General features: G+C 37.8%; 40 protein-coding genes (2 of these 40 running past the window's edge). 32 read left to right on the top strand and 8 right to left on the bottom strand.

Features of this window, described 5'->3' with window-relative positions; all coding sequences use genetic code 11:
• The 3 genes from JIV24_RS00880 to JIV24_RS00870 all read left to right on the top strand — a co-directional run.
• Nucleotides 1–329: the 3' end of a CxxxxCH/CxxCH domain c-type cytochrome gene (locus JIV24_RS00880; RefSeq protein ID WP_200463099.1), read on the top strand. 4,477 nt of this gene lie to the left of the window's left edge; 329 of the gene's 4,806 nt are visible here — the last part of the coding sequence; its start codon lies beyond the left edge, outside the window; its stop codon occupies nt 327–329.
• Nucleotides 330–392: 63 nt separating this feature from the next.
• Nucleotides 393–3,227 (top strand): cytochrome c biogenesis protein, encoded by a 2,835-nt coding sequence (gene ccsA / locus JIV24_RS00875; protein WP_200463098.1) that lies wholly within the window; start codon nt 393–395, stop codon nt 3,225–3,227.
• 33 nt (nt 3,228–3,260) lie between these two features.
• Nucleotides 3,261–4,757, top strand: a complete 1,497-nt coding sequence (locus JIV24_RS00870; protein ID WP_200463097.1) for a cytochrome c3 family protein — start codon at nt 3,261–3,263, stop codon at nt 4,755–4,757.
• 883 nt (nt 4,758–5,640) lie between these two features.
• Here JIV24_RS00870 and JIV24_RS00865 read toward each other — a convergent pair.
• A complete protein-coding gene (locus JIV24_RS00865; protein ID WP_200463096.1) occupies nt 5,641–6,894 on the bottom strand; it encodes an aminotransferase class I/II-fold pyridoxal phosphate-dependent enzyme in 1,254 nt (417 codons plus the stop codon).
• 353 nt (nt 6,895–7,247) lie between these two features.
• Here JIV24_RS00865 and JIV24_RS00860 point away from each other — a divergent pair, with 353 nt between their 5' ends.
• The 8 genes from JIV24_RS00860 (at nt 7,248) to JIV24_RS00825 (ending at nt 15,677) form a co-directional block, all read left to right on the top strand.
• Complete coding sequence (locus JIV24_RS00860; protein ID WP_200463095.1) at nt 7,248–8,078, top strand: outer membrane protein assembly factor BamD; 831 nt, start codon at nt 7,248–7,250, stop codon at nt 8,076–8,078.
• A 10-nt stretch (nt 8,079–8,088) separates the two neighbouring features.
• Nucleotides 8,089–8,427, top strand: a complete 339-nt coding sequence (locus tag JIV24_RS00855; protein WP_234445654.1) for a DNA-directed RNA polymerase subunit omega — start codon at nt 8,089–8,091, stop codon at nt 8,425–8,427.
• Between the two features lie 107 nt (nt 8,428–8,534).
• Nucleotides 8,535–9,746: a bifunctional phosphopantothenoylcysteine decarboxylase/phosphopantothenate--cysteine ligase CoaBC gene (gene coaBC, locus JIV24_RS00850; RefSeq protein WP_200463094.1), complete on the top strand. Its 1,212-nt coding sequence runs from the start codon at nt 8,535–8,537 to the stop codon at nt 9,744–9,746.
• Between the two features lie 12 nt (nt 9,747–9,758).
• The gene (gene porD, locus JIV24_RS00845; RefSeq protein ID WP_200463093.1) at nt 9,759–10,655 is read left to right on the top strand and encodes a type IX secretion system protein PorD; all 897 of its coding nucleotides are present in this window, start codon (nt 9,759–9,761) and stop codon (nt 10,653–10,655) included.
• 1 nt (nt 10,656) lies between these two features.
• Nucleotides 10,657–12,312: a DNA repair protein RecN gene (recN, locus tag JIV24_RS00840; protein WP_200463092.1), complete on the top strand. Its 1,656-nt coding sequence runs from the start codon at nt 10,657–10,659 to the stop codon at nt 12,310–12,312.
• A gap of 130 nt (nt 12,313–12,442) precedes the next feature.
• Nucleotides 12,443–13,288, top strand: a complete 846-nt coding sequence (locus JIV24_RS00835; protein WP_200463091.1) for an enoyl-ACP reductase FabI — start codon at nt 12,443–12,445, stop codon at nt 13,286–13,288.
• 176 nt (nt 13,289–13,464) lie between these two features.
• Entirely contained in the window at nt 13,465–14,370 is a 906-nt protein-coding gene (gene cysD, locus JIV24_RS00830; RefSeq protein WP_234445653.1) for a sulfate adenylyltransferase subunit CysD, read from the top strand.
• A 29-nt stretch (nt 14,371–14,399) separates the two neighbouring features.
• Nucleotides 14,400–15,677: a sulfate adenylyltransferase subunit 1 gene (locus JIV24_RS00825; protein WP_234445652.1), complete on the top strand. Its 1,278-nt coding sequence runs from the start codon at nt 14,400–14,402 to the stop codon at nt 15,675–15,677.
• An 80-nt stretch (nt 15,678–15,757) separates the two neighbouring features.
• Here JIV24_RS00825 and JIV24_RS00820 read toward each other — a convergent pair whose 3' ends face one another.
• A complete protein-coding gene (locus tag JIV24_RS00820) occupies nt 15,758–17,374 on the bottom strand; it encodes an OmpP1/FadL family transporter (RefSeq protein ID WP_200463090.1) in 1,617 nt (538 codons plus the stop codon).
• A gap of 36 nt (nt 17,375–17,410) precedes the next feature.
• Nucleotides 17,411–18,928 (bottom strand): hypothetical protein, encoded by a 1,518-nt coding sequence (locus tag JIV24_RS00815; RefSeq protein ID WP_200463089.1) that lies wholly within the window; start codon nt 18,926–18,928, stop codon nt 17,411–17,413.
• A 240-nt stretch (nt 18,929–19,168) separates the two neighbouring features.
• Here JIV24_RS00815 and proS point away from each other — a divergent pair, with 240 nt between their 5' ends.
• From proS to tilS, 6 genes are all read left to right on the top strand, one after another.
• On the top strand, nt 19,169–20,641 hold the full coding sequence (gene proS, locus JIV24_RS00810; RefSeq protein WP_200463088.1) for a proline--tRNA ligase: 1,473 nt from the start codon (nt 19,169–19,171) through the stop codon (nt 20,639–20,641).
• Nucleotides 20,642–20,762: 121 nt separating this feature from the next.
• Nucleotides 20,763–21,452 (top strand): hypothetical protein, encoded by a 690-nt coding sequence (locus JIV24_RS00805; protein ID WP_200463087.1) that lies wholly within the window; start codon nt 20,763–20,765, stop codon nt 21,450–21,452.
• A gap of 102 nt (nt 21,453–21,554) precedes the next feature.
• Entirely contained in the window at nt 21,555–22,781 is a 1,227-nt protein-coding gene (gene pepT, locus JIV24_RS00800) for a peptidase T (protein ID WP_200463086.1), read from the top strand.
• 89 nt (nt 22,782–22,870) lie between these two features.
• Nucleotides 22,871–23,503, top strand: coding sequence for a peroxiredoxin (locus tag JIV24_RS00795; protein ID WP_200463085.1), 633 nt, complete (start codon nt 22,871–22,873; stop codon nt 23,501–23,503).
• A 166-nt stretch (nt 23,504–23,669) separates the two neighbouring features.
• Nucleotides 23,670–24,971: an anthranilate synthase component I family protein gene (locus JIV24_RS00790; RefSeq protein WP_200463084.1), complete on the top strand. Its 1,302-nt coding sequence runs from the start codon at nt 23,670–23,672 to the stop codon at nt 24,969–24,971.
• A 10-nt stretch (nt 24,972–24,981) separates the two neighbouring features.
• Complete coding sequence (gene tilS, locus JIV24_RS00785; protein WP_200463083.1) at nt 24,982–26,310, top strand: tRNA lysidine(34) synthetase TilS; 1,329 nt, start codon at nt 24,982–24,984, stop codon at nt 26,308–26,310.
• Between the two features lie 39 nt (nt 26,311–26,349).
• Here tilS and JIV24_RS00780 read toward each other — a convergent pair whose 3' ends face one another.
• Together JIV24_RS00780 and JIV24_RS00775 are read right to left on the bottom strand one after the other, a co-directional pair.
• A complete protein-coding gene (locus tag JIV24_RS00780; protein WP_200463082.1) occupies nt 26,350–28,122 on the bottom strand; it encodes a hypothetical protein in 1,773 nt (590 codons plus the stop codon).
• 121 nt (nt 28,123–28,243) lie between these two features.
• Nucleotides 28,244–28,978 (bottom strand): lysophospholipid acyltransferase family protein, encoded by a 735-nt coding sequence (locus JIV24_RS00775; RefSeq protein ID WP_200463081.1) that lies wholly within the window; start codon nt 28,976–28,978, stop codon nt 28,244–28,246.
• Between the two features lie 256 nt (nt 28,979–29,234).
• Between JIV24_RS00775 and JIV24_RS00770 the strand changes: the two genes are divergently transcribed.
• Nucleotides 29,235–29,510, top strand: coding sequence for a DUF4884 domain-containing protein (locus JIV24_RS00770; RefSeq protein WP_200463080.1), 276 nt, complete (start codon nt 29,235–29,237; stop codon nt 29,508–29,510).
• Between the two features lie 75 nt (nt 29,511–29,585).
• On the opposite strand, the gene JIV24_RS00765 is transcribed toward JIV24_RS00770, so the two are convergent.
• Nucleotides 29,586–31,199, bottom strand: a complete 1,614-nt coding sequence (locus JIV24_RS00765; protein WP_200463079.1) for an ABC-F family ATP-binding cassette domain-containing protein — start codon at nt 31,197–31,199, stop codon at nt 29,586–29,588.
• A 903-nt stretch (nt 31,200–32,102) separates the two neighbouring features.
• On the opposite strand from JIV24_RS00765, the gene JIV24_RS00760 reads away from it, so the two are divergent.
• Nucleotides 32,103–32,573 carry a hypothetical protein gene (locus JIV24_RS00760; protein WP_200463078.1) on the top strand — a complete coding sequence of 157 codons (471 nt, stop codon included), beginning with the start codon at nt 32,103–32,105 and terminating at the stop codon, nt 32,571–32,573.
• Nucleotides 32,574–33,275: 702 nt separating this feature from the next.
• Here the strand turns inward: JIV24_RS00760 and JIV24_RS00755 are convergent.
• Both JIV24_RS00755 and JIV24_RS00750 read right to left on the bottom strand, forming a co-directional pair.
• Entirely contained in the window at nt 33,276–35,660 is a 2,385-nt protein-coding gene (locus tag JIV24_RS00755) for a TlpA family protein disulfide reductase (protein WP_200463077.1), read from the bottom strand.
• 188 nt (nt 35,661–35,848) lie between these two features.
• Entirely contained in the window at nt 35,849–38,422 is a 2,574-nt protein-coding gene (locus tag JIV24_RS00750; protein ID WP_200463076.1) for a GLUG motif-containing protein, read from the bottom strand.
• A 250-nt stretch (nt 38,423–38,672) separates the two neighbouring features.
• On the opposite strand from JIV24_RS00750, the gene JIV24_RS00745 reads away from it, so the two are divergent.
• The 13 genes from JIV24_RS00745 to JIV24_RS00685 all read left to right on the top strand — a co-directional run.
• The gene (locus tag JIV24_RS00745; RefSeq protein WP_200463075.1) at nt 38,673–39,221 is read left to right on the top strand and encodes an RNA polymerase sigma-70 factor; all 549 of its coding nucleotides are present in this window, start codon (nt 38,673–38,675) and stop codon (nt 39,219–39,221) included.
• Between the two features lie 387 nt (nt 39,222–39,608).
• On the top strand, nt 39,609–40,793 hold the full coding sequence (locus JIV24_RS00740; RefSeq protein WP_200463074.1) for a FecR family protein: 1,185 nt from the start codon (nt 39,609–39,611) through the stop codon (nt 40,791–40,793).
• Nucleotides 40,794–40,964: 171 nt separating this feature from the next.
• Nucleotides 40,965–44,321, top strand: a complete 3,357-nt coding sequence (locus tag JIV24_RS00735; protein WP_200463073.1) for a SusC/RagA family TonB-linked outer membrane protein — start codon at nt 40,965–40,967, stop codon at nt 44,319–44,321.
• A gap of 18 nt (nt 44,322–44,339) precedes the next feature.
• Complete coding sequence (locus JIV24_RS00730; protein ID WP_200463072.1) at nt 44,340–45,779, top strand: RagB/SusD family nutrient uptake outer membrane protein; 1,440 nt, start codon at nt 44,340–44,342, stop codon at nt 45,777–45,779.
• Nucleotides 45,780–45,912: 133 nt separating this feature from the next.
• Entirely contained in the window at nt 45,913–46,722 is an 810-nt protein-coding gene (locus JIV24_RS00725) for a DUF4843 domain-containing protein (protein ID WP_200463071.1), read from the top strand.
• 104 nt (nt 46,723–46,826) lie between these two features.
• Entirely contained in the window at nt 46,827–48,368 is a 1,542-nt protein-coding gene (locus tag JIV24_RS00720) for a PKD-like family lipoprotein (protein WP_200463070.1), read from the top strand.
• Nucleotides 48,369–48,397: 29 nt separating this feature from the next.
• The gene (locus JIV24_RS00715) at nt 48,398–49,765 is read left to right on the top strand and encodes a TlpA family protein disulfide reductase (RefSeq protein ID WP_200463069.1); all 1,368 of its coding nucleotides are present in this window, start codon (nt 48,398–48,400) and stop codon (nt 49,763–49,765) included.
• A gap of 39 nt (nt 49,766–49,804) precedes the next feature.
• The gene (locus JIV24_RS00710) at nt 49,805–50,968 is read left to right on the top strand and encodes an aspartyl protease family protein (RefSeq protein WP_200463068.1); all 1,164 of its coding nucleotides are present in this window, start codon (nt 49,805–49,807) and stop codon (nt 50,966–50,968) included.
• Between the two features lie 37 nt (nt 50,969–51,005).
• Nucleotides 51,006–52,193, top strand: a complete 1,188-nt coding sequence (locus JIV24_RS00705) for a TlpA disulfide reductase family protein (RefSeq protein WP_200463067.1) — start codon at nt 51,006–51,008, stop codon at nt 52,191–52,193.
• 137 nt (nt 52,194–52,330) lie between these two features.
• A complete protein-coding gene (locus JIV24_RS00700; protein WP_200463066.1) occupies nt 52,331–53,593 on the top strand; it encodes a peroxiredoxin family protein in 1,263 nt (420 codons plus the stop codon).
• Nucleotides 53,594–53,792: 199 nt separating this feature from the next.
• Complete coding sequence (locus tag JIV24_RS00695) at nt 53,793–55,703, top strand: peptidylprolyl isomerase (RefSeq protein WP_200463065.1); 1,911 nt, start codon at nt 53,793–53,795, stop codon at nt 55,701–55,703.
• Nucleotides 55,704–55,743: 40 nt separating this feature from the next.
• Nucleotides 55,744–56,604, top strand: a complete 861-nt coding sequence (locus JIV24_RS00690; RefSeq protein ID WP_200463064.1) for a hypothetical protein — start codon at nt 55,744–55,746, stop codon at nt 56,602–56,604.
• Between the two features lie 266 nt (nt 56,605–56,870).
• Nucleotides 56,871–57,671, top strand: the 5' portion of a protein-coding gene (locus JIV24_RS00685; protein WP_200463063.1) for a peptidylprolyl isomerase. 558 nt of this gene lie beyond the right edge of the window; the window shows 801 of its 1,359 coding nt (coding positions 1–801); the start codon lies at nt 56,871–56,873; the stop codon falls past the right edge of the window.

The raw sequence follows: 57,671 nt of genomic DNA, 5'->3' as shown, positions 1-57,671 counted from the left end.
GCCATAATAATGATGCTGGAGCTTCCAGCGGTGAAGCTAAAAAGCAAGGAACATATAGTACATCAAGACATGTTGATGGTAGTGTTTGGTTTTATCCTTCATGGTATGGATATTATGGTCATGGAGAGTATGTTGGTTCAGGTAAAGCACCGGCTTATAATACATTTGACACTGAAGCTGAGTGTGATGCTTTAGGAGCAAATTATGTATGGCACTCTGACCCTGATATTGCTAGCGGAAGGAATATTGGTACAATGATTCCGGGATTGGGCTATCAATGGTCCGGACCAACTAATGCACACTGTGGAAATGGTAAGAACTGTTGGTAATTAATAATATTATAATAATACGATGGGGCTAATACCCCATCGTTTCTAACAATTACAAAATTTATGAAGCAATTAATAAAAACAGTCTCTTCAACAAAGTTCTCTGTGTTATTATTGCTTCTGTTTGTGATTGTTATAGCTGCAGCTACCGTTGTTGAAGAGCTTTATGACACACCAACAGCACAACTGTTAATATACAATGCCTGGTGGTTCGAGATGTTTATGCTGCTGTTTGGAATATTATATCTTGTTAATGTATTTCAGAATAAACTTTTTAAGCTACAAAAATTACCGGTACTTATCTTTCATATTTCATTTATCTTATTGATTATAGGAGGTGGCATTACACGGTATAAGGGTTACGAAGCTAATATGCACATCAATGAAGCTGAATCGACCAATACTATTTATACGGCCGAACCTTATTTTCAAATTAACTTCCCTGGTGATGAGATGGCATATACAAGTGATCAACCTATATATTTCTCACAGGTAGGTCAAAATGATTTCCACCTGAAGTTCAATACGCCGCAGGGAACTGTTGAAATCACCTATAAAAGGTACGTTTTTGAGGCCTACGATTTGTTTAGAGATAAGGGGGATGCCGAAATAGTAATGGATTATTACAGAAGAAATTCAAGGACGGATAGTCCGGATGCTTTGTATGTAGAGCTTACACATAATGATAAGCAGCAGGAGGTAATACTTTTCTATGATCGTACAAGGTACATACAACCTTTTAAGGCATATAATATAGGTGATCTTACCATAGAAATGACTTATGGACCAAAGCCAATGGAATTACCATTTAGTTTATTGTTAAAAGATTTTGTTCTAAGTAAATATCCCGGTACAGAAATACCGTCAGCCGCAGAAAGCAGGGTGTTATTAATAGATGAACGGCATGATCACAGGCAGGAACATATACTGGCTAAAAATAAAGTGCTGGATTACGATGGTTATCGTTTTTTTCAAACCTCATACGATGATGACGAAAAAGGAACGATCCTTTCATTAAACTATGATTATTGGGGAACCCGAATCACCTACATGGGGTATTTATTAATGACGATAGGAGCCATTCTGATCTTATTATCAAAAAACTCTCATTTCTCTCAGTTAAGCAAAAAAATACAAGCTGTAAGGCGGCAAAGAAAATCCCTGATAACGGTATTGACCTTACTCTTCACGATATCAAACTTTTCTTTGGCTCAAAATAATATTCAAAAGCCAATTAGTAATGAACATGCAGAACGGTTTGGGCATTTGTTGGTGCAGACGTATGAAGGCAGGTTTACCTCAGTTTATTCATTGGCAAGCGATGTAGCTCATAAACTAACAGGGAAGGATCATTTTAATTTTGAGGGGAAAGGAGAAATGGATGCCATGCATCTTTTTCTTGATCTGCACCTGGATCCTAATTACTGGAGAAATCAGAAGTTGTTTGTGGTGAAAGAGAAGTCCATTCGCAATATGATTGGTCTTTCGGGTAAGCAGGCTTCATTTATTGATTTTTTTGATAAGTCCTTTCATTATAAATTAGAACAGGTAGCTCAATCAGCCTTTAAAACAGATCCATCTGAACAAAGTACGCTTGATCGTGAAATTATTAAGATAACGGAGAAAGTTAATATTTTCCAAATGCTTATTAATGGCGATTTTTTAAAATTATTTCCTGTAGAGAAAGATGTTAATAATAAGTGGGTCCATTGGCGGGATTCTTTGGCACTTAAACCACTTACAGGCAAACTTGCCATTTTAAATGAAGACTTAAGACTTCAGGAGTTGAATTATAGCAATATGATGCGGGCTTATTTTGTTTCCACACTATATGCCAGAGAGTCTGATGATTATTCAGTTCCTGATCAGCTAATAGGGTATATAAAGAGTATTCAAAGGCAATTAACTCCACATGAATTATTGCCCTCAGAAAAGAAGATTGCTTTTGAAGTACTATATAATAAATTGCGAATCTTCGATCGGCTAAAGTTTGTTTATGGTGTACTAGGCATTATTTTATTGGTTTTAGCTCTGATTGATAATTTTAGGACCACTCCTGGTCGAGCAAACAGGTATTTATTAAAAGTATTTACGGCTCTTTTTATTGCTGCTTTTGCATGGCAAACAGTCGGCATGGGACTCAGGTGGTACCTGGGAGGTCATGCCCCATGGAGCAATGGTTACGAAGTGTTGTTATTGGTAGCCTGGGGAAGCATTATTTCCGGGTTGTCGGTTATTCGCTATTCGAAAATCGTATTAGCATCCACGGCTATCCTGGCTTCTGTTCTTTTGATGGTAGCAGGACTTAGTTATTATGACCCGCAATTAACCAACTTGAATCCTGTTCTTAAGTCTTATTGGCTTATTATTCACGTAGCCATTATAACAATTGGTTATGGTTTCCTGGCTTTAGGATTTATAATTGGCCTAATTAATATATGCTTATATCTATTACGACCTAAAGGTAAGAGTGAGTTATTTTCTTTGGTAATTAAAGAGCTTACTTTAATCAATGAAAAACTATTGACTATTGGTATGTTCTTAACTGCCATTGGTACTTTTATTGGTTGTGTCTGGGCCAATGAGTCGTGGGGGAATTATTGGAGCTGGAATGCCAAGCAAAGCTGGTCGCTTATAATTGTCCTGGTATATGCTACGATATTGCATTTTCGCTATATCCCTGCTTTAAGGTCACGCTTTGCTTTTAATGTTGCAACAATCATTTCTTTTGGCACTGTAATAATGACCTTTGTGGGGGTGAATTATTACTTCACAAAAGGTTTGCATTCTTATGCGAATGATGATCCGCCAATCTTTCCTGTTTGGTTGTGGGGTACTTTAGGTGCTATGTTAATGCTAATCCTGACTGCATATTTAAAAGAGAGAAAAAATAATTAATATTTTCAACTAATTATATTTAAAATAAAATCTATGAAATTACCCAAGTCGTATTACAACATGCTATCTTTTGCAGGAACATTAATTGCAGCTGTCAGCTTGTTTATAATTTTATTTTTAATGGCTATTACTGCCATTTATCAGGATAGCAGTACCTACCTGGGGCTGTTTACCTTTATTATCTTACCAGCAGTGATGATTATAGGTCTCCTGATGATTCCGCTTGGCATGCGAAGAGCAAATAAAAGAGCCAAGGAGAAACATGAAGAATTACAAGGTAAATGGATGGTGTTTGACTTCAATAAAAAAGAACACCGTAACGCAGCAGCTATTTTTATTACCGGAACTGTAATTCTTATTTTACTTTCATCAATTGGAAGTTACGAGGCCTATCATTTTACCGAGTCTGAGAAATTCTGTGGTACCATGTGCCACGATGTAATGGGGCCTGAATATACAACCTATCAAAACTCAGGTCATGCTAAGGTGGCATGTGTAGAGTGCCACATTGGTTCAGGTATTGACTGGTATGTAAAATCAAAAATGTCAGGTATGCGTCAGGTTTATTCTGTCTTATTTGATAAATACTCAAGGCCAATTGCTACACCAATTCACAACTTAAGGCCATCAAAAGAGACCTGTGAAGAGTGCCACTGGCCAGAAAAATTTTACTCTCATCAGCTGAAATATCAAAAGCATTTCTTGTCTGATGAAAAAAATACAGAGTGGAATATTCAGATGAGTATGAAGGTAGGAAGTGACCATGCCTCAAAAAATCTGGAAGAAGGAACACATTGGCACATGAATCCGAATGTGAAAATTGAGTATGTTGCTTCTCCGGATCGACAGACCATTCCATGGGTAAAGTACACTAATCTGGAAACAGGTGATACCATCGTTTATGAGAATATGATGGATCAACTTACACCTGATAGTTTAAGTCATTTAGATCGCAGAACAATGGACTGTATGGATTGTCATAACAGACCTGCGCACAAATATCTATCACCTTATCATATTATGGATCATTTGATGGCTGCAGGCGATGTTTCTGCTGAATTGCCTGAAATAAAAATGATGGGAATGTCGGCTCTCGTTGAAGAATACTCAACCTCAGACTCAGCCGTGATGGCGATTGAGCAATCGCTAAGAGAATATTATACCGGATCATATGCTGAGGTGCTTGATACCATGCCGGGAGCTTTGGATAAGGCTATTGCTGCTATTACAAGGGAATATCAGAATAATATCTTTCCGGAGATGAAGGTACGCTGGGATGCTTATCCTGAGAATATTGGACACAAGGAATTTAATGGTTGTTTTAGGTGCCACGGAGGAACACATGAAAGTGCAGAAGGTCATATTATTAGTAATGACTGTAATACTTGCCACACTATTATGGCGCAAGGAACTAGAGATTCAATGCAAGTTGCATTAGCCAATAAAGGTCTTGAATTCTGGCATCCTGTTGATATTGATGGCGCATGGAAAGAAATGCTTTGCTCCGATTGTCATAATGGGATGTATTAAGTCATGTTCTTTTAGCGGTTAATACCGTAACTACAAAGAGGTGAAAAACAATAAAGGCTGATAATCTGGAAACAAAGATTATCAGCCTTTATGGCTTCGGTATGGGCTTACATTTATAGCTAAGCTTACAATGTTTAGTAGTAATATCTGAATTTCAGTTATACGTACCTACACCTTATTCAATATTTTCTAAGGTGTTGATCAAAATAAAAATGACATTGTCAATGTAACTGCTTATTAGTTGCTACTTGCCAAATGTGAAATAATAACATATTAAAGATACATTTAAGCCAATTTTAACTCATATTAAATTCATTGTCAATCGAATTTAATATGACTTTAGTATGAGTTAACTTTGAGTTTAATATGAGTTTAGTGCATGGTTGGAAGAGAGTTGACGCAGAGTAGCTATGGAGAAAAACCTGAGTTATATATAAAGTAGTTGAATGATTTTTGGATGAGACCATTAATAAAGGCATTCGAAGGATGTTAACTATTTAAAATATATGCCAAAACTCTGCAAATAGATACTAAATTTGGTTATGGCTGACAAAATAGTATGCTGTATGCTAATTTTTTATGTCTTGCTAAAATCAACTTTTTCCTGCCTAACCGCGATAATGTTGTGTCTAATTATGTATTTCTGGTATTTTAAACTCTTGTAGTTGGAAGAGCTGGGAATATGGATTTTATCAGATGATAGGTATTGGTTGAGAGTGTCAGCAGAGGTATTGGGAGCAGATTCGGTTGTTGTAATCAATATCTCTGTGCTTGCTCTGGTGGCATTTGATTGCAAAGAATTTCAATTAGTGTTGAGTTATATAAAAACAAAATAGGGTAAGCTTTTTAAAACTTACCCTATTTTTATATTCTATTAGCTGTACTAAATAAAACTAGCGATTTTGTCGCTCTTGTATTTTCCAGCTTTTAATTTTTCCTGAACTTCACGGAATGCTTTAATAGTATAATCTACATCCTCTAATGTGTGTACCGCCGTTGGAATAATGCGTAGCATAATCTGATCTTTAGGTATCACAGGATAAATTACGATTGAACAGAAAATGTTATAGTTCTCACGCAAATCCATTGTTAATTCAGTTGCTTCACCTACATTACCTTCTAAGAATACTGGCGTAACTGGTGATTCAGTTTTACCTAGGTTGAAACCAGCTTCTTTTAAGCCTTTCTGAAGTGCGTTTACAACCTTCCAAAGATTCGCTTTGTGCTCAGGTTGGTCGCGTAACATTTCAAGACGTTTAAGTGCTCCAAATACCATTGGCATTGGTAATGACTTGGCAAAAATCTGAGAGCGTAAGTTGTAGCGCAAGTAGTTAACCACTTCTTCGTTACTTGCTACAAATCCGCCAATACCAGCCATTGACTTAGCAAATGTGTTGAATACAACATCAATTTTGTCAGCTACATCAAAGTGTTCAGCAACTCCGGCACCAGTTTTACCCATTGTGCCAAATCCGTGAGCATCGTCAACCAATATGCGAAAATCATATTTTTCTTTTAAAGCAACAATGTCTTTTAAGTTACCAAGGTCGCCAGCCATGCCAAATACACCTTCGGTAATCAATAAAATACCACCACCAGTTTCTTTTACTCGCTTAGTGGCAAACTGAAGCATTTTTTCGCACTTATCCATTTCGTTGTGTGCGAATACGAAGCTTTTACCACCTTTGGCTTTATGAATGAATATTCCATCCATGATACAAGCGTGCGATTCTGAATCATAAACGATAACGTCGTTTCTTGTCGCTAAGGCATCAATGATAGAAACCATGCCCTGATAACCAAAGTTAAGAAGGTAAGCATCTTCTTTTCCTACAAATTCAGCAAGTTTAGCTTCTAATTCTTCGTGCTTGCTAGTCTGTCCAGACATCATTCGGGCACCCATTGGGTATGCCATTCCATAATCAGCAGCTGCATCAGCATCAGCCTTGCGAACTTCTGGGTGATTAGCTAATCCGAGATAGTTATTTAAACTCCATGTAAGTACTTCTTTACCACGGAATTTCATTTTTGGGCTGATTTCTCCTTCTAATTTTGGGAAGGTGAAATAACCATGAGCCTCTTTTCCATATTGTCCTAATGGACCCATATGTTCTTTAATTCTATCGAAAATATCCACTATACTGAGCTTTTAATTTTTTCGCAGCAAATGTAATGTTTTTACTCATCTTTTTGAAGGAAACCTTATTAAAAAAGAATATGCTTTGCTTCATTGGGCTTTAACTATAATAGGTTCAGATGAATAGCTTAGGCGAGGGGGATCGTTACATATTATGTGTGAGTAGATTATCAAGGTAATTGTTCGTTGAAAAAAAGTGATTGATAATAGAGGCAATCTATTGTGCTTGTTGATAATATCAAATATAGGCTTGTGAGGTTTAATACTAAAGATTATCTTTGCACGGTTGTAAAAACAGTTTGGATGAACTGTTATTCATTTGTGATACATTGAATCTCATTAGTTTCAGATATATGAAGTTAAATTATTTACTGATTGTTGTGATATTAGGGCTCGTAGGAACCGGATGTAGTAAATACCAAAAGCTACTGAAGAGTCAGGATTATGAGTTGTGGTATACGGAGGCAATGCAGTATTATGAGAAAGAAGATTATACGCGTTCAGCAACCTTGCTAGGGCAGTTGGTGAATATTTACAGAGGTACTGATAAAGCCGAAGAAGTAAACTATACATATGCCAATTGTTTGTATGGATTACACGACTTCTTAACGGCAGGTCATTATTACCGTGAGTATGTGAAGAACTTCCCGGCTGGTGATTATGCTGAAGAGTGTCAGTATATGAGTGCTTACTGTTATTACAAGCGTTCGCCAAAGCCTCGATTGGATCAAACCACAACAGAAGAAGCTATTCAGGAGTTTCAGCTGTTCATTAATATGTATCCCAATAGTGCCAGGGTTGAAGAATCTACACGCTTAATGGATGAGTTACGCGATAAGCTGGTTTATAAATCATACCTTAGTGCTAAGTTATATTATAATCTTGGTGATTATTTGGGTAATAACTATCAATCAGCGGTGATCGCTGCTCAAAACAGTCTGCGCGATTTTCCCGATACTAAGTATAGAGAAGAACTTTCATTTCTTATTCTTGAATCAAAATACATTCAGGCTGTGAATAGTGTTGAGGAAAAGAAAGAAGAACGAGTAAGGGATACGATGGATGAGTATTACTCCTTCGTTAATGAATTTCCTGAAGGCAAGTACAGAAGAAAAGCTGATCGTATTTATGATGATACGGATAAGATGCTTAAGAATTATAATACAGAAGTTGCAGTAAATTAAAAATTATCATATGTCAATCGACTACAAAAAAACAAATGCACCAGTATCAACAATTACTTGGGATAAGAACGAATTATCTGAGCCTACTGGTAACATCTACGAATCACTCGTAGTTTTGGGAAAACGCGCAAATCAGATTAGCTCTGAGATGAAAGAAGAGTTGAACAAAAAGTTACAGGAGTTTGCATCGTATACTGATAATTTAGAAGAGGTTTTTGAAAATCGTGAGCAGATTGAGATTTCACGTTTTTATGAGCGTTTGCCAAAATCGGTATGTATTGCTACTCAGGAATTTGTTGAAGGTAATGTTTACCACCGCAATCCGGATAAAGAAGAGGCTGGAGAGTAATTTCAACTTGCGTTATCGCTTGAAGAAATTTCAGTTTTTGATTTTAAGATATATAAAAGGTAAAGGAGGATAGTATATTCTCTTTTATCTTTTTTTATTTTTGGTGTATGCTAGAAGGAAAAAAGTTTATTCTCGGTATTTCTGGTGGTATTGCTGCCTATAAATGTGCTCAGTTAACGCGCTTGTTAGTTAAGGAAGGTGCTGAAGTTCAGGTGATAATGACCAAGTTAGCTAAGCAGTTTATTACGCCGCTAACCATGGCTACTTTGTCAAAGCGACCAATATTGGTTGAATTCTTTAATCCAGAAAATGGGGATTGGAATAGTCATGTTGATAGCGGACTATGGGCTGATGCGATGATTGTAGCACCGGCAACAGCCAATACAATGGGTAAAATGGCTAATGGCATTGCCGATAATCTTTTAATTACAACTTATTTGTCTGCCAGATGTCCGGTGTTTGTAGCACCAACCATGGATTTGGATATGTATCAACATCCATCAACGCAAGGTAATATGGATACCTTACGTTCTTATGGAAATCATTTGATAGAACCAAATGATGGGGAGCTTGCTAGTGGTTTAATTGGTAAGGGGCGTATGGCAGAACCCGAAGAGATTGTTCTGCATTTAAAAGCATTCTTTGCAGCCAAAGAAAAGAAGGATTTACAAGGGAAGAACGTTCTTGTTACAGCTGGAGCAACGCATGAGATGATTGATCCGGTGCGTTTTATTGGAAATTATTCATCTGGAAAAATGGGCTATTCGTTAGCCGAGGAGCTAGCCAGGCGTGGAGCGAATGTGACTTTGGTTAGTGGTCCTACGCAATTAGAAGTAAAGCATCAAAATATTTCAAGGGTTGATGTTCGTAGTGCAGAAGAGATGTATGTTGCGAGTGAAGCTTGTTTTGCAAAAATGGATGCAGCCATTATGTGTGCAGCAGTAGCCGATTATACGCCTGTTAGTAAGGCTGATGAGAAGCTAAAGCGAAATAACGAGGCTTTTTCAATAGAGCTAAAAGCAACAACCGATATTGCTGCGGCACTTGGTAAAGTAAAAACAAATAGTCAGGTATTAGTGGGGTTTGCACTTGAAACGCAGAATGAAAATGACAATGCAAAAAAGAAGCTCGTTAAAAAGAATCTTGATTTCATCGTATTGAATAGTTTGAAAGATAAGGGAGCAGGCTTTAATTCGGATACCAACAAAATCACAATTATCGATAAAGATAATAAGACCAGAGAATTTGCGTTAAAATCTAAGGTACATGTTGCCATAGATATTATTGACGAATTAACACGTTATTTGGCCAATCGATAACATTAAACCATTATGAGATATCTAATCATTGTCCTTTTATTCGCACTAAGCACAGCGGTTTTTTCACAAGAATTCCAATGTGCGGTTCAGGTTGTTTCACCTCAGGTTCAAAGTACCAATAAAAAGGTGTTTGAAACCTTGCAGACGGCTATTATGGAATTCATGAATAATCAGAAATGGACAAATGATAAGTTTGCGCCTGAAGAGCGGATTGATTGTAACATCATGATTAATATTTCTGAAGTGATATCGATTGATGAATTTAAAGGTTCATTTCAGATTCAGGCTCGCCGCCCGGTTTATAATTCTAACTACTATACAGTTTTATTTAATCATCAGGATCAGGACTTTCATTTTAAGTATGTTGAGTTTGAGCCCTTGATTTATAATCCCAATAATTTTGATTCTAATTTGGTTGCTGTGTTGGCTTATTATGCCAATATTGTTTTAGGTTTAGATTACGATTCGTATAAGAATAGTGGAGGAACGCCTTATTTTCAGGAGGCAGAACGAATTGTGAATAGGGCTCAAAGTGCGCGTGAAGCAGGCTGGAAATCCTTTGAGGGGCAACGGAATCGCTATTGGCTAACCGAAAATATACTCAATGAATATCATCGCCCATTACGTCAGTGTATGTATCAGTATCATCGTAAAGGTTTAGATCGGATGAGTGATAAAGTTGAAGAGGGACGTGCAGAGATTGTTAAAGCTCTAGAGTTAACGCGCAAAGTGCATCGCCAACGACCAAGTTCATTTTTCACGCAGGTATTCTTTACGTCTAAATCTGATGAATTGGTGAGGATATTTGAAGAATCATTCTCGATGGAAAAAGGGCGTGTTGTTGAGTTGTTGATGGAAGTTGATCCGGCCAATAATAAAAAATACGAAAAGATATTATCATCCAACTAATATGCTTAAGTCATTATCAATTACTAATTACGCTTTAATTGACAAAGTCGAAGTCAGTTTCGATAGCGGGTTAACTGTTATAACCGGTGAAACAGGAGCTGGTAAATCTGTTTTACTTGGTGCCTTGTCATTGATTCTTGGGCAGAGAAGCGATGTGAATGCTTTACTCAACAAGGAGCATAAGTGCATTGTTGAAGGCGAGTTTTTTATTGGAAATTACGGATTGGTCGGTTTCTTTGAGGAGAATGATGTTGATTATGAAGAAGTGACAATTATACGACGTGAGCTATTGCCTTCTGGAAAATCACGTGCTTTTGTCAATGATACGCCTGTTAACCTTGGCTTTCTAAAAAGCATTAGTGCTCAGTTGATTGATGTGCATTCTCAGCATCAAAACCTTTTGCTTGATGATAGTGGATTTCACATGATGGTGATTGATACTCTGGCTGATAATAAAGCCTTGATAGCTGACTATGGTAAGCAGTTTAAGGCCTACAAGTCTTTGCAAAAAGAAATCGAGCTTATGATCGCCGATAATGACAAGCAGAAATCTGATTTGGATTACATGCAGTTTCAGTTTGAACAGCTTGATAAGGCTAATTTGGTTGCAAGTGAGCAGGGGGAGTTGGAACAAACGCTCGAGCAGCTTTCGCATGCTGAGGAGATTAAAGGAAACCTCGTTGAAGTTGTTAATCATTTAAGTCAGGAACCATCACCGGTTATCGATGCATTAGCCGATTCTGTTAATAAATTAGAGAAGATAAGTGGCTTTTTACCAGATGGGGACGAGTTGACTCAGCGTCTCGAATCTGCCCGAATTGATTTAAAGGATTTAGCCGATGATTTAGAATCGCGTTCCGAAGATCTAGATTATAATCCTGATACTATCCGGCAAGTTCAGGAGCGATTGGATTTGATTTATGACCTGCAACAAAAACACCGCGTCAAATCTATTGGTGAGTTAATCGAGTTAAAGAATGAGCTTCAGCAACAAATTGATAAAGTAAATTTCTTTGATGATGATTTAAAAGCGAAACAAAACGAGCTGGAGAAGATGGTTGGTGAGCTTGAAAAAGCATGTAAGTCTATCACTAAATCGCGTAAAGGGGTATTTTCGTTGGTCAAGTCGAGTATCGAAAAGCAATTGCAAATGCTTGGTATCCCTCATGCTAATTTTGTTATTGAACATACCCATACTGATGATTTTAATATGAGCGGTAAGGATGATATTGAGTTTTTATTTGCTGGTAACAAGGGAGGAACACCTGCGCCGATAAATAAGGTAGCATCGGGCGGTGAAATTTCAAGGGTAATGTTATCTATTAAATCATTATTGTCATCATCAAAAGGATTACCAACAATTATTTTTGATGAAATTGATACAGGTGTTTCGGGCGAAGTGGCCGATCAAATGGGCAGTATTATGGCGGAGATGGGAAGTTCCATGCAAGTCATAAGTATTACTCATTTACCTCAAATTACCGTTAAAGGCGATCATCATTTTAAAGTTTTTAAGACAGATGAAGCGGATAAAACTATTTCAAATATCAGGAAATTAAACCATGAAGACCGTGTTGTAGAGGTTGCAAAGATGTTAAGTGGTTCAACTTTATCAAATGCTGCTCTTGAGAATGCACGTGCTCTATTGAATAACTAATCAGGTATTTATAACTTACAAAACCTTTTAACTTTTTGCTTGTTGTAATAAGTTAGGTATAGAATATTAACATTGAAACTTGTGTTGTGCAACATATGCTGTATATTTGTGCGCTCAAAAATAAATTGATATGGGATTTGATCTTTTAAAAGGAAAAAGAGGGATTATATTTGGTGCCCTTAATGACATGTCTATCGCATGGAAAGTAGCCGAAAGGGCTTACGAAGAAGGAGCACGTTTTACATTGTCTAATACTCCAGTGGCCTGCCGTATGGGAGAGGTTGTTGAATTAGGTAGAAAGTGTGAGGCAGAAATTATTCCTGCAGATGCTACAAATGTAGCCGACCTTGAGAATGTTTTTGAAAAGTCAATGGAAGTGTTAGGCGGAAAAGTTGATTTCGTATTGCACTCAATTGGTATGTCATTAAATGTTCGAAAAAAGAGGGTTTATCATGATTTGGATTATAACTATCTGAATAAGACTTTGGATATTTCGGCTATTTCTTTCCATAAAATGTTACAAGTTGGTTTCAAAATGGATGCCATTAATGAATGGGGGTCTGTACTTGGCCTAAGTTATATCGCTGCTCAGCGTACATTTTACGGTTATAATGATATGGCAGATGCTAAATCATTGTTGGAGTCAATTGCCAGAAGCTTTGGATATATCTATGGTCGTGAGCGTAAAGTTCGTGTAAATACTGTTTCTCAGTCACCGACGGTGACGACTGCTGGTAGTGGAGTGAAAGGAATTGATGGTTTACTTGATTTTTCTGAACGTATGTCACCACTTGGAAATGCGGATGCTGCTGATTGTGCAGACTATTGTATCACTATGTTCTCGGATTTGACCAAGAAGGTAACCATGCAGAATTTATTTCATGATGGTGGTTTCTCTAATGTAGGAATGAGTCTCAGGGCAATGAATCAGTATAATAAGAGCTTTGATACTGACGATTTAGATGAAAAATACTAAAAAACAGAAAAGGGTGCTGAAAGCACCCTTTTTTTATAGGGTTAATTTACTTAAAAGCACATCGCTCAAAATTTTCATAGTCTTTTATTAATCATTAAATTTGGCGACGTTTTTATAGAAGATGGCAGTAATAATATGCGTCTGCTAAGTTATATTGTAGGACAAATCAACTTATCATGGATCAATACCGAATAAATCACCTTAAGGAACTGGAAGCTGAGTCTATCTATGTTATTCGAGAGGTAGCAGCTCAATTTGAAAATCCTGTGATGTTATTCTCCGGGGGGAAAGACTCAATTGTAATGTTTCACTTGGCTCGTAAGGCCTTTTGGCCTGCTAAAGTGCCATTTCCTTTGATGCACATCGATACTGGCCATAATTTTCCTGAAGCAATAGAGTACCGTGACCGCGTAATGGAAGAAACCGGAACAAAGTGTATTGTAGCTTTGGTTCAGGACTCCATTGATCAGGGGCGTGTAGTAGAAGAAAAAGGTGTTACCGCGAGCCGAAATAAATTGCAAACAACCACATTGCTTGATGCTATTGAAGGCAATAAGTTCGATGCTGCTATGGGTGGCGGTCGTCGTGATGAGGAAAAGGCACGTGCTAAGGAACGTTTTTTCTCACATAGAGATGAGTTTGGACAGTGGGATCCTAAAAATCAGCGTCCTGAACTTTGGAACATCTTCAATGGTCGTAAAAATATGGGAGAGCATTTTCGTGTATTCCCAATCAGTAACTGGACTGAGATGGATGTGTGGCAATACATCTACATGGAGCAGATTGAACTACCAAGCTTGTATTTTACGCACAAGCGTGAGGTGTTTAATCGCGATGGTGTTTGGATGGCTAAACTGCCATTTATGCAATTGAAAGAGAACGAAAAGTTAGAGACTTTAGATGTGCGTTGTCGTACAATTGGTGATGTGACATGTACGGGCTTAACACTTTCAAAAGCCAATACCTTAGAAGATATTATACACGAAGTAGCAGCAACACGTACAACCGAGCGTGGCGGAAGAGCAGATGATAAAAGATCTGAGTCAGCCATGGAAGATCGTAAACGCGAAGGCTATTTTTAAACTTTTGTCAAATCAGAAAAATCAATAATATGTCCGGAAAAGAATCAGGATATTTAGATATGGAGCTTTTACGCTTCACCACAGCAGGAAGTGTAGATGATGGTAAAAGTACATTGATTGGTCGTTTGTTGTATGATAGCAAGGCCATCTTTGAAGATCAGATGGAGGCTATTGAGCGTGTGAGTGAGCGATCGGGGCACGAAGAGGTTAATTTAGCACTTCTTACCGATGGTTTACGATCAGAGCGCGAGCAGGGGATTACCATTGATGTTGCTTATCGTTACTTTGCTACACCAAAACGTAAATTCATTATTGCCGATACCCCAGGGCACATTCAGTATACCCGTAATATGGTTACTGGTGCCAGTACTGCTAATGTAGCCTTGATTTTGGTTGATGCACGTCATGGTGTATTAGAGCAAACATTGCGTCATGCTTATATCGCGTCGTTGTTGCAAATACCTCACGTTATTTTTTGTATTAATAAAATGGACTTGGTAGACTATAGCCAGGAGCGTTTTGAGCAAATTAAAGCTGATATCGATGCTGTATCGTCTAAGTTATCAGTTAGAGATATCCGTTTTGTACCAATTAGTGCCTTAAAAGGAGATAACGTGGTTGATCGTTCAGAGCCAATGGCATGGTACGATGGCCCTACCTTAATGTACTTATTAGAGAATATTCATATTAGTAGCGATATTAATCATGATGATTTCCGTTTTCCAGTACAAAATGTAATTCGACCTCAATCAAGCGAGTGGCCTGATTACAGAGGTTATGGTGGACGCATCGCAAGTGGTGCTATACAGGTAGGTGATGAAGTGAGCGTATTACCAAGTGGTTTTACTTCTAAAGTTAAAACCATTGATATGATGGAAGAATCATTGCAAGTTGGTTTTGCACCTCAGTCGGTATCTATTACATTGGAAGATGAAATCGATATTAGTCGTGGTGATATGTTGGTGAAGAAAAACAACGGAACAGAGCCTAAGAATAGTCAGGATATTGAAGCGATGGTTTGTTGGTTTAACGAGCGTAAATTAATCCCGAGAGGAAAATACGTGATTCGTCATACGTCATCAGAGGCGCGCTGTATGGTTACTGAGGTTCAATATAAAATGAATATCAATACCCTAGAGAAAGATGAAGAAAACAATGATGTAAACATGAACGATATAGCTCGCATTAAGATTCGTTCAACTAAACCATTGTTTTTTGATTCATACAATCGTAACCGAATTACAGGTAGTATTATTTTGGTTGATGAAGCAACAAATGAAACGGTTGCTGCAGGTATGATTATTTAATAATATTAGGATATAAAAGTAAAAGCCGCTTTTCGAAAGAGAAGCGGCTTTTGTTATGGTTAAGAATAGGTTGGAGAAGGTTAAAACTTCCAACCAAAGGTAAAACTTGCCTGATGGTTTCTGTACTCAAGAGCTATTGGTTCATTAAATGATAAGCCCTCAAGCATTGCACCTTCACTCGTGTTTAAGTAATAATTGTCTTCATTGAATTTATAGGCGTAGGCTACGTCAAAAAAGAAGTTCTTACTGCGAATACCTATGCCTGTTGTGCCCATCCATTTTGTCAACTCTAAATCAACAAATTCGTCTTTAATAGGCGAGTCAAAGTAAGCAGCCCCTGCTCGGAGTGCAAAATATGGTACTGGTCTTATTTCAATTCCTGCTTTGAAATCATGCGTTATTTTCATTTGATTGTTGATGTCCTCATTTATTTGATTGAAAAGCGTGGCATAACCATCTTTTGATGTGAATTTTGACGATGTATGGTCTTTCATTTCATAATCAAATGATAAGAGGGCAAATTTGCCAAGAACGATGGCGGCGCTACCTTGAGCACGATAAGGAGTGCGGTAGCTATAAGTGAATTCACTTACGTTAGATGACGAATTGTAGTTTTTAAAGTCAACCAGGTATGAGTCAATGCCAGAATAATACTCTTCGTCTACTTCCATAAATGTTGGAGTGTGGAAAGAGGCTCCAAGGCGAATAGGGTGCAAATTAAGAATCATACCAAACTTGGCATTTATACCTAATCCTTTTTGATTTAGTTTGTTATACGCATCGAAATAATCCATGTCCTTAGGGCCGGAGGGATCGAAGCTGTTCACATTTACTTCTCTAAAGCTTTCGGTTTGCTCATAACGGAATGATTGAATGTTAACTGATGTACCAAGAAGTAGCACATGGCTGATGTTAGCGCCAAATGTAAAGCCGTATTCACCTGAATAACCGTCGCGTTCAATGATGTTGTATTGGTCGATGCCATTTACATTTCTATTGTATACAGTGCTGGTGCCATCATCATAATCAATCACGTCTTCGTACTGACTAAAGTAATGTGTGCCGTCTTCAAATAAAGGATCAAGCATGTAGGTGTCATATGCCCACCTGGCTCTTCCTCGTAAGTTTTCTGGGGTGGCATTGATTGGGATGAAGTTGCCGTTATTGTCGTAATATCCATGGGCTTCGTTTCGAATAACGCTTAGAAGTGTGCGAGCATCACTGATTTGCCCATCTATGTTGTAATCGCCATCAGTAACACCTCTGCCTATGAGCATAGATGTGTTTTCATTGAAGTCGGCTGTTCTGTTGTAAGTGAAGCCAAAGTGTGTGCTAATTAGTCCCTTATCTTTCTCTCTTAATGGTCGATTGGTGGTAACACCACCTGCCTGGTTAAAGGGAAAAGAGTATTTGTCATCTTTACTTACAAAGTTATTATATGTTGCCTTTGATTGATTGAGCGAGATGGAAGGTGTAAACGCAAATTCAGAGCTGCGATACACGGCAATGCCTGCAGGATTAATACTTAAGGAACTTAAATCGCCACCTAATGCTCCAAAAGCATTGGCCATGGCAAGTGAGCGTGATGTGCCTGTTAGTTCTCTTTTATTGAAACGAACTACATCGTCCAAATTTTGAGAACTAAGACTGCTTGCCATGCAGCAGCCTATCATTATTGTATATAGTGCCCTTTTCATAATGATTAATTTTTTTAGGTTAATAAGGAATGGTTATTATCTTCGGCCGCCTCCGCTTCGGCTTCCTCCGCTGCTTCGTGATGAACCGGAGCTGCCTGAGCTACTTGAACTGCCAGAACTTCTTGAGCTGCTCACGCTACTTCCGCTTGATCTGCTTCCGGAATTACTACTTGAAGAGCGACTAGGTGTGTACGAGCTTCTAGTAGAACTACCCGATGAACGACTTGGGGTGTATGAGCTCCTGTTGCTGCTTCCTGAAGAGCGAGTAGCTGAACTATTGCTGCTTCGGTTTGAACTACCCGAATAACTACGACTGGAACTTCTGCTAGTTGTGCTTCTTGTTGATGTGCCAGAGGTCCTGGATGATGATGGTCGTGTATAGCTTGAGTTTCTATTGTAGTTGCTTCGGCTTGAGTTATTTTTTGTGTTTGAGTAACTTGGTGTATAGCCTCTTCTGCTAGTTCCAACTTTTTGCGATGAATTGCTTGTTGAACCAGACTGACCGTTCACATTGCTTTTTGTACTGGTATTTTGTCTGTTGCTATAAGTGTATGTTCTCCCGGTATTAGTATTAGTTACAGTTTTGTTAGCGTTGTTAGTGTATGATACGCGAGTGTTTCCAACAGTGTATGATTCTCTTGTATTCGAGGTGTTAATGTAATTACTATTGCTGCTGCTTGTTCGTCCACCATCGGTTCTCCCTGAGCTAACGGTTCTGCTTCCACCTGGTCTAACCGAAGTAGCTTGCCCACCGCGAGGTTTGTATTCTCTGGTAGTTGCAATTCCTCCTGTTCCGCCACCGGGGTAGTAAGGTGGGTAGTAGCCTCCACCATAACCAGGGTAGTAGTGGTGATGATGTCCGTAATACGGGCCACACCAAGGGTCGTACCATGGTGAATACCAAGGATTGCAATATCCATATCCATAATTTGGATAGCCCCATCCCCAACTCATTGAGACATTCCAATTCCAGGTGTTGTTGTATCCATAGCCATACATGTAATCATTATACCAAGGGTTGCTCCATGTTGGAAAGGCGTATGCGTAATTTCCATCAACATATACATTCCAGTCCCAATTATTAAAATATACAATGTCGTTATATAGTGGAGACCAGTATGGGATGCCGTTAAAAGGGCCATGGAATTTAATAAGTCGTTCAGCGTAATCCTGGTCAAAACCTGAGCCATTAAAACCATCAACCCAATAGCCAGTTTCTTCATTGTAATAAACCAAAGTATCCATTTGCTCAATGGAGTCATTTGCTATTAGAGCCATGTAATCGGTTTGTATTTGAGAGAAATTGCGGTTGTCTTCAACGGCTAAATCCGATTTGTTGTATTCGTTTTTTAGCTGGTTTACCTCTTGCTTATCTTCCTTTCGAATTTCTTTGTCTTGGGCAATAGGGGAATATGAATCGTCAATGCTTACCGGATTACTTTTGGGTTTGTAGTATAAGTCATCATCATAATAACTACTATCAACCCATTGAGAAGAGCTACATCCACTTATAAGTAGAAGAATAAATAAGCCGAATATTGTATAAGTTTTCATCACTAATCCTCCGGTATTACATGGTTTAAATTCAATACAGAAATAAGCAAAAAACGTGCCGTAATATTAAAAAGTGTAAAAAAAGTTCAAATAAATGTTAATATTGAGCAATTGCCTGTTTCTGTTGGTGGCGAAGGGTGCAATATTAAAAAATCGACACTTACGACCTAATGAATTGGCTTAAATTTTCTTATTTTTGTGCCTCTTGTAAAGAAACGGATACAAATTAAGAAATAGAAAATGGCAAAAGTTTTAACGCCTAGGAGTGAAAGTTATTCACAATGGTACAATGATCTTGTACTCAAAGCAGATTTAGCTGAAAATTCAGCAGTACGTGGATGTATGGTAATTAAACCTTATGGGTATGCCATATGGGAAAAAATGCAGAGTGTTTTGGATCGTATGTTCAAAGATACTGGTCATGAAAATGCATATTTCCCGATTTTTATTCCCAAGTCATTCTTTAGTAAAGAAGCCGATCATGTTGAAGGTTTTGCTAAAGAATGTGCCGTGGTAACTCATTATCGTTTGATGAATGACCCTGATGGTGATGGAGTTGTTGTTGATCCGGAAGCTAAGTTAGAAGAAGAATTGATTGTTCGACCAACTTCTGAAACAATCATTTGGCATACCTATAAAAACTGGATTCAATCGTATCGTGATCTGCCAATTAAATGTAACCAATGGGCCAATGTAGTGCGTTGGGAAATGCGTACGCGTTTATTCTTGCGAACGGCTGAATTCTTATGGCAGGAAGGTCACACTGCTCATTCTACAAAACAAGAGGCGATTGAAGAAACTGAAACAATGATTAATGTTTATGGTGACTTTGCCGAGAAATTTATGGCTGTGCCTGTTGTAAAAGGTATAAAGTCAGCCAATGAGCGTTTTGCCGGAGCATTGGAAACATACACCATTGAGGCATTAATGCAGGATGGAAAGGCTTTACAGTCTGGAACTTCACACTTTTTGGGACAGAACTTCGCCAAAGCTTTTGATGTGAAGTTTGCTAACAAAGAAGGTAAAGAAGATTACGTTTGGGCAACATCATGGGGTGTTTCAACCCGTTTGATGGGGGCACTAATTATGGCTCACTCCGATGATCATGGTTTAGTATTACCTCCAAAATTGGCGCCTATTCAGGTCGTGATTGTACCAATTTTTCGTAAGCCTGAAGAATTAGCTAAGATTAAGGAAGCGGCCAGTGGATTAATATCTAAATTACGCGATAAAGGCATCGATGTTAAGTTTGATGATAACGACAATAAAAAGCCAGGTTGGAAGTTTGCTGAATACGAACTAAAAGGCGTGCCTGTTCGATTAGGATTGGGTCCTCGTGATTTAGAAAATGGAACGGTTGAAGTTGCTCGTCGCGATACATTGAGTAAAGAGGTTGTTGCCTTTGATGGTGTTGATGAGCATATCGTTAAGTTATTGGAAGATATTCAGGAGAATATATTTAATAAAGCCTTGGATTTTAGGGCTGAAAGTACAGTTTCGGTTGATACTTATGAGGAGTTTAAAGCTCAATTAGATAAAGGTGGCTTTATTATGGCTCACTGGGATGGAACGCCTGAGACTGAGCAGAAGATTAAGGATGAAACGAAGGCTACAATTCGTTGTATTCCTTTGGACCAGCCTGATGAAGATGGTGTTTGTATCTATTCAGGTCAGCCATCGAAAAAGCGCGTTATGTTTGCGAGAGCATATTAAGCAAATACATGATATTTATTACAGAAAAGGGAGACCATGATAAAGGTTTCCCTTTTTTTGTGCGAAAAAAACTAAATTAGCTACGAAGTATTGTTTATAAATTAAATTTAAAGCATTTCTTATGACTAGTGATGATGTTAAAAAGGCCATTGTTGGCATATTACAATCCAAGGCTTTAGTAAAACAAGATGTTTTTGAATCAACCAAAAAGAATTTTGATTTATTAAAAGAAGTGCTTGTTAGTGTTCAAAACGAATATAATCAAGAGTTGGGTGGCCAAGATAAACGTATTCAATTAGCATTTGAAGATAAAGGAGAGTTTGTAGCACAATTAAAAGTGGCTGGAGATATGTTGGTTTTTCATATGCACACCAATACTTTTGAATTCGATCGTGATCATGAAGTGTGGAAAAGTGACTATGTGAAACAAGATGAGAACAACTCGTATTGTGGTGTTGTTAATATTTACAACTTTTTGCACGATTCGTTTCGATATAATCGCGAGAATGATGCCGGCTATTTGATTGCCCGCATATTTATAAACAAAGAAGGTCATTATTTTGTAGAGGGAAAAAGGCAAAAGGGAACGGGAATTAATCATTTTGGAACATCAGTAATTAATGCGACTAACTGGCAAAAAATAATCGAGATTGGCATTGTATACTCATTAGAGTTTGATTTACTGGTACCGCCATATGATGACGTAAAAATTATCTCTATGATGCAAATGAATGGTGAAATAATGAGTTCTAAAATGCAAACAGGCAAGCGCTTAGGTTTTGTTTATAATGCCGATGATGTGAAACAATAAAAATTGTAGCCAGGACGTCAAATTTATAGATATCAGACAATTGAAATATTAAAATTAACACCGGCTAGCAGCTATTCGCTAATAGCTATCAGTTTTAAATATATGGAACAAGTATTAGAACGATTTTTGAAATATGTGGTTGTTGATACACAATCAGATACCGATACTGGTTTAACGCCTTCAACACCAGGTCAGATGGAATTTGCCAAATTATTGGCTGAAGAGTTGAAAACGATAGGGTTAGAGGATGTGACTCTGGATGAGAATGGTTATGTAATGGCAACTGTTCCTGCAACTACTGACGAAAATATTCCTGTTATCGGTTTTGTGGCACATATGGATACAAGTCCTGATTTTTCGGGAAAGAATGTAAAACCACGTATTATAAATAACTATAGGGGTGGCGACATTGTACTAAATGAAGCTGAAGGGATCACATTAAAAACCTCTGATTTTCCGGAAGTAGAAAAATACCTGGGGCAGGATTTGGTGATGACTGATGGAACAACCCTTTTGGGAGCTGATGACAAAGCTGGTGTGGCCGAGATTGTAACGGCTGCCGAATATTTGATCAAACATCCGGAGATAAAACATGGTAAAATTCGTGTTGGTTTTACACCTGATGAAGAAATTGGGGCAGGAGCGGATCATTTTAACGTAGAGCAGTTTGGTGCTGAGTTTGCCTATACTCTTGATGGTTCTGAAATAGGTGAGCTGGAGTATGAGAATTTCAATGCTGCCGGAGCAAAGGTAGTTGTGAATGGCAGGATGGTACATCCGGGCTATGCGAAGAATAAGATGCGTAATTCCATTCGTATTGCGAACCAGATTATGACCATGTTGCCTCGCCATGAAACGCCTGAACACACTGAAGGTTACGAAGGGTTTTATCATTTAATGTCTTTCAATGGCGATGTAGAGAAGACCGAAATGGTTTATATTATTCGTGATTTTAAAAGTGAGCGATTTAATGACCGTAAGCGCGAAATGCAACACCTGATTAATAAAATTAATGCGGAATACGGTGAAGGCACAGCTACAGTTGAAATTAAAGACCAATATTATAATATGCGTGAGAAAGTTGAGCCAGTGATACACGTGGTTGACTATGCTAAAGAGGCAATGGAAGAGGTTGGTGTAAAGCCAATTGTAAAGCCAATTCGAGGAGGTACTGATGGCTCGCGCTTATCATACATGGGACTTCCTTGTCCAAATATTTTTGCAGGTGGGCATAACTTTCATGGTCGTTTTGAGTTTGTGCCTGTGCAAAGTATGCAGAAGGCAGTAGAGGTTATTCTTAAAATTTCTGAATTAGTAGCAAAAAAGTAAAGAATCGTTGAACATCATTCAAGCATTTTTGTTTGAAGTGTGATTTGTCTTTTAAAGGAAATAAGTTTAACGATTAAAATAATAAAATTATGGCTGTATTAGTAGGAAAACAAGCCCCTGCATTTAGCGCTAGCGCTGTTGTTAATGGAGGAGAAATTGTTGAGAATTTCTCATTGGAGCAGTATAAAGGTAAGAAGTATGTGATTTTGTATTTTTACCCTGCCGATTTTACTTTCGTTTGCCCAACGGAGATTATCGCTTTCCAGGATAAAATGAAAGAGTTTGAGGCGCGTGACGTTGAAGTGGTTGGTGTTTCTGTTGATTCAGAGTTCTCTCACTGGAAATGGTTACAAACTGAACCTAAAGATGGTGGTATCAAAGGCGTAAAGTATCCTTTGGTTGCTGATAACAGCAAAACTATCTCTGAAAACTATGATGTGTTAGCCGGTGAGTATGACTACAACGACGATGGTCAGATTGTATTTAACGGTACACCAATGGCTTACCGTGGACTATTCTTAATCGACAAAGAAGGTCAGGTACGTCATCAGGTTGTGAATGATATGCCTCTTGGACGTAGTGTTGAGGAAGCCATTCGTATTGTTGATGCATTACAATTTTTCGAAGAAAATGGTGAAGTTTGTCCGGCCGACTGGCATAAAGGTGACAAGGGCTTAACTGCTACGCAAGATGGTATTGCAGATTATTTAGGAAGCAAGTAATAAAAGCAGTATACTTAATTGAAGGCATCTCCATTTGGAGGTGCTTTTTTTGTTATTCCACTTTCAAGTATGCGTTAATCTAAGTTTTAAAGCTTCCTTTCTTATTTGATAAGTTTCATGTTATTGCTAGAATCATTAACACTCGTTTTTTTCTTACTTTTGCGTCATGCGCAAGTACCTTGAGATTCATCCTGAAGATGAAGATTTATTTAAACAGCAACTATGTCAGGCTTCACGAAACGAAGGCGCTGCTGTTGTATTGGATGCCAATGGATTTGAAGCACAGGCATGTATTCAAAGTACCAGGAATTATGATTTTGTTGCAGGCTTGCAAAGTGTGGCGGAGTGTATCAACGATATACACCAATTAAAGCTTTTTCAAGATGAATGTAATGATTGGATATTAGGTTTTTTAAGCTATGATTTAAAGAATCAATTGGAGCAGTTATCGTCAAGTAATCCTGACAGAATAGAGATGCCCGATCTGTATTTCTTTCGTCCCCGTTATTTGTTTCTGTCAGATGGCATAAAATGGCAGTTAGGCTATTTAGATGATTATGATACCGAGGAATCAGCACTGGCTTATATCGATGATTTAAACGATGTTTGCTATCCTGAGGATGTTCTTGAGAATATTAAACTCAATCATCAAGTATCTCATAAAGAGTATTTAGAGGCTATTGAGAAGGTGTTGTGGCACATTCAGCGTGGCGATATTTACGAGTTAAATTATTGCATGGAATTTTTTATTCAGGATATTGATTTGGCTCCACAATGTGTATTTCAACGACTTAAAGAAGTTTCGCCAACGCCATTTGCATCCTTTGTAAAGTATCATGATAAATTTTTAATGGGCGCTTCACCCGAGCGATATTTAAAAAAGGAGGGAAGTCGTCTTGTTTCACAGCCGATAAAAGGTACTTCGCCACGTGATCCAAACTGGTTTATCGATAATGCTAACAAGCAATATTTAAGAAAGTCGGAAAAAGAACAGGCTGAGAATATAATGATTACCGATTTAGTTCGTAATGACTTGTCGAGAGTAGCTAAGCGTGGTTCCGTTAATGTAGACGAACTGTGTGGTATCTATTCCTTTAAGCAGGTTCACCAAATGATTTCCTCTGTTTCGGCTGAGCTCGATGGCGATAAATCGTGGATTGATGCCATCACTACATCGTTTCCGATGGGCTCGATGACCGGTGCTCCTAAGATTAGTGCCATGCAATTAATTGAACAGTATGAAAGTAGTAAACGCGGTGTGTATAGTGGAGCAGTAGGTTATGTAACACCCGATGGTGATTTTGACTTCAATGTGGTCATCCGAAGTATTCTTTATAACCAAAAGAAACAATGTGCCTCTTTTATGGTTGGTGGTGCTATTACTAATCAATCAGATCCGCAAAATGAATATGATGAATGTTTACTAAAAGCTTCAGCCATAATGAAGGTTTTTAATATTAAACACTAAGCCTATTTAAATGGATAAGCTCAGCTTCAAAAATATACAGCACGTTCTTGAAAGTAAGTGTCATATTGCTAGTGAGGATAAGCTGCTGGTAGCAGTTAGTGGTGGTGCTGATTCAATGGCATTACTAAACCTACTTATTGAGGGTGGTTATAAGTTGATAGCTGCGCATTGTAACTTTCAGTTGAGAGGTTCTGATTCTGATTCTGATGAGCAATTGGTTAAGGGCTTTTGCAACAGCAAGAATGTAAAACTTGTTACCACCGTATTTCAAACAAATGCCTATGCTCGTGAGAAGAAGATTTCAATAGAAATGGCTGCTCGTGAACTGCGTTACAATTGGTTTTCATCTTTACTCGATGAGCATAATCTGGATGCTATTGTGACAGGTCATCATGGTAACGATTCCATCGAAACATTTTTCCTAAACCTTGTTCGTGGAACCGGATTAAGAGGGTTAAGTGGAATTAGCTATCGAAATGGAAATATAATCAGGCCTTTGCTTGATTATCCGCGAGCATCTGTCGAAACCTATTGTGAGGTTAATAAGATTGCCTATTGCCACGATGAATCTAATGACGATACAAAGTTTATTCGTAACAAAATCCGTCACGATATCGTACCGGTATTGGAATCTATCAACCCTGTCTTTTTTGATACTATGCAGTCTAACCTGGCTCATCTGAAAGATGCAGAGCTAATGCTCAAAAGTGAAGTTGAGCGGTTTCAGGAAACTGATGTTGTTGATGAAGATGATAAAGTGATTATTCCCATTTCTAAGTTGGAGAATTATCCACACTATTCATCTTTGTTATTTGAAGTGCTTCGGCCATATGGTTTTAATTCAGCCGTTGTCGCAGAAGTGATTGACCATTTGCATGGTTTGTCTGGCAAGCAATTTTTTAGTGATTCGTATCGATTAATTAAGGATCGTCATAATTTGCTGGTATTGCCCATTGAAGAAGTTGGAGTGCAGCATTTTTGGGTTGAAGAAGGAGATAACCATGAGGAGGTATCGATGATTATTCAGGTGTATGATAAACCTAAAGGTTTCCGTTTTTCGCGTAATGCCGGGCTAATACATTTAGATGCAGACTTGGTTGACTTGCCCTTGTTGGTGCGTAAGTGGAAGAAGGCGGACTCATTTATGCCTCTTGGTATGACAGGTTTTAAAAAGCTTAGCGACTTTTTTATTGATGAAAAGTATAGCCTCAAAGATAAAGAAGATGCCTGGTTGATGGAGAGTGGCGAGGATATTGTTTGGGTACTGGGCAGGCGAATCGATGATCGCTTTAAAGTAACCAATAGGACTAAACGAATTTTAGAGATAGAATTGAAATAAAAAAGACCTTAAGGTTTTTAAGCCTTAAGGTCTTGTCTACTATAATTCTTTATTAATAATTGGATATTTGCCAATTAGTTGTTCAATCTCTGAAACGACTTCCTTTTTCTTTTCCTGAAACAAATCGGTATAATACTTAACTCCATCCGAAATGTTTTTCTGAAAAGCTGTTAACTGCTTCTTTTCTTTGTTGTTTTCTGGATTTGATAAGAAACTTTCAACACGTTTTTTAAAGATATCAAGGTACATGCCCAGTTCTTTTGTAAACATGTGTGGACGAGGGCGCTTATCTAATAAGTTAATACGACCATAAATGTGATCCACCATTTCTTTTAGGCTTGCTTCTTTTGAGAAATAAGCCAAATTTGGTCCCGGACAAACAGTTACCTTATCGGTCGGCCCAACTTCAATGTTTTTTGACTCAAGCAAAGAAACACCTAAGCCTACACACAAACATTCTTTTTCAGTAATTGTATCGTATGCTGTTTGATATGCTTCAGAAGGCAAGTTCTGCTCATTGAGCTCTGCCAATTTCTTTTTCTTGTATTGAGTTGATGCTGTACAAATTGGCTTCTCGGTATATTCAGTATTGTATTTCAAAAACTGCTTAGTACATGGCATTCCGTGCTTGCCATTTTCAGCATTAGTCAAGCGTTGTTCGCTCATCGAAGCCCATTTAATACTGTTGAATGGTACGCCAAGAGGCGACAATCCACTGAAGTATAGATCTTTCTCTTTAGCTTCCTTAAGCAGGTTTAAAGTTTTGGTATCGATGCTAACAGCTTCCGGAACCAGCATAAATGGTGTTCCCCAACCTACGCCATCCATCTCGTAGTGGTCCATTAAAAAGTTATGCTCTTCATTGGAGCCAACGCCACCCTGAGCAGTTACTTTTATCGAAGGCGTTGAGGCAGGTGCTGTCAGTTCTTTTTTAGCAAGTGCTGATTCGTATACGCTTTTACAAGTATCAAGTAGTTTATCGCGATTCGTTCTGAATTCATCCAGAATAGGCCCAAATAAAACACCATTGGTTGGGAATGCATGCCCGCCACAGTTTACACCGCTTTCAATGCGATATTCAGAAACCCAAAGTCCTTTTGCAGCAAGCATTTTACCTTGTACCAACGCCGAGCGAAAGTCACTAACTTTTAAGATGATTTTCTTTTTAAGCTGCCCATTGATATCAGGAAAGAAATCTTTGAATTTTTCTAAATAGCTATAAAGTCTTGGACTCATTCCTGCCGACAATACCAAAGATGAACTTAACTGGCTGTTAGCAAAGCCTCTTACAGCAGCATGAGCGTCGTTATATTCAATTGGTAATTCTTCGCCATTCTTAGAGTTAACTTTATCCAATTTAGTCATGATGTTAACATCAATATCTCCAATTGGTAAGTGTTCCTGAATCCAATTGCCTAGCTCTTCTTTAATCTGACGGCTCTTTTCAGCAATATTAAATTTCTCTTTTATGGATGCAAAATCAGGAAGCATATCAAAATACTTCTCTAACTCTTCACTCTTCTCGTAAGCTGTTTTCTTCAGGTCTGCAACTTTATTGCTAACAATGTCATCCACCATGTTTAAGTATGATGTGATGCGTTTAGCTCTAAAATCTTCTGCTTTTTCAGAAATAGCTTTAAATGGCAAATCAAATTTGTTACAATAAAACTCGCGCATCTGCTCCATTAAACTGTCATCTACTAATGATATTACAGATGAAATACCATAAGGCGCCACATTGATAGGTGTATCGAGTGTATAACCTAAGCCTAACACCGGAATGTGGAAAGTGTGTTTGTTTAATAAATCCATTGATTGTTATGGTTAATTAAGATAGCGAAGATACGTTATTAATGGGTACAAAAAAAACGACCCGAGGGTCGTTTCTTATTAAATTTCAATAAATTAGAATAATTTTATCGTTTGGTCGATACTATTGTTCGAGTTCCGCTTTAATTAATTGCTGAATATCAGACATCAGCTGTTCAATATCTTTCCCTTTCGGTTCTATCGGGGCCAATGCTGTATAGGTAATTTTTTCTCCAAATTTTAAAGGAAACATTCCTTTGTACATCATTTTGCTATGTCCATTAATGACAAATGGTATGATGATCGCATCAGGAGCCGCTCGCAAAAGAGTGCTCACACCAGGGATTTTAAACTTTTTTACACGCCCATTTTTACTTCGTGTACCTTCAGGAAATATACAAGCTGCAAAGTTATTGTCTTGTATTAACCGACCAAGTTTAAAAATTTCTTTGATTGATTGAGAACCATTGGAACGGTCAATTAAAGCTGATTTTCCATGTATAAGGTTATATGAGATACTTGGTAGATTTTTTCCCAGTTCAATTTTTGAAATAAATTTGGGATAGTACTTTTTAAAACCATGAACAATAGCAGGTATATCATAAAGACTTTGGTGGTTTGAAACAATGATGACTGGTCGCCCTTCTGGCAATGCGTCAAATCCAAAGAACCTAACTCTACATCCCATTAAAAATAATCCCTTTATCAGGAAAAAATTCAGAGAATCAACCACTTTACGACGAGCATGATCACCGAATAATTTGTGACCTAATACCTGAAAAGGATGGAATATGACCAACACTAATCCGTAATAAAGATGAAAAAATGGAGTTAAGAGGTATCCGAGAAATACTTTCATTGATTACTTTATTTATATTGATAGGGCAAAAAAACGAAAAAACAGCGAAAAATTAGGTGTGAAACTTCATAATTATTACTTAATCACATAGGTCATTGAACACAGAAAGCAGATGCAGTAATTCTTGGCTTTATTTTTGATGGAATTGAGCGTGCCGGAGTACGTATTATAGGTTGTGTTATTTTGATTTGGCAGTATATAGTAAGCTCCGAACCGATGTTTGATAAAATGCAGTTTAACCCTTAATTATATTTTTATGAAGAAGATGATTTACCCACTGATTAGTTGTATGGCTGTTGGTTTATATTCATGTACTATTCAACAACCCATAAGCTACTCACCATCGGAGAATAATGCCGGTTATAATGTGTCTTACCTGTTTGAACATGATGGTTGTAAGGTGTATCGATTTTACGATAAGGGTACCTATGTTTATTTTACAAATGTTAATAGCGATGTGACCATCGTACCCAATGATTCAACAGTCATAACGAATTCAGTAAGAGAAGTCGATGAGTTAAAACAGAAATAGTTTATCAAAAAAAAGGTAAAACAGCTACATGTCTTACCCTTTCCCTTATTGTAAATATATCGGTTTGTTGTGTGCTTAAGCGTATTTTGCTTCCCTAATAGCTTTAATGTTTTCGTCAGCAAGGTATTCTTCAAAGTCCATTAACTTGTCAACTATTCCATTGGGCGTTAACTCAATTACACGATGGCATGTTGTGCGAATAAATTCATGGTCATGCGATGCCATTAGTATCTGCCCCGGAAATGATTTCATATTGTTGTTAAAGGCCTGAATTGATTCCAGATCGAGGTGGTTTGTTGGGTGATCAAGAATCAATACGTTTGGTTCTTCCATCATCATGCGGGCAATCATGCAGCGCATTTTTTCACCACCAGATAATACCGATGCTTTCTTTTCGATATCATCGTTTGAGAATAGCATCTTACCTAGGAAGCTACGCATATAGTCTTCAGATGTATCTTTGGCAAATTGACCTAACCAGTCATAGAGCTTCATTTCTTTTTGGAAATACTCAGTATTATCCATTGGAAGGTAGGCGCTTGTAATGGTTTGTCCCCATTCAAAATTGCCTGTTTCAGCTTTTTTCTCACCATTGATAATTTGGAAAAAGGCTGTGACGGCACGGTTATCGCGTGAGATAAATACGACCTTCTCATCTTTCTCAATGTTAAAACTCACGTCTTTAAACATGACTTCGCCTTCAATCGAGAAGCTTAAATCTTCAACGCGTAAAATCTGGTCACCAGCAGGTCGTGATGGTTGGAATATAATTCCTGGATATCGACGTGTAGATGGTTGTATTTCAGCAAAATTTAGCTTGTCCAACATCTTTTTACGGCTGGTGGTTTGCTTGCTCTTTGCTACATTGGCACTGAATCGAGAAATGAACTCTTGTAATTCTTTTTTCTTCTCTTCAGCTTTTTTATTCTGAGCAGCTTGTTGACGAGCAGCTAACTGACTCGATTCGTACCAGAAAGTATAGTTACCAGAGAACATGCGAATTTTGCCATAGTCAATGTCTACAATATCGGTACAAACATTATCAAGGAAGTGACGGTCGTGAGATACTACAATCACTGTATTCTGGAAGTTGGCTAAATAGTTTTCTAACCAAAGAACCGTTTCAAGGTCAAGGTCGTTGGTAGGCTCATCGAGTAATAAGTTATCCGGATTGCCAAATAAAGCCTGTGCCAGCAATACTCTCACTTTTTCCTTACCCGTCAGGTTTTTCATCTCCTGACCGTGTAATTTTTCTTTAATGCCTAATCCGCTCAATAGTTCAGCAGCATCACTCTCAGCGTTCCAGCCAGCCATGGCAGCAAATTCGTCTTCAAGCTTCGCAGCCTTCATGCCGTCTTCTTCGTTAAAATCAGCTTTCATGTATAAAGCATCTTTTTCCTGCATGAGCTCCCACATCTCTTTATGCCCCATCATCACCGTATTCAAAACGGTAAATTCATCGTAAGCATAGTGGTCTTGTCGAAGAACAGATAAGCGTTCGCCTGGCTCCATTTTCATGCCTCCGGAAGTAGAATCTAAATCACCGGCAAGGATGCGTAGAAATGTAGACTTACCTGCGCCATTGGCACCAATTAATCCATAGCAATTACCAGGAGTAAATTTTAGGTTCACTTCTGAGAATAAAGGCTTTTTGCCAAACTGTATGGCTAAGTTTGATACTGTTATCATGATATAACTTGATTTTTCAGGGCGCAAAAGTAGGAAGAATTAATGTAATAGCCGTTTTGTGAGTGTTAAAAAAGGTTGGAATGATCTGTTACCTATAGCAGGGATTTTTCATTTTTTTGGTAATACCGACCTAAGCAGCGCAGTTTGGGCCCCATTGGCATAAATAAAGGAAAGAAAAATTTGATACCAAGCTGTTAATCTTTAAATTTTTCCCGTTATGTTGCCTAAATGGGTAAACGAGTGCTTGAGTCGGCGGCTTTTTTCTTCCCTTTTTGAGCTGGAGGCAAAAAGGGAAAGCCTCAACGGCTTGAGTTGAAAACAAGAATTCTTAAAAGCAATTTTCCTGTTGACTATAAGAGGAACCTCTTGAAACTCCGCACCTATCGTATATTGGAGTTTATTCTTGAGGAATAATAGTGTATTCTGTCACAGGAATTTTAAATAAGAAACCCGAAAAGTCGATACTTTCCGGGTTAATCTATTGTGTTGTAAGTAAGTTCAGTTTTAATCGTCCTACTTATTATTTATAAACCTTATAGTTCATCATGGTGACGCAAACTTATTGATTGGATTTGGGAATTTTGCTGATGAAAGTCATGTTGAATAAAGGCCTGTACTGTGTGAGTAAGCTAAGTGGTTGTTACAGGAGTAGTTATGATTTTCATACTTAACACAATAAGGTTATGAAGTAGCTAGGAATTAACAGTAATCCACTTTAGTCAAAGAAATTGAGGGGTTTGTAAATGTATTGTGTGCATTCGTCAAGTCGAGCGATATCGTCATTAATATATTTTGTTAATTCATGTTGCTAATTAAAAACGCGGAGCACAATAGGCCTTGGGTCTGCCAACTTTCGGGCCAATGTGTTCCGCAAATGTTGAATTTTCACAAAAATAGAAATTTATGAAGAATAATCACACCACAAGCATACCAAGTGATGTGCTTGAGCAGGCAGTAGCTAAATTAAATGAAGTGAATGCCTTGATGAAGAATTATATGATTACGCTTACTAAAGAGGAGCGTATATCATTGCCAAAGATGGGGGAAAAGACACTCGCATTTGTGGTTAATTCGCACGAATACAGCCAACAAAGGCCGGAGTTGCGTCCTTCATATGCCACTCAGGAAGATTTTGATATTGATGTAGCTGATGCGACTGGCTTGTTGCCCATTGAAAGTCTTTTAAGAAAAATGGCGAGTCAGATTAATGACACTGCTATGTTGGCGGGCAGTGAAGCTTATACACAGGCTTTGTTATTTTATAATAACGCAAAGATGGCTTCCAAAAATAATGTGCCGGGCGCCAAAGAAATCTATGACGATTTGCGTACACGTTTTCCAGGCCGACGTAAAAAGCAGGAAACAATAGATTAAATAACAGATAATCCGGAAGCAGACCTCTGGATTATTTTTTTATAGGGTCATAAATTCCTTCCTTAGCACTGACACTTCTTCTGTAGGCTCCAGAACCAAATTTCACAAGCTCCATACTTCGTTCTTCCAGCTCTGCCCATCCGAATTATTACTCTGCATTTATTTATTTTTTCTTCATCTTGAATTCTTTTTGCTCCAAAGCAGATGCCTGATGGCCGTGGACTAATTGCTTTTGAGCTTTACCATTCTCTGAAAATACTTCAGCTTCCAGGCTGCAAACTATAAAATTGCTGCCTTGAGGTATTAAACCGGAGGCTTTAAGGAATTAATTCGCTGCAATCGGGGAATAAAATCATTGCACTCGGGCATTGATACCAGAGCAAATGTTATTTAATCCGGTGCTTTTTAGCATTGGATTCGGAGCTTGAAGGTGGAACTTAGGAGTCATTGAGCTATTTAATTAGAGCTTAATGGTTTTTGGAGGGGACGTCTATCGTGCAAGGCGTATATCCTACATGAAATTTCTTTTTAAATGAAAGATGCAGGGGAGTTATAGAGCTGAGACGGTAGTTAACGTGATTCTGTCGTGATAGCGTAAAGGTAAGGTGTTAGTACAATTGAAACAATAAATCAAAACTGCCCAGAAATTATCATAATTTCTGAGCAGCTTCTCACCATTTATTAACCCAACCTATAAACCTTCTATTCTATATTGACAAGCTTAGTGCTGTCACCATGTTTTTTAAATAACTTTTTTAATTCCTTATTGGATAAATGCCCAACATTATCATCCACTAATTGACCATCGTTATTGACCAACATATAGCGTGGGATGCCTTTTATGGCAAATTGTGATTTAAGGTGATTCCATTCCGTCTTATTTAAGCGATAATGGTCGCCTTTAATGGTTTGGATACTTGAAAGCCAGTTTTTCTTAGGTGATGACTCGTTGGTAATGTAAACAAATGCAATGTTCTGACCATTTAACTCTTCTTTAAGAGGGGCGATTTTTTTTATGCCATTCATACAGGGGGCGCACCAGGTGGCCCAAAAGTCAACATAAACAAGTTGGCCTTTGTATTTTTGCATAATGCCATCAAGTAGTACACCACCTTTTACTTTGGGTGTTTCAACGATACGGGCAGCAGTCTTATCGGCCTTAATTTTTCGCAGGGTGGCTGCCTCTGTAGCTTTTACCTGGTAAAAATCCAGTAAAATCTGTTCGATTGTCTGGTCAACCACAATCGTTTTCAGGTGTTCCTCCACCACTGTATTGGGTAGGCTCTTGTTTTTGGTCAGACGAACAGCATTTAACTGAGAAAAGAGAATGTCCTTAGCCAGACCATCTTCCAACTTCAAATAGGTTTTTAAGTTATTTGAAAACTGTGCATCATATGAGTCATGAACCACTTTATTGATAAGATCAACATGTTTTCGATAGAACCCAACCCATACCTTCATCTTTGAGTTGATTGTTTGAACAGCCTCATCTTTTGACTTAGCGTTTGATAAGGTCTTTAATAGCTCCAATTCTTCACCACTGACTTCACTATTTCGGTTGATTAATGAATCTTTAAGTGCTTTGTATATAAAGTTAGCTTTAGGCAATACATCGTCCAGGCGACTTAATTTTGAGAGGAATAAACCATAACTGCCTGGAGTTAATAAAGCCTCTGGATTGTTTAATTCTTTAGCTCTTATAAAATCAAAATAGGATTGTTTAAGTGGAATAGCCTCTAAGTCAATCTGTTTTTGCTGTCTTGGTATATTATGCTTGCTTTTATAGGCATCAGTCCTGCTTTGGTTGTAATCCAACAGTTGAGCATACACCTGGTATTTAAGCTTGGTTTGCTTGAATGCAATGGCTTGCTTTGATAGGGGGTAAGCTCTGTTAAGCTGTTCGATGGCGTTCAGCTTATTTGCCAGTTCTTCCAGACAGTAAGCTTTGTATTCCTCCGGGTTTGCATCTAATGACATTTTCTTGGCCTGGTAGCCTTTGTATGAGATGGAGTCCATTTTTACAATGTCGTTATTGACTTTAGCCGTTTCGCCCATAAAAAGTGTTTTCTGTTCTAAAGGAGTCGTTCTGCCACCATATACATCAGTATCTTTGGTATAATCGATGAACTGAAAACTTTCTTTACCAGGCTCCAGTAATACCCTGTAAGTTGAATTATTCAATCGTAAAACAGCCTCTTGTGCATGCATAATGGGCACTTTGATTGAGAAGCTGCCATCTTTTTGAATGACTACCGAGTAGTATTCCGATTTGCTTAGGAATATATTGGTGAGGTATAACATGGCACGTTGCCCCATCATGGGATGGAAGCCATGGATATAACCCTTGTAAATAGCCGTGTCGTTTTTAATGCCCGAAAACTGATAAGCACCTTCTTCAGAATCGTTTTTCGGGGTGTTAAGCCTTGATTGGATGTGCAATTGCCAGCTGTCAGCGCTTTCGCCAATTAAAAGTTGTTTTCCTTTAGGTTTCAGGTACAGTGTTTTAGACTCGTTATCATTTTCGATGTTTAGCAGGTAATAGCCCGATTGCTTTTTAAGTGTTTTATTTTCCCAAACAGCATTCTTATAGATGGTTCTTTTTTCGAACAGACCATAAACCCATTCGTAGCTTCCATCCTGTTTCAACCAGTTACCCAGTAGTTTTTCGGGGATTAATGGCTTTTGTTGCTCATTGTTTAATTGAATATCAAAGAGCTTCCAGTTGTTGCCGATGTAATGAATTGTTTTTGTGTTGGGGTCAATCGCCGGGAAGTGCAATGAGTACTTAAGGATTCCTTTTTTACCTGTCGTTTGTTTAACGCCTAAGATAATGTCAGTGGCTTTTGTGACAGGGTATTTTTTGCCTGTTTCACTGTTCTGAATACAAATAGTAGAGTCGAGCAGTATGCTGCGCTCAGGTGCATGGTTGACCACAAAATCCAATACTGTAGAATGCTCACTCAATGTAATTCTCGATAACTCAACATAACTGGCAGTAGATGCACTATAAGTTGGCTTTTTGAAGCTACTGTGTGAGCTGGTGAGTAGCAATAAACAGGCAATGCCTGCTAAAAGAAGTTGTTTCATGAAGTTACTATTTGATGATTTTGGGGCTCATAAAAGTTAGTTTAGAGGTAACTAATAGTATTGAAATTAAAAGCCACCAGCACAAGAATGTCTGGTGGCTTGTTATCCGCTAACCGACTACTGGAGTTGTGACAATCTAACTCCAGCAGTCATTAGCAGATATTAACCTTAGGTTCCCGGCCTATTAGTTACTTTTTAACTACTTTTTGAGTTTTACCTTCACATACTACAATATAAATGCCTTGTGGCTGCTCGGTAATATCCAACGTTACCTCAGCTCCTAAAGCTGTCGCTTTTGTAACCAGACTACCTGCCAGGTTGTATACCTGAACAGTGTTGCCATATTCTACATTGCTTACTTTTAACAAACCAGTTGTTGGGTTAGGAGCAACAGTAAACGCTGCTTTTAACTCATCGCCAATAGCTGTTGCTGTTGGGTTCATGGATGCAAAGTAAGGGCGAGCCACATTATCAATAGACGCTACAACACCAATAGACCATACATCAGTAAAGTTCCAGTCTGTGAAATTAGATTGAGTGGCAAAAGCTGAAGTTGCTAGGCCGTTGGCTACATCCAGACCTGGAGAAACTGTTGAAGCTGCTGCATCTTTATCCCAGTAGCAGTTGGTAATAGTGCCGTTAATTGCACCGGCGAAACCACCTTGGCCGGCTCCAGACTCTTCATTAATGGCATTAACAAAAGTAGAAGCTGAATAGCAATTAGTAACAGTTACTCCAGAGTTAATTGTACCAGCAAACCCGCCAAGTGAAGTGTGTGTGCCTTCTACCGATGAAATTGTAAAACAATTGGAAATAAGGCCTTCAGTGCCATATGTGGAACCAATGAAGCCACCCGCATAATCAGTTGTTTGATCATTCCACATATTAACATATAAATCTTCATAAGCAGTGCCTATGTATGGATTAGCAGGCATATCACTGCGTATAGCTTTTACGTTAGCAGTTGAATAAGAGTTTTCAATGTTGAACGATGCATTTGCACTACCAATTAAACCTCCAATGACTCCATCTGCGTAATTCCCATTTGCTACATCCGTTGAAGTTGCTAGGCCGTAGTTAACCGATAGTTGACCACTGGAGGAGCAGTTGTTTATATTTGATTTGCTGCAATTCCCGACAAGAGCTCCTGTTCCAGAGGCGTCATTACCAGATAAAATGTTCACATTAATTAAGTGTGTATTAGTAATTGTGGCACCATCAATATAGCCAAACAATCCTGCAGGTCTAGTTGCAACACTTCCTTGTCTGATATATAAGCCAGTTATTGTATGGTTGTTTCCGTCAAATGAACCAGTAAATTTATTACTTGTACTATTCCCGATAGGAGAGAATCCAAAGTATGTACCTGCATTATTCGGATTTTCGTTTAACGTTTGAGTTGATGTAGCATCAATGTCAGCTGTTAAAACAAAGTGCTTATCCCATGCAATTGGGAACTCGCTAACAGTAATTAACTGATCAATGTTATTGATTTCATAAGGGGCATTTTCAGTTCCTTCTCCACCTGCAAACACACTATTGTCCAGACCAACAATACCTGTCAAATGTTGAGGTGAAGTTGCAGTTACATTAAAAGTATACTGAGCACCTGATTCTTCAATCCCATCAACAAGCCATGCATTAATGGCATAATTTGCCATTGTTGTTGCACTAACAGTTACTTGTTCTCCTATGCTGTACATTCCAGTTCCAGAAGTTCCTAAAGTATTTGCTTTGTCATCAGTATCAACTGTTAAAAAGTATGTATTTGGATAGAGTTGCCATTTCAATTGTGGTCTTGACACAAAGTTAATGTCATCAAAAACCATTTCCCAGGCTTTTTCACTCCAGCCTGTGAAATTGTTTAATCCGCCGAATTCTCCTTCGGTTAAGCCATTATCAGGATAAGTTGCTTGACCCTCATAATCGGGGGCATATTTTGTATTTGCTGGGGCAAGGTCTTTATTCCAATAACAATTATATGTGCGATAGCCTAACATCCCTGAAAAACCAAAGGCGCTTGTATTAGTAAATGAACAGGCCGAATAACTGTTGTAAATATAGGCTCCTAAACCGGCAAATCCAGCTACTTTGGATGGTGCCTCGCAGTTAATTGAGCCTGTTGCATAGCAGTGGCTTACGGTATTGCTGCTATATCCAACAAAACCTCCTGTATAAGCGGAGTAGGTGTCTGTGTAGGTAGAGGTAATGTCGATATTTGAATGTGATGCAAATATCTTTCCGCTATTTTTTGCCGCAAACCCACCAACATAAAAACTATTGGCAGTGATTGCTCCTGATACCTGACAGCGTCTGAATACTCCAGCGTCATTGTATCCAACCATTCCGGCAACATAACCTGTTCCATTAACTGTGATATTTTCAATGGTTAAATCTTCAATTAGAGAGTTTTGTACATAGCCAAAGAAGCCGCTGTAATTGTTTGTATTATTAATAGTTACATTAGAAACTTTTTTGCCATTGCCATCAAAAACACCTGAAAATATGTTTGTGTTGGTTCCAATAGGAGCCCAGACAGAACCGTTAGGTGCTGTGATATCTTGTGTTAAAATATAATGCGCATCCATTATTCCCTCGGCACTTTGAAGCCAAGTTAAGTGTCCTGGCTCAGATAATTGGTATGGATTGTTAGGGCCATTAGGGCTCTGAGAATCTACAAGTGTTGGTGCGACTGGATTTTGTGCCCATAACATGCTTGTTAAAAGCAGGCACAATGATAATAATGTAAATCTTTGTTTCATTCTATTCCTTTTAGATTATTAATAGTATTAAAGTGTAGTCAAATAATTAGCAAAGCTTATTATTCTAATACTTTAATCTTATTATCCGCTTTTTGAGAAATGGGTGACAAAAAAAAGAAATTATTTTCTTTTATGTAGATGCCAGATATGATTTATTGCAAATAGCAGTCTTGTAATGAACGGCTTAACTGCTTGTTTTATTGTGGTGGAAATTCAGAAGCAGTAATTTTGTATATATTTGTGGGCGTATATGCGGTTTAATGGTGAAGATAAGCAATTTAGATCAGGAGATGATAGTCTGATGAATCTGCGTGAAATATTTGATATGTATTTTGTGCCTCTCTGTGTTTATGCTTACAAGTATCTTGATAGTTACGAAAAGGCTGAGGATGTGGTGCAGGAAGTATTTATTAAGGTTTGGAATAATAAGAACTATATCATTGAAAAATCCATTAAGCAATATTTGTACACCGCCGTTAGAAATAACTCCTTAAAAGTCCTTGAGAAAGAGAGTAAGTATCGATTTGAAGAGGTTGAAGCACTATCACATGAGATTATAGAAGAGCAATTCGAACCTGTTGAGTTGGAGGAGAGGATCGAAAAATTGTATAAGGAAGTTAATAAACTACCTGAGAGTTGTCGCCTGGTGTTCGAAGGGATTGTTTTTGAGAAGAAGAAATATGCCGAAGTGGCTGAAGATTTAGAGATTTCGATAAATACAGTTAAGACACAATATTCAAGAGCCTTAAAGCGTTTAAGAGGTTCTATTGATATCCTAATCCTAATATTGATGCCTTAAAAGATTGTACTAATGCTTGAACATGCATGTTAGAGAGAAAATGTAAAGTTGTTGGTTGTTGGAATGTAATTAAAGCTTTTGCCTGCCTAAATAGAATTACTTAGCTGATTTGTATTGTTTTATTTCCCAAAGGATGGTTGAATGTGCTGAATTGGTAATGTGTTTAATTGGTCAAAATCTGAACGTTTTTCGTGTTGAAATAACGTTGGTGTATTAGTGTATTATCGTGAAGTCTTTCTGAATGCCTGTATTTAAAGTTGTTAAGCTCTTTATGTGGTTTCGGAAAGACTATCGTCTTTATTGGTTCGAGGTCTGCCTGAAAAAAAAACCTAATTTTTTGTCACCCATTTTGAAGATTTACGATAATAAGAGTATAAGAGATAATTAATGAAGTTTTCAGAAGAGTACATAATAAGTCTAATCACTGCCTATCAACAGCAAATCATAAGTAAGGATGAGCTGAATGATTTGAAACTGTGGCTTAATGAGAAGCCGGAGCATAAGAGGAAGTTCGCCGAAAAATTGGCTTTGTTAAAAGAAGCAGGTGCTCTAAGAGCTTATGCAGATATTCGATTAGAGAAAAATTGGAACGCGATAGTTGATGGCATTACGTCTTCCAAAAAAGAAGGTCGTCAAAGGAAGCTATCGAGATGGATACCATATGCCGCGGCCTCTGTATTGGTGTTGGGAATAAGCCTGTTCTTTCTATTTCACTTAAATGATAATGTCACTCGACAATTATCAAAAAATAGTAAGGAAATCGGTAAGCAAGAGCACGTTCTGTTAACGCTTTCTAATGGGATGACAGTGGCTCTGGATACCACTAAAGAAGGTGCTGTGTTAGAGGAAAAGGGTACGACAGTGGCGAAAGAGCAGTTGAATAGTATTTCATATTCGAAGCGTGACACAGAAAATGCTGAGATCTTATACAATCAAATTGAAGTGCCCCGAGGAGGGGATTTTATGGTACAGCTTTCTGATGATACGAAAGTATGGTTAAACTCTGAGTCCAGGCTCAAATACCCTGTGCAATTTACAGGCGATGTGCGTGAGGTGGAGTTGATCGGAGAAGCCTATTTTGAGGTAGCTCATCATGTATCCAAATCGTTTATTGTTAAAGCACCGCATTCGGCTATAAAGGTTTTAGGTACTAAGTTTAATGTTTCTGCCTATACTGATGATGCTAAAAATACAACCACTTTGCTTGAAGGTAGTGTAGAGGTTAGTGCCACAGGTGTGAAACGTGTTTTGGAACCAGGGTATCAGGCTGTGGTTGATAAGGACGTAAAACAAGTTAGGATTGCCAAGGTGGATGCCGAAATGTTTACATCCTGGGTTCATGGTGTATATCGATTTGAAAATCAATCAATGGAACAAATCACCAAGCAATTAAGTAGGTGGTACCCTGTTGATTTTGAATTTAGTGAGGTAGAATTAAAAAGCATTCCGCTTTCCGGAGCCATCAAAAAACATAAACCAATTGAGTTTTCATTTGACCTAATTAAGAAGATAGCGCCAATAGATTACCGCATGGATGGTAATAAGGTGATTATTATAAGTGCAGAAAACTAAGAAAATAAACGTGCAGTAGTAACAAAAGCCGGCATTCAAAAGCCGGCACCATAACTGTCTGCAAATCACTAATCCAAAATAATAAGAATGCTTATCGGGCTAACGAAGTTTAGCATCGAAGGCTATGCATGTGAAATAAAGCAGTTCAAAATATAATGTAAAAACAATCTAATGGAAAAAAACAATTTGTTGAAACATTTTTTCTTTAGACATCAGAAAAAGATGATGCTTATGCAGGCAATGTTTGTATTGGCTATTGTCTTTTTATTACCGATGTCGACTGGTGCCATGCAAACAAAACGCATCACACTTAAGGGGAAAAGCATCTCTATTCGTCAGGTGTTTGAAGAACTCAAACGTCAAACGGATATGTACTTTATGTACAATGAAAAGGATGTTGAAAAGTGTGCTAATCTGGATTTAAACTTAAAGGAGCTTAGTCTGGATGTAACTTTGCAGGAACTAACGGAAAAGACGCCTTTTGAATTCGAAATCATTGAAGATTACGTGATTGTGAAGAAGAAGAAGGTATCTCCACAGGAGCAGCAATATCCTGAGAATATTACTGGTAAGGTTGTTGATGAACAGGGAAACCCCATTCCCGGTGTGAACATCATTGTTATCCGCAATAATATTGGAACGGTATCCGATATTGATGGTAATTTTGAAATCAGCTCAGGTGGTATGCCCAACAACATTTTACGCTTCTCTTTTATTGGCATGGAAACCCTCGATCAGGTGGATCGTGGGGTGCCAATGAAAGTGGTGATGAAAGAAAAACGTGAAGGACTTGAAGAGGTGGTAGTGACTGGTATATTCGAGCAGAAAAGAGAAAGTTATACAGGAGCAGTTACCACAGTTGGCGAAAAGGAGTTAAAGTTATTTGAAAGCAGGGATCTGCTGAGTACACTAGAAAGTATTGATCCTGCCTTTAATATCGAAGAAAGTAACTTACATGGTTCGGATCCGAACCGACTACCAAATATTACTATTCGAGGTACATCGAGTTTGCCAAGTGTTAATGATTTGCAAAATGAGGCCAGTGCAAATTTGAATACGCCATTGATTATATTGGATGGATTTGAAATCAGCCTGCAGCGCTTGATGGACCTGAATAATGAAGAGGTTCAATCCATTAGTTTGTTAAAGGATGCCAGTGCCACGGCCATCTATGGTTCCAGGGCTGCTAATGGTGTTGTGGTGATTACATTGAAAGATCCGGAAGAAGGTAAACTAAAGGTCTACCTGAAGTCAAGTTTGAATATTGAACAGCCGGACCTGGAAGGCTATCAGTTATTAAATGCAGAAGACAAACTAGAGCTGGAGCGCCTTGCCGGATTTTATGATTCCCCCTATAAGCCAGGGCAAGATTTATTGCTTAAAGAAAAATATAATCAAGTGTTGGCTACAGTAAGAAGCGGTACATCAACTGATTGGATTGCCAAGCCAACAAGAACAGGGATTGGACATAAACATAATTTAAGACTCGAAGGTGGTAATAAAAATTTACGCTATTCTGCCTCTGCTGGATACAATTATATTGCTGGTGTAATGGAAGGTTCGAACCGTGAAACCTTTAACGGAGATATTACACTAGGCTACTATCATAAGAAAATAATCATTAAAAACCAAACTGGTATTGGTTTGAATAAATCTGAGAACAGCCCCTATGGAAGCTTTTCTGATTATACGAAGCTAAATCCGTATTGGGTACCTTATGATGAAAAGGGTAATCTGGTACGTTTCCTGGATAACTCAAATCAGTTATGGGATACTTACCCAGATAATCCCTTATACAATGCCTCTTTAAATACAATAGATGAAAGTGCTTATACCAGAATAGCCAATAACTTATCCTTGGATTGGCGTATATTAGAGGAATTAAGGTTTCGCACGCGCTTTGGTATTTCAAAGCAAATATCTAATTCAGATAAGTACAAGCCCTTTTCTCATACCGATTTTGAGTTTTTTACAGGGGATAATTTATTCAGACGAGGGACTTATGATTATCAAACAGGAGAAAGTAGCAGTATAGATGGGAGTGCTACCCTAAGTTATACCAAATTATTTTTTGAGAAACACAGGGTTTATTTGGGGGTGAACTACGATATGTCACAATCAAATATGTTTAGGTATAATGTGAATGTAGAAGGGTTTATGCAGGATAATCTCGATTTCCTCGGAGATGCCGCACAATATGCACTCAATCGAAAACCTTCAGGTATAGAATCAACAACGCGACGCTTTGGTCTGACCAGTAATTTAAATTATACTTTCGATGAGCGTTTCATAGCAGATATGTCTGTTCGTGTGGATGGTTCTTCTCAGTTTGGAGCCAATAAGCGAATGGCACCTTTTGGTTCTGTTGGTTTGGGCTGGAATATTCACAATGAGGATTTTTTTAATAGGGATAGAGGTGCGAGTTTGATGCGTTTGAAAGGTTCTTATGGTGTGGTCGGTTCGCAACGATTCGATCCATACCAGGCTATATCTACTTATGAATATTTTGGAAACTCAAGGTACCTTGGATGGATGGGGAGTACATTGATGGGGATTGCCAATGAAGATTTGGAATGGCAAACAACCGATCAATATAATTTAGGATTTGAGTCGCGCTGGTTTAAAAATCGCTTCCAATTCAATGCAGATGTATATTATAAGTTTACAGAAAGCCTGCTTTCAGTAAGGGATTTGCCATATTCTAATGGTTTTAAGGCTTATACAGAAAACTTTGGTGAGGTGCAAAACAAAGGATTTGAATTGATGTCAACTATTTTTTTAATTAGAAATACATCCAAAAAGATAATCTGGAGTGTTACTGGTCGAGTGGTTCATAATAGAAATAGAATTGTTAAAATATCCGACGCTTTAAAGGAGCAAACCGCTATTCAGATGCAGGCAAAAGGGGAAACGCCGAATCGTTTAGTGTTTGAGGGTGACCCTCAAAGTGCGATTTATGTGGTACCATCATTGGGTATTGATCCAAGTACCGGAAAAGAAGTATTTGTGACGCGCGAAGGTGAAGTAAGCTATGAATGGAACTCAAGAGATCGGGTGTATGCCGGTCAGGAAGAGCCAAAATATAGGGGAAATGCAAGCACCATGTTTCGATATAAGGGGTTAACCCTGAATTTAGCATTCTCTTATCATTGGGGAGGACAAAGATATAATCAGACCTTAATCCAAAGGGTTGAAAATGCCGATTTACAGTATAATGTGGACCAACGTGTATTTGATCAACGCTGGACGAAACCTGGTGACCGGGTCTCATTTAGGGATTTGGTGATTTATGACCGAACATACGCCTCTTCTAGATTTGTGCAGGACGATGCTGTTTTAAGATGTCAGAATATTAGCCTTGCATATGAGGCTAGTAAAGACTGGATAAAACGGAATTTAGGAATGAGTTCATTAAGGTTTCAGTGCAATATGCAGGATATTTTTTACTGGTCAACGATTAAAAGGGAAAGAGGTTTAGGTTATCCATTTTCTCGTCGTATGTCATTAGCAATGTCAGCCTATTTTTAACCATTAATTTTTAAAGTAATGAATAAGCTTATAATATACAGCATCGCATTGTTCAGTGTCGTTGCCGCATCCTGTTCCGACTGGTTGGATGTTAAACCACGAAGTCAAACATCGGTTTCGGAGATGTTTGCATCGGAGAACGGGTTTACAGATGCTATGACAGGTGTATACATTAATCTCACCTCAAGAAAACTATATGGGCAAACACTAACAATGAAAGAGATAGAATACCTGGCTCAACATTGGGACCTAGGTGGAACAACCACTGAGAATGCCTTCTTAACATACGATTATAATAGTTCTCAGATATTGGCTTCTACCGATCTGGTGTTTTCTCTGATGTATAATAATATAGCTAATATTAATTCAATATTAGAGCACATTGATGAGAATAAAGATGTTTTTACACTGGGCATGTATGAAATGGTTAAGGGAGAAGCTTTGGCATTGAGAGCCTTTTGTCATTTTGAATTACTTCGACTATTCGGACCGGTACCAACATTGATAAAAGAAGGTAAGGTCTTACCATATGTGAAGACGATATCAAAAGATGTGCATGCTTATCATAGTTATCAGGAGTATATTCAATACATAGAAGAAGATTTTAAAAATGCAGAGCAATTGCTGTCGCAAGTGGATCCGATACACGATTTTTCTGTTGAAGATTTAAATGATCCCTTATCACAGGGTATTAATAATCTGCATCAGGGCTATAGAAAGTATAAGATGAATTATTTTGCTGTAAAGGGGGTTATGGCACGCTTTTACTTATGGACGCAAAACAAGCAAAAAGCCTACGAGTATGCAATGCATGTTATTCAGGCACAAAATCCTGATGGAAGCTATAAGTATAATTTAGGCACAAAAGATGATTTAGATCGCTATGATAGAACATTAAGTAAAGAACATTTGTGGTCTTTAAGTGCATACGATCTACAGTCAAATGTTGAGAGCTTGTTTTTGACCGGTGTACTGAAGCAACATGATTATATCATTTCCTATGTGTTTGACCGTAACCTGACTGATATTCGCTATGAATACCTTTGGAAGACGGTAGTGGATACGCGCGGTAATGAATCTTTCACCATAATGAAATACTTTCTGGAAGAAGATGTTGCTGAAGACCAACCATCTACTCAAAAGCAAATTATACCTCTCCTGCGCCTTTCTGAAATGTACCTGATTGCGATAGAATGCAGTGAATTAACAGAGAGTAGTACTTTGTATAAGGAGTATGCGGGTTCTCGAAACCTGATTGCTAATGATTTTATTAATGAGCAGGATCGACAAGATATTCTAATCAAAGAATATCGAAAGGAGTTTTATGGTGAAGGGCAAATGTTTTATGCCTACAAGCGATTAATGGCAGATCGTATATTCTTATATCGATCACCAGCAACGGAGGAAACTTATGTTGTTCCATTGCCGGCTAGAGAAATAGGGATGATTGAAAACTAGTATAATCTAGAGCTGTGAGCCGAATATCTTATTTTCAAAGCAATAACAAGGTATTTGGATCGTGAAAAAGCGAAAAATGTCAAATGCAAATAATGAAAGCTTGACGAAGTATAACTAGTAAAATATAAAACTTATGAACTTAAATAAATATATTAGATTCTTAGTAATTGGTGTTATTTTCTGTGCATGTGAGCCCCAGGCGCTAATGACCTATATAGGTGTTGATCGACTTCAGTTTGTTGATGCAAAAGATTTTAGATATTCATTCGTTTACGAGCCTAAAACGGTCACATCAGATACCGTATGGGTGACTGTGCAAACCATGGGAGATGTATATGACTATGACAGAGCAGTTAGTTTGGTTCAGGTTTTCGAAGAAGAGTGGACTTATACATATGATGAACTTGGTAATAAAATAGATTCCCTTTTCGATATAAGAAATGATCAGGCGGAATCCGGTATTCATTTTATACCACTTTCTGAGCATACTACATTTAAAGTATCAGCCAACACTGCCCGTGCTAACCTTCCAATTGTTGTGCTGCGAGATGTATCCTTGGTAAAAGATTCCTACCGTTTAAGACTAAGGATTTCCCCTAATGATTATTTTGAAGAAGGGGTAAAGGATGTTTTGGAAAAAACAATCATCATTTCAGATGTTGTTGTTAAACCTAATGGTTGGGATGACATTGCTGATAAATATTTATTTGGAGAATACGGACCTGTTAAGCATCGGTTTATTATCGACATACTAGGTCTAAGGATTGATGATGATTTTTTCAAAATGACTAAAGCAGATATCAGTTTGCTTAACTATTATAACTCAAAGGTGAAAACTGCTCTTTATGAATATAATATAGCGAACCCTGATAATCCGCTTCGAGAGGAGCCCAAAGATGGCGATATTGAAGGGGCATTAGTAACCTTTCCAAATGGAGTATAAGTAGCAAGTTAAGTTAGTTACTCATATTACGATAATGTAGCATGGGTGGCATAATCCTAACAGCAATGCACCTGGTGTTAAAAAGAACCAAAAAGAATACGTTTATGAAAGTAAAATACCATACCATAATTGTGTTGATCATTAGTTTAGTTATTATTTCATGTGCTAAAGATGATTCGACATTTCAAACAATTGAACTTAATGAGTTTTCGATTGGCGATTTTGAGGCAAAATATTCACTTGTAAGTATTCAGGATACCATAAAAATTAACCCGGAGATAATGAGTGAAGGGGAAGAAATGTATCAGTATATGTGGATGTATTATGAGAAAGTGATCGCTGGCAAAGTAACGAGGTTTGATACCATCAGCTATGAGAAAGATATTGAATTCCAAATAACAATGCCTCCTGGTGAGTATGAATTGGTTTTTCAAGCCACACAGTCGTCAACAGGGATAAGTAAATATCAAACCACAGATCTTAGTGTAGTGACGGCAAGTTCAAGAGGCTGGTATATTCTGAAAGAAGAAAAAGGTAATACAGAACTGGACTTAAACAATAAGGGTAAAGTGAGTGCTAATATGATATCAGGTGTATGGGGGCGTCCATTAAGAGGTAAACCCGTTCAAATTTCCTATGCACCTTATTATAATTGGATTGATCCGGAAACGAATGCTTCTTCTAAACGCAATAAGGTATTGGTTCCTTTGAGTGAGGAAGAGATGTTTATTTTACGCTATGATGATCTTAAAATCTTAAGAGATTTTTCTAATTCCTTTTTTGAAAAAGTGCCGGAAAGACAGGCACCTAATTTTTTTATAGCGAATTATAGAGGTATGTTCTTAGGTAATGATGGTCAGGCTTATAGTATCGATAATCAGTTCTCTAATAGTGGTTTATTTGGTGCTGCCAAATTAAGTAATACAGATATTGGGTTATCTAACCAATTTATTCAAATTAATGAAATGGCCTCACCTTTAGTGTACAATACTTCAACCAGTTCTTTTTGCACGATACGGCCAACCAGTTCCTATTTAGTTGGATTTCAAGAAGAGGGACGATTATCATCCATTAACTACCCATTATGCCGTAATTTGGATGCCGATTTGCAATATTTAGGGCGACAATCCAGGGGCTTTGATAGTTCTGGAACCGGTATTGCAATACTAAAAAGTAAGTCCACAGGTGAACAGTTGTTGGGGCATCTGGAATTAAATGCCTTAGGTTTTTTTGGAGGTTTGAAAAATCCATTATTTCAATTAGATGGTATAGCCCCTGATTTGCAGTTAACAAATGCCGATTGTTATGGAGTCAACCGCGATTATCAGTTCTTATACTTTTCAATTGGTTCTTCCTTGTATTCGTTTAATATCAAATATCATACTGAAGAGGAGTTGTTAGTTATGCCTGGAGGAGAAGAGATAACTTTCATCGAGCATTATCAATATGATATCTACGATGATGAAGAGAATCAGTTTGATAAATTAGTGGTAGCAACATTTGATGGTGTCAACTATAAGATATATCTATACGATACTTTGGCTGGTATACCTACAGGTGAACCCGAAATAATGCAAGGTGTGGGTAAAGTTCATGATATGTTTTACATGTCACCATATATCACCGAATGGGATGTTGCCAACTAATACCAGGTTTTCTAAAAAAGATTATACAGATGAAAAATATTTATATCGCATTATTATTACTTTGCTCCATAACAGCAGGTGCAAAGAATAGGTTTTGCACCATACAAGGTAAATTCGAGAAGAATACTTACAGTTCAATTTTCTTATTTCAAATGGAGAATGGAGAGCTGAAAAGTATCTCAAAAACACCAATTGACACAAAAGGTAATTTTGGTTTTCTTTTCGTACCGCAGAGCGAGGGTTTCTATTATGTAGGATATAGAAATGATTATACACGCATCTATGTCAAAAAAGATAGTCGTGTTAATTTTGTGATTGACAAAGAAGGCTATCACTTGTTTGGCAAGAACAATAAAGAAAATATCACGCTCCATAAGTGGTTTGTACTATCCAAAGATTTATATGACAGAACGGCTCGTAAACCCAAGCCTGTTGAGTCAACTTATCGTGATTTCTTTCCCATGCTGGAACGTATCAGTCCGTTGGCAGAGACGTTTGCCAAAAAAGTTAAGACAGGTAATGCTACTTTTGACGATTTGATGAAACGAACAGTTAACTGGGATCTTCAACTTTTTGCTTTGAGCCATATTTTCGCACCCCATGACTTTCATCCAAGAGCGCAGGACCATTCCGAATATTATAAGGTATTTAGCAATAGTAAAGGTGTATTTGATAGCGAACTTTTACTCATGAACCCGGAGTACAAGTATTACATTAGTATGTACGCCATCTATAACTTAAAGTTCAATGCCAAAGAAGGAGCATCTACTAAGGGGGTAACGATGGAAAACTATCTGGAATTGGTCACAGATAGTACAATACGGGGTGAGTTAATACTAGCCAAGGCAAAAGCCCTTAAAACACAGGCCAAACTAACTGAGTTAAACGAGCAGTATGGCTCATACCTGCATACCGATAATCAGCGTGAGCGATTGAAAAAGATTTTAGCAGAGCTGGAAAAGAAAACGGCTAATACAACAAAAAAGCCGTATAGCTTTACTTATCCTGATCAGGAGGGTAATAATGTATCGCTATCTGATTTTAAAGGCAAAATGGTGTTAGTAGATGTATGGGCCAGCTGGTGTGGGCCATGCAAAGCTGAGTTGCCTTACCTTAAAAAGATTCAAGAGCAGTTTAAGGGTAAAGATTTTGAGGTGGTGAGTATCTCGGTTGATAAAAGCCAGGCTAAATGGAAAGCCATGCTCAAGGAGAAGAACATGAGTGGTGTACAACTCAATATAAATGGCAACAATAAGCTGAGTAAAGATTTTCAGATTAAGGGTATTCCAAGATTTATGCTTTTTGATAAAAATGGTCATGTGCTGGAAGCCAATGCGCCAAGGCCGTCTGATCCGGAATTAAAAGCATTGATACAAGAGTATTTGAGCAAAAACTAAGTTTTGATATGTAGTCTCATGGCAAATGATATGAATCAAATGAGAAAGTTGTTTTTATCTGTCTTCTTACTTGGAAGTATACTGCTTAGTGTGCAGGCACAAATGGAGATACCTTTTTGGAGAGAAGGTGCTCATATGTTTGTATATGTCAAAATGGAAGATGGTAAAAACCATACCTTCTTATTTGATACGGGTGCAAGCTATAACATGGTCTCAAAAGATTTAGCCAATGGGCTTGGTCTCACTTTCGGTAAGTCAGTACCAATAAAATCTTTTGGAGGTATGCAAACCGGCTATTATACAAGCGTTGATAAGATGGAACTGGGAGGCGAGGCGCTGGAGAAAGAACACTTTGTTATATTAGATTCTTTTGGTGCCGGTCATATGGCTTATTCCGGTGTAATTGGAACCAATTTTTTTCGTAATAAGGTATTGACAATTGATAATGTCAAAGAAGTTATAACTATTGGAGATGGCAGCATCCCATTTGATTCGTCTGCCTTGAATTTACCATTGGACTTTTATGGCGGAGTGCCAGGTGTAGAAGTAAGCATTCACGCAGGTGAAGGAAAGCAAGTAAGTGGTAAAATGTTTATGGATACCGGTGCCGATGCAGCCATGCTATTTTTACCACATGCCGAACAAAAGTATCAGCTGTCAAGGTGTTTTGAAAAGAGCATAAGCAGTAGGGTTAAAAGTCCGGGTGGTGATTTTATAACCACAACTGGCCGCTTACAGAGTATCCGGCTAGGAGGTTTGGCCATTCATCATGTGCCTGTTCGCGTTATGTCATTCTCCAAAGAATTGCCTCAGGCCAGTTCATATTACTTGGGTATGATTGGTAATAAGCTGCTTGAAAAGTTTAACATTACATTTAACGGACCAGCAAAAACAGTTACCCTTGAGCCAATAAGCAATTATGCACTTGAAGAGCCCATTGTAATAGACCCGTCCGGTTTTTCTTTTATGACCAACGTCAAAATGGAATTCGTTGTGTCGAATGTACAAGAGAATGGAGCAGCTTTTAAGGCAGGCATGCAGGCTGGCGATGTCATTGTAAGCATTGATGATATTCCGAGTGCCGACTATTCGGTTCCCGAATTTTTGTCATTGATTTCGTCTGTTGGTTCACCTTTATCTTTTTCAATCAGGCGAGGAGAAGAGCTATTAAGTTTAAACTTTGTGCCTGAAGATATCTTATAAATCATCAAACAGGATGATTGAAATTAAATTGAAACAAATGAATACAATAAAGACAGCTTTAGTATCTGCTATAGTCGCCTTATCACTCTTGTCTTGCAGTTTAGGAAGCAAGACTATTGAGGCAAATATTGAAGGCTTAGGAAATGATACCCTATATATCAAGGCAATACCGGTAAGTAGTTATTATGATCGGGAGAGTGTGATATTAGATACGATTGTTTCAAAGGATGACAGGTTCTCGTATGATGTGCAATCCGAGGAACCTGTGTTGTTTTATGTTTTTCCCAAGCAGAAAGTCTATAAGAATGCTAAAGGAGTCAATAAGAGGCCTGCTCAATATTATATGACATTTCTGGTTAACTCTGGGTCAAAAATAGAGGTGAGTGGTCGTTTGGAAGAATGGCAACTATCTTATAAAGCCGAAGGAGGAGAAGCTTTTAATCATGATTATAGTGTTTCGCGTGATAGCTATTTGAACTTATATAAACAGTTGCATCAGTGTGATTTAAAGCTGGACAGTGTGATGCGTCATAAAGGTGGTTTTTCATTATTAAATGAATTAACACAAAAAAGGAGAGGTCTGTTTAGAGCCCCTTCAGAGCCTTTAATGAACTATATCAAACAGAACCCTGGTAAAGATTTGGCTGCATATTACTTGTTTAACCAGCGTGTTGATACCGTGGTGAAATACTATAACCACTTAAGTGCCGATGTCCGAGACGGGGCTTTTAAAAGCATCTTGGAGCATAAGAAACGGGCTTATGATGAGAAGATGGAAGCTAAAAATGCCGTTATTGACCTGGTTGAAGGTAAAACAGCACCTGACTTTACATTAAAATCCATATCAGGAGATTCACTCAACTTAAACGCTTTACAGCATCAATATGTGGTGCTTGATTTTTGGGGCAGCTGGTGTGGTTGGTGCATTACGGGCTTTCCAAAAATGAAAAAGTACTACGCCAAGTATAAAGGGGATATAGAGTTTGTGGGCATTGCCTGTAAAGATAAAGAGTCGAAATGGCGTAAGGTTGTAGCAGAGCAGGACTTGAAGTGGTTGAATGTAATCAATGATAAAAAGGGTGATGATGATCTAACCAAACTGTATCAGGTATACTCTTATCCAACAAAAATAATTTTGGACAGAGACCGTAAGATTGTTGGACGTTTTTCAGGCGAGACAGCGGATTTCTATATCAGACTGGATGAGTTAATACACAACAATTAAAAGAGTTGCTGTTTTTGAATATTTAGAATTAACTAATTAGTTGTAATATGAAACGAGTCATGAGAATAGCTTCTCACACAGGAGTATGATTGATTTTGGTGAGTTCCATATGGCAAATGAAAGCAAATTATAATCATATGAAAAATAAATTAATACTGCCATTTGTAAGTTTCACAATGGTATTAATAAGTTTGGTAGGTTGTCAAAAAAGTATTAAAGTGTGTGACATACAGGGAGAAGTGTTTGATTCGACCTGTACTTCTGTAGTCTTGTTTACTCTTGATCAGGATTACCGTTTTCAAGGGCTTGAAATACCTCTCGTTGATGGTAAGTTTACACATCAGGTTACTTATGAACAACCAGAGGTCTATAGTATTCTCACCAAAACAGGCAAAAAGAGAAACAGAGATTATTTCAAATTTATTTTAGAGGATAAAGAGCTTCCTATTCAATTGTATACGGGTAGTGATTTTAATAAAAGCTTCGCTGATGGAGGTCGAATCAATAAAGAATTTAAACTCTATAATGATTCAGTTTTTGGAAAATATAAACAAAGTTTAAGACCCTTTGGAGCTCGCATTAGAGAACTTCACCGCTCTAAGGACTATTATACTGACACAATGAACATCATTGATCAGGCCATGCGCAGTGGCCCATCAAAAGAAGAACGAAAAAGATTGATTGCCGCCTTTGAAGAACTTAAGAAAACAAATGCGCATTTGGGACCGGAAGCTCTAGAAATTCAAGAGAAACAACATGCATTAATAAAGGAGCAAATACGTAAGCAATACGAATACATTAGCGACAATCCTACTGTAATATCCTATTACTTGCTGTATATGGACGTTTTGCATCGCCAGAAGTATGTGGATATGGATTTGGTTAAAGAGCATTACAGAAAATTAGTGGACGAATTTCCAAATCATCCGTATAATGAGCAGTTAGCTAATATTTTTGGCAGTGAAGAAACTGTGAAAGTGGGAGCTAAGTTTATTGATTTTACCTTACCGGATATGGACGGTAATGAGCACAAAATATCAGATTTAGTAGCCGGAAAAATAGCAGTTATTGACCTGTGGGCTACCTGGTGTGGGCCTTGCATAGCAAAAAGCCGTGCGCTGGTACCTGTATATGATGAATTCAAGGATTCAGGTTTTACAATTGTAGGAGTTGCCGGAGAGTACAAGAATACAGATGGTTTAGCATATATGATAGACAAGCATAATTTTTCGTGGTCGCATCTGGTAGAGTTAGACAAAAAGCATCGTGTATGGGAAAAGTATGGTATTCCGAATGTTGGTGGCCGTAAGTTTCTGGTTGATGAGAAGGGAATTATTCTGGCCATTGATCCATCTGCTGATGATGTCAGGAAAGTATTAAAGAAAAAAATGAAAGGATAAAAATAGTATCCGATTAAAGAATTATCTAGACAATGGTAGTTGTGGTTTATCGCCATAACATTATATCCCCGGCTGTAACTTCCCCACGCAGCCGGGGATTTTTATTTTCTAAGCGAATAATATTCTATCATCTAACTATAATAATCTATTTTTACACGCGTTCTTTAAAACGAGATTAATTAAAAAAGTGCAAAATACAATGAACCGTTTATTTAGCTTATTATTTATCGCGCTTATAGGTTTAGGCGCAATGGCTCAGGAAGAAACTGTTTTAACGATAGGAGAGAAGACTTATTCGTTGGACGAATTCAACTATATCTACGATAAAAACAATTCTTTAACACAAGAGCCGGTCAGTCGAAATGAGTATGTCGACCTGTTTGTCAATTACAAGCTGAAAGTTGAGGAAGCTATCGCGCAAGGTTATGATACTGTACCATCATTTCAAAAAGAATTAGATTATTACCGTAACGAATTAGCCAAGCCTTATCTCACCGATAAGAAAGCGACTGATGAAGTGGTAAAAGAAGCTTATGAACATATGCTTTATGAGGTTGATGCTTCACATATATTGGTAAAATTGAGTAAATCGCCTACCCCAGAGGATACTTTAAAAGCGTATAAAAAGATTTTAAACATCAAAAAGCAACTTGAAAAAGGAGGTGATTTTGACCAGCTGGCAGTAGAGTTGTCAGAAGGACCATCGGCTCCAAATAAAGGTCATTTGGGTTACTTTGGTGCCTTTATGATGGTTTATCCTTTCGAAAAGGCCGCTTATAATACACCAGTTGGAGAAGTATCGGAAATAACACGAACGGCTTTTGGTTATCACTTAATAAAAGTAAATGATAAGCGCAAAAACAAGGGTGAGGTATTAGTGGCTCATATCATGAAAGCCTTTCCTTACCAATCTAATGGGCAGATACAGAATCAATCAAAAATTGCGATTGATTCGATCTATAATAAATTGCAGAATGGTGAATCATTCAATGCGATGGTTGCCCAATTCTCCGATGATAAGCAAACGGTGGCCAATAATGGAAAACTACCGTGGTTTGGAACCGGAAGAATGGTGCCTGAATTTAGCGATGCTGCTTTTTCTTTAAGTGAAAACGGGCAGGTTTCAAAACCTGTAAAAACCCAATTCGGATGGCATATTATCAAGCGCTTGGATGTTCGACCGATAAAACCTCTTGATGAGTGTCGCGAAGAAATTTTGCAAAAGATAAAACGTGATGAACGCGCATTTGCTGGCAAAAAAGCAACAGTTGAACGCCTTAAGAAAGAATATAATTTTACGATTAATGCAAGTGATTTAGCTTCACTGCAAGCTTTGGTTGTGAAAGCCAGTAAAGGTGAGAAGGCTGACTTTGTTAAACAATTGGAAGAAGCGCAGTTAACTCCTGCATCTTTTAATGGGCAGAGTATTCATTCAACGGAGTTTGCTCACGAAGCTTTTAAGTTTAATTTACCATCAGGTGGATTTACTGCTGCGAACTTCGCTCAGGTATGGAATGGCTACGTGGAAGAAAAACTGATTGAACATGAAAAATCAAATCTGGAAAATAAATACCCTGACTTTAAATTCTTGATGAATGAATATCACGATGGGTTATTGATTTTTGAAATCAGTCAAAAAGAGATATGGAACAGGGCATCGAATGATAGCACTGGTTTAGCGGTATATTACAGTGAGCACAAAAGTGAATATACTTTGGATGAGCACTTCGATGGACGTTTGTTTTATTGTAAAAACAAGACCGCCTATAAGCAATTAAAGAAGTTGCTTAAGAAAGATGAATCGTTGAATTTAGATTCATTGGAGAGTGAATTGAGCGACCAAATAATGGAAAAAGAGGGACGGTTTTTTAAAGGGGAAGAGGCACAATTAGATGTGAAGCAATGGAAAGATAAAAAAACAGTTATTGATACGAATTATCCGTATTTGTTAACAGAAGGCAAGTTGGTTGAAGAAAGTATACAGACATTAGATGAGGTTCGTGGACGTGTTATTTCTGATTATCAAGAAGAACTAGAGCAGAAATGGATCGAATCGCTAAAAGAAAAATACGACCCAAAGGTGAACGCTTTTGTTTTTAATAAGCAATAGTATACTTTTAGCCTCAATAAGCTTAAATTTTTATCAGCTAATGTCGCAAAAGAATCGAATAGGCTCAGTTATTATGAGCCTTACAATTTTTGTTTTCAGCGCTTGTAACTCAGTTAATAACTCGGTTAATGATGAGCCTTTGGTTAAAATCAATGAATCCTTTTTAACAAAAGGTAAGGTTTATCAGGCGGTACCCAATAGTCTGTCTAAAGAAGATAGTGCCATTTTTGCGCAAGATTATATCAATCGTTGGATTCGCTCTGAATTGTTATTAAGCAAGGCCGAATTAAACTTAACGCCAGATGAAAAAGATGTGGAGCAGATGCTGGAAGAGTATCGTCGCTCTCTTTTGATTCATCAATATCAACAAAAATTACTTGAGCAGAAGTACAGTCCGCTAATCACAGGTTCTGAAATAAAAAAGTATTACACCGATATGGTGGATAATTTCAAGTTGGCCGAACCTATCATAAAAGGTGTGTTTGTAATTGTGCCTCAATCGGCACCTAATATCAATAATCTTAAAGACTTATATCGCTCAGATGAGGCTGAAGATATCGTTAAATTAGAAGCTTATTGCTTTCAGAATGCTAAGAAATATGAAGTGTTTCTTGATCATTGGCTTACGTTTGATGAGATTAATAAGCATTTACCCGAAGGTATTAACCAAACGGAGCGCTTTATCAGGAATAATAAATACCATCACACAACCGATTCTGTCAATCAATATTTTTTATCGATTAAAGAATATAAGCTAGGCTCAGAAGTGGCTCCACTTGAATTTGTTGAGTCCAAAATAAAAGCTATTCTTCTCAATAAAAAGCGATTGGAATTCATAAAACAACTTGAGGTTGATTTGTATGATGAAGCGCTCAAAAACAAAAACATCACTTTTTTCTAAAACATTAGAATCGATTGGGATGTATGTTGGTTATTGTTATTCATAACAAAGTCAATGCAAATTAAAATTGATGTGAAATTGTGATGTGGAAAAGACAAGTTATTAGGAAGTCTTTCAGTTGCTAAAAACTTATTAACTATTAACAATAGCAGCAAAAATTTATGTAGGTTTGCAGTTGCCTTATTGAGATGCAATATTATTGGAGAGATAATACCTGGCAATGCATCTTTAAAGAATTAATGATTAAGATTAAGAAAATACTGGACATGAAGAAATTCATAAGGATAAGTACATTACTACTTTTAATATTCATTTCTTTTAACACACTACTGGCTCAAAATAACGTTATTGATGAAGTTATTGCTGTAGTTGGAGATAATGCCATTCTTAAATCCGATATAGAACATCAGTACGAGCAAGCTTTAGTAGAAGGGGCTAACTTTTCTGGTGATTTAAAATGTCACCTATTTGAACAGGCATTGATTAGTAAGCTCTTGTTAAACCAGGCTGAGTTAGATAGTGTTGAAGTAGGAGAGAACGAAGTGGTGAACCAGGTTGACCAGCGCATTAACTACTTTATTCAGCAAATCGGGTCTAAAGAGAAAACAGAAGAATATTTTAATAAGTCATTGTTGCAGATTAAACGCGACCAAATGCAAATGGTGCGCACACAAATGCTAACGCAGCGCATGCAGCAAGAAATTACCAAGGATATTAATGTAACACCGGCTGATATTGGAGCCTACTACCGTAATTTACCAAAGGACAGTTTGCCAATGGTGCCAACGCAGTATGAGTTGCAGCAAATAGTTTTGCATCCACGAGTAGAGCAGAAAGAAATTGACAGGGTAAAATCACAACTACGTGACTTTCAAAAGCAGGTGAGTGAAGGACGTGATTTTGCGACTTTAGCTGTTTTATACTCAGAGGATAAAGGTTCGGCCACACGAGGTGGTGAGCTCGGCTGGATGCCACGTTCGGGTCTGGTACCTGAATTTGCTAGTGTGGCGTTTAACATGCAGGACAAAAAGAAGGTGTCAAAAATTGTTGAAACAGAGTTTGGTTTT

It is taken from the genome of Carboxylicivirga marina (assembly GCF_016612505.1).
GTDB lineage: Bacteria > Bacteroidota > Bacteroidia > Bacteroidales > Marinilabiliaceae > Carboxylicivirga > Carboxylicivirga marina.
This window is presented reverse-complemented; position numbering and strand designations above follow the sequence as displayed.

Bases quoted from the DNA above. Each gene is read 5' to 3' on its own strand.
- ccsA (WP_200463098.1), top strand. From the start codon at position 393: ATGAAGCAATTAATAAAAACAGTCTCTTCAACAAAGTTCTCTGTGTTA.
- JIV24_RS00870 (WP_200463097.1), top strand. From the start codon at position 3,261: ATGAAATTACCCAAGTCGTATTACAACATGCTATCTTTTGCAGGAACA.
- JIV24_RS00860 (WP_200463095.1), top strand. From the start codon at position 7,248: ATGAAGTTAAATTATTTACTGATTGTTGTGATATTAGGGCTCGTAGGA.
- JIV24_RS00855 (WP_234445654.1), top strand. From the start codon at position 8,089: ATGTCAATCGACTACAAAAAAACAAATGCACCAGTATCAACAATTACT.
- coaBC (WP_200463094.1), top strand. From the start codon at position 8,535: ATGCTAGAAGGAAAAAAGTTTATTCTCGGTATTTCTGGTGGTATTGCT.
- porD (WP_200463093.1), top strand. From the start codon at position 9,759: ATGAGATATCTAATCATTGTCCTTTTATTCGCACTAAGCACAGCGGTT.
- recN (WP_200463092.1), top strand. From the start codon at position 10,657: ATGCTTAAGTCATTATCAATTACTAATTACGCTTTAATTGACAAAGTC.
- JIV24_RS00835 (WP_200463091.1), top strand. From the start codon at position 12,443: ATGGGATTTGATCTTTTAAAAGGAAAAAGAGGGATTATATTTGGTGCC.
- cysD (WP_234445653.1), top strand. From the start codon at position 13,465: ATGGATCAATACCGAATAAATCACCTTAAGGAACTGGAAGCTGAGTCT.
- JIV24_RS00825 (WP_234445652.1), top strand. From the start codon at position 14,400: ATGTCCGGAAAAGAATCAGGATATTTAGATATGGAGCTTTTACGCTTC.
- JIV24_RS00820 (WP_200463090.1), bottom strand. From the start codon at position 17,374: ATGAAAAGGGCACTATATACAATAATGATAGGCTGCTGCATGGCAAGC.
- JIV24_RS00815 (WP_200463089.1), bottom strand. From the start codon at position 18,928: ATGAAAACTTATACAATATTCGGCTTATTTATTCTTCTACTTATAAGT.
- proS (WP_200463088.1), top strand. From the start codon at position 19,169: ATGGCAAAAGTTTTAACGCCTAGGAGTGAAAGTTATTCACAATGGTAC.
- JIV24_RS00805 (WP_200463087.1), top strand. From the start codon at position 20,763: ATGACTAGTGATGATGTTAAAAAGGCCATTGTTGGCATATTACAATCC.
- pepT (WP_200463086.1), top strand. From the start codon at position 21,555: ATGGAACAAGTATTAGAACGATTTTTGAAATATGTGGTTGTTGATACA.
- JIV24_RS00795 (WP_200463085.1), top strand. From the start codon at position 22,871: ATGGCTGTATTAGTAGGAAAACAAGCCCCTGCATTTAGCGCTAGCGCT.
- JIV24_RS00790 (WP_200463084.1), top strand. From the start codon at position 23,670: ATGCGCAAGTACCTTGAGATTCATCCTGAAGATGAAGATTTATTTAAA.
- tilS (WP_200463083.1), top strand. From the start codon at position 24,982: ATGGATAAGCTCAGCTTCAAAAATATACAGCACGTTCTTGAAAGTAAG.
- JIV24_RS00780 (WP_200463082.1), bottom strand. From the start codon at position 28,122: ATGGATTTATTAAACAAACACACTTTCCACATTCCGGTGTTAGGCTTA.
- JIV24_RS00775 (WP_200463081.1), bottom strand. From the start codon at position 28,978: ATGAAAGTATTTCTCGGATACCTCTTAACTCCATTTTTTCATCTTTAT.
- JIV24_RS00770 (WP_200463080.1), top strand. From the start codon at position 29,235: ATGAAGAAGATGATTTACCCACTGATTAGTTGTATGGCTGTTGGTTTA.
- JIV24_RS00765 (WP_200463079.1), bottom strand. From the start codon at position 31,199: ATGATAACAGTATCAAACTTAGCCATACAGTTTGGCAAAAAGCCTTTA.
- JIV24_RS00760 (WP_200463078.1), top strand. From the start codon at position 32,103: ATGAAGAATAATCACACCACAAGCATACCAAGTGATGTGCTTGAGCAG.
- JIV24_RS00755 (WP_200463077.1), bottom strand. From the start codon at position 35,660: ATGAAACAACTTCTTTTAGCAGGCATTGCCTGTTTATTGCTACTCACC.
- JIV24_RS00750 (WP_200463076.1), bottom strand. From the start codon at position 38,422: ATGAAACAAAGATTTACATTATTATCATTGTGCCTGCTTTTAACAAGC.
- JIV24_RS00745 (WP_200463075.1), top strand. From the start codon at position 38,673: ATGCGGTTTAATGGTGAAGATAAGCAATTTAGATCAGGAGATGATAGT.
- JIV24_RS00740 (WP_200463074.1), top strand. From the start codon at position 39,609: ATGAAGTTTTCAGAAGAGTACATAATAAGTCTAATCACTGCCTATCAA.
- JIV24_RS00735 (WP_200463073.1), top strand. From the start codon at position 40,965: ATGGAAAAAAACAATTTGTTGAAACATTTTTTCTTTAGACATCAGAAA.
- JIV24_RS00730 (WP_200463072.1), top strand. From the start codon at position 44,340: ATGAATAAGCTTATAATATACAGCATCGCATTGTTCAGTGTCGTTGCC.
- JIV24_RS00725 (WP_200463071.1), top strand. From the start codon at position 45,913: ATGAACTTAAATAAATATATTAGATTCTTAGTAATTGGTGTTATTTTC.
- JIV24_RS00720 (WP_200463070.1), top strand. From the start codon at position 46,827: ATGAAAGTAAAATACCATACCATAATTGTGTTGATCATTAGTTTAGTT.
- JIV24_RS00715 (WP_200463069.1), top strand. From the start codon at position 48,398: ATGAAAAATATTTATATCGCATTATTATTACTTTGCTCCATAACAGCA.
- JIV24_RS00710 (WP_200463068.1), top strand. From the start codon at position 49,805: ATGAGAAAGTTGTTTTTATCTGTCTTCTTACTTGGAAGTATACTGCTT.
- JIV24_RS00705 (WP_200463067.1), top strand. From the start codon at position 51,006: ATGAATACAATAAAGACAGCTTTAGTATCTGCTATAGTCGCCTTATCA.
- JIV24_RS00700 (WP_200463066.1), top strand. From the start codon at position 52,331: ATGAAAAATAAATTAATACTGCCATTTGTAAGTTTCACAATGGTATTA.
- JIV24_RS00695 (WP_200463065.1), top strand. From the start codon at position 53,793: ATGAACCGTTTATTTAGCTTATTATTTATCGCGCTTATAGGTTTAGGC.
- JIV24_RS00690 (WP_200463064.1), top strand. From the start codon at position 55,744: ATGTCGCAAAAGAATCGAATAGGCTCAGTTATTATGAGCCTTACAATT.